Annotated in this window: 50 protein-coding genes (2 of these 50 running past the window's edge); 27 read left to right on the forward strand and 23 right to left on the reverse strand. The window is 62.5% G+C overall.

The features are described from left to right. Together AC1DXM_RS25815 and AC1DXM_RS25820 are read right to left on the reverse strand one after the other, a co-directional pair. Window positions 1–957: the 5' portion of a glucoamylase family protein gene (locus AC1DXM_RS25815; protein ID WP_477237681.1), read on the reverse strand. Its footprint begins 405 nt before the window's first position; the window shows 957 of its 1362 coding nt (coding positions 1–957); it begins with the start codon at window positions 955–957; the stop codon falls past the left edge of the window. A gap of 26 nt (window positions 958–983) precedes the next feature. Then, on the reverse strand, window positions 984–1628 hold the full coding sequence (locus tag AC1DXM_RS25820; protein WP_477237472.1) for a CBS domain-containing protein: 645 nt from the start codon (window positions 1626–1628) through the stop codon (window positions 984–986). Window positions 1629–1896: 268 nt separating this feature from the next. Here AC1DXM_RS25820 and AC1DXM_RS25825 point away from each other — a divergent pair, with 268 nt between their 5' ends. The 4 genes from AC1DXM_RS25825 to AC1DXM_RS25840 all read left to right on the forward strand — a co-directional run bounded on the left by AC1DXM_RS25825 (window position 1897) and on the right by AC1DXM_RS25840 (window position 6801). Beyond that, a complete protein-coding gene (locus AC1DXM_RS25825) occupies window positions 1897–2604 on the forward strand; it encodes an ABC transporter ATP-binding protein (RefSeq protein WP_477237474.1) in 708 nt (235 codons plus the stop codon). Between the two features lie 5 nt (window positions 2605–2609). Beyond that, window positions 2610–4973: an ABC transporter permease gene (locus AC1DXM_RS25830; protein WP_477237476.1), complete on the forward strand. Its 2364-nt coding sequence runs from the start codon at window positions 2610–2612 to the stop codon at window positions 4971–4973. Window positions 4974–4976: 3 nt separating this feature from the next. Further along, window positions 4977–6194 carry an efflux RND transporter periplasmic adaptor subunit gene (locus AC1DXM_RS25835; RefSeq protein ID WP_477237478.1) on the forward strand — a complete coding sequence of 406 codons (1218 nt, stop codon included), beginning with the start codon at window positions 4977–4979 and terminating at the stop codon, window positions 6192–6194. 313 nt (window positions 6195–6507) lie between these two features. Further along, window positions 6508–6801, forward strand: coding sequence for a GYD domain-containing protein (locus AC1DXM_RS25840; RefSeq protein WP_477237480.1), 294 nt, complete (start codon window positions 6508–6510; stop codon window positions 6799–6801). 200 nt (window positions 6802–7001) lie between these two features. Here AC1DXM_RS25840 and AC1DXM_RS25845 read toward each other — a convergent pair whose 3' ends face one another. Next, window positions 7002–7646: a DUF6314 family protein gene (locus AC1DXM_RS25845; RefSeq protein WP_477237482.1), complete on the reverse strand. Its 645-nt coding sequence runs from the start codon at window positions 7644–7646 to the stop codon at window positions 7002–7004. A gap of 216 nt (window positions 7647–7862) precedes the next feature. On the opposite strand from AC1DXM_RS25845, the gene AC1DXM_RS25850 reads away from it, so the two are divergent. Next, entirely contained in the window at window positions 7863–8387 is a 525-nt protein-coding gene (locus AC1DXM_RS25850; RefSeq protein WP_477237484.1) for a hypothetical protein, read from the forward strand. A gap of 97 nt (window positions 8388–8484) precedes the next feature. On the opposite strand, the gene AC1DXM_RS25855 is transcribed toward AC1DXM_RS25850, so the two are convergent. After that, the gene (locus tag AC1DXM_RS25855) at window positions 8485–9258 is read right to left on the reverse strand and encodes an SDR family NAD(P)-dependent oxidoreductase (RefSeq protein WP_477237486.1); all 774 of its coding nucleotides are present in this window, start codon (window positions 9256–9258) and stop codon (window positions 8485–8487) included. A 156-nt stretch (window positions 9259–9414) separates the two neighbouring features. Here AC1DXM_RS25855 and AC1DXM_RS25860 point away from each other — a divergent pair, with 156 nt between their 5' ends. The 3 genes from AC1DXM_RS25860 to AC1DXM_RS25870 all read left to right on the forward strand — a co-directional run bounded on the left by AC1DXM_RS25860 (window position 9415) and on the right by AC1DXM_RS25870 (window position 12813). Continuing rightward, window positions 9415–9765, forward strand: coding sequence for a hypothetical protein (locus AC1DXM_RS25860; RefSeq protein WP_477237488.1), 351 nt, complete (start codon window positions 9415–9417; stop codon window positions 9763–9765). Between the two features lie 185 nt (window positions 9766–9950). Beyond that, window positions 9951–11345, forward strand: a complete 1395-nt coding sequence (locus tag AC1DXM_RS25865; RefSeq protein ID WP_477237490.1) for a multicopper oxidase family protein — start codon at window positions 9951–9953, stop codon at window positions 11343–11345. 154 nt (window positions 11346–11499) lie between these two features. Beyond that, window positions 11500–12813, forward strand: coding sequence for an NAD(P)H-dependent oxidoreductase (locus AC1DXM_RS25870; RefSeq protein ID WP_477237492.1), 1314 nt, complete (start codon window positions 11500–11502; stop codon window positions 12811–12813). A gap of 3 nt (window positions 12814–12816) precedes the next feature. Here the strand turns inward: AC1DXM_RS25870 and proC are convergent, their stop codons facing one another. The 3 genes from proC to AC1DXM_RS25885 form a co-directional block, all read right to left on the reverse strand. Then, window positions 12817–13632 carry a pyrroline-5-carboxylate reductase gene (proC, locus tag AC1DXM_RS25875; protein ID WP_477237493.1) on the reverse strand — a complete coding sequence of 272 codons (816 nt, stop codon included), beginning with the start codon at window positions 13630–13632 and terminating at the stop codon, window positions 12817–12819. An 85-nt stretch (window positions 13633–13717) separates the two neighbouring features. Next, a complete protein-coding gene (locus AC1DXM_RS25880; protein WP_477237494.1) occupies window positions 13718–15037 on the reverse strand; it encodes an O-antigen ligase family protein in 1320 nt (439 codons plus the stop codon). Continuing rightward, window positions 15006–16004, reverse strand: a complete 999-nt coding sequence (locus tag AC1DXM_RS25885) for a glycosyltransferase family 2 protein (RefSeq protein ID WP_477237496.1) — start codon at window positions 16002–16004, stop codon at window positions 15006–15008. The genes AC1DXM_RS25880 and AC1DXM_RS25885 overlap by 32 nt, the downstream gene beginning before the upstream one ends. 171 nt (window positions 16005–16175) lie before the next feature. On the opposite strand from AC1DXM_RS25885, the gene AC1DXM_RS25890 reads away from it, so the two are divergent. From AC1DXM_RS25890 to AC1DXM_RS25900, 3 genes are read left to right on the forward strand one after another with little or no spacing between them, the layout of a single operon-like run. Further along, complete coding sequence (locus tag AC1DXM_RS25890) at window positions 16176–17348, forward strand: glycosyltransferase (protein WP_477237498.1); 1173 nt, start codon at window positions 16176–16178, stop codon at window positions 17346–17348. After that, window positions 17345–18139 (forward strand): WecB/TagA/CpsF family glycosyltransferase, encoded by a 795-nt coding sequence (locus AC1DXM_RS25895; protein ID WP_477237500.1) that lies wholly within the window; start codon window positions 17345–17347, stop codon window positions 18137–18139. The genes AC1DXM_RS25890 and AC1DXM_RS25895 overlap by 4 nt, the downstream gene beginning before the upstream one ends. Further along, window positions 18136–19059, forward strand: a complete 924-nt coding sequence (locus AC1DXM_RS25900; RefSeq protein ID WP_477237502.1) for a DUF6492 family protein — start codon at window positions 18136–18138, stop codon at window positions 19057–19059. Before AC1DXM_RS25895 ends, AC1DXM_RS25900 begins: the two co-directional genes overlap by 4 nt. A 127-nt stretch (window positions 19060–19186) precedes the next feature. Here the strand turns inward: AC1DXM_RS25900 and AC1DXM_RS25905 are convergent, their stop codons facing one another. Next, window positions 19187–20482, reverse strand: a complete 1296-nt coding sequence (locus tag AC1DXM_RS25905; RefSeq protein WP_477237504.1) for a lipopolysaccharide biosynthesis protein — start codon at window positions 20480–20482, stop codon at window positions 19187–19189. Between the two features lie 196 nt (window positions 20483–20678). On the opposite strand from AC1DXM_RS25905, the gene AC1DXM_RS25910 reads away from it, so the two are divergent. From AC1DXM_RS25910 to AC1DXM_RS25925, 4 genes are all read left to right on the forward strand, one after another. Next, complete coding sequence (locus AC1DXM_RS25910; protein ID WP_477237506.1) at window positions 20679–23027, forward strand: GumC family protein; 2349 nt, start codon at window positions 20679–20681, stop codon at window positions 23025–23027. Window positions 23028–23255: 228 nt separating this feature from the next. Further along, complete coding sequence (folD, locus tag AC1DXM_RS25915) at window positions 23256–24155, forward strand: bifunctional methylenetetrahydrofolate dehydrogenase/methenyltetrahydrofolate cyclohydrolase FolD (RefSeq protein WP_477237508.1); 900 nt, start codon at window positions 23256–23258, stop codon at window positions 24153–24155. A gap of 53 nt (window positions 24156–24208) precedes the next feature. Then, window positions 24209–25171, forward strand: coding sequence for a GlxA family transcriptional regulator (locus tag AC1DXM_RS25920; protein ID WP_477237510.1), 963 nt, complete (start codon window positions 24209–24211; stop codon window positions 25169–25171). A 149-nt stretch (window positions 25172–25320) separates the two neighbouring features. After that, window positions 25321–26985: a vWA domain-containing protein gene (locus AC1DXM_RS25925; RefSeq protein ID WP_477237512.1), complete on the forward strand. Its 1665-nt coding sequence runs from the start codon at window positions 25321–25323 to the stop codon at window positions 26983–26985. 69 nt (window positions 26986–27054) lie between these two features. Here AC1DXM_RS25925 and edd read toward each other — a convergent pair whose 3' ends face one another. From edd to zwf, 3 genes are all read right to left on the reverse strand, one after another. After that, window positions 27055–28878 carry a phosphogluconate dehydratase gene (gene edd / locus AC1DXM_RS25930; protein ID WP_477237514.1) on the reverse strand — a complete coding sequence of 608 codons (1824 nt, stop codon included), beginning with the start codon at window positions 28876–28878 and terminating at the stop codon, window positions 27055–27057. 64 nt (window positions 28879–28942) lie between these two features. Then, the gene (pgl, locus tag AC1DXM_RS25935) at window positions 28943–29659 is read right to left on the reverse strand and encodes a 6-phosphogluconolactonase (protein ID WP_477237516.1); all 717 of its coding nucleotides are present in this window, start codon (window positions 29657–29659) and stop codon (window positions 28943–28945) included. Next, entirely contained in the window at window positions 29641–31110 is a 1470-nt protein-coding gene (gene zwf / locus AC1DXM_RS25940) for a glucose-6-phosphate dehydrogenase (RefSeq protein ID WP_477237518.1), read from the reverse strand. Before zwf ends, pgl begins: the two co-directional genes overlap by 19 nt. 265 nt (window positions 31111–31375) lie before the next feature. On the opposite strand from zwf, the gene AC1DXM_RS25945 reads away from it, so the two are divergent. From AC1DXM_RS25945 to AC1DXM_RS25955, 3 genes are all read left to right on the forward strand, one after another. Continuing rightward, window positions 31376–32122 (forward strand): SDR family oxidoreductase, encoded by a 747-nt coding sequence (locus AC1DXM_RS25945; protein ID WP_477237683.1) that lies wholly within the window; start codon window positions 31376–31378, stop codon window positions 32120–32122. An 88-nt stretch (window positions 32123–32210) separates the two neighbouring features. Then, on the forward strand, window positions 32211–33497 hold the full coding sequence (locus AC1DXM_RS25950; RefSeq protein ID WP_477237520.1) for a Mur ligase family protein: 1287 nt from the start codon (window positions 32211–32213) through the stop codon (window positions 33495–33497). Then, window positions 33494–34792: a Mur ligase family protein gene (locus tag AC1DXM_RS25955; RefSeq protein ID WP_477237522.1), complete on the forward strand. Its 1299-nt coding sequence runs from the start codon at window positions 33494–33496 to the stop codon at window positions 34790–34792. The genes AC1DXM_RS25950 and AC1DXM_RS25955 overlap by 4 nt, the downstream gene beginning before the upstream one ends. Window positions 34793–34804: 12 nt before the next feature. On the opposite strand, the gene AC1DXM_RS25960 is transcribed toward AC1DXM_RS25955, so the two are convergent. The 7 genes from AC1DXM_RS25960 to AC1DXM_RS25990 form a co-directional block, all read right to left on the reverse strand. After that, window positions 34805–35686 carry an SH3 domain-containing protein gene (locus AC1DXM_RS25960; protein WP_477237524.1) on the reverse strand — a complete coding sequence of 294 codons (882 nt, stop codon included), beginning with the start codon at window positions 35684–35686 and terminating at the stop codon, window positions 34805–34807. 247 nt (window positions 35687–35933) lie between these two features. Next, window positions 35934–37220 (reverse strand): NAD(P)/FAD-dependent oxidoreductase, encoded by a 1287-nt coding sequence (locus AC1DXM_RS25965; RefSeq protein WP_477237526.1) that lies wholly within the window; start codon window positions 37218–37220, stop codon window positions 35934–35936. A 123-nt stretch (window positions 37221–37343) separates the two neighbouring features. Then, window positions 37344–37712: a four helix bundle protein gene (locus AC1DXM_RS25970; RefSeq protein ID WP_477237527.1), complete on the reverse strand. Its 369-nt coding sequence runs from the start codon at window positions 37710–37712 to the stop codon at window positions 37344–37346. Between the two features lie 39 nt (window positions 37713–37751). Next, window positions 37752–39188 (reverse strand): glutamine synthetase family protein, encoded by a 1437-nt coding sequence (locus AC1DXM_RS25975; protein WP_477237528.1) that lies wholly within the window; start codon window positions 39186–39188, stop codon window positions 37752–37754. Window positions 39189–39290: 102 nt separating this feature from the next. Further along, complete coding sequence (locus AC1DXM_RS25980) at window positions 39291–40232, reverse strand: ATP-grasp fold amidoligase family protein (RefSeq protein WP_477237529.1); 942 nt, start codon at window positions 40230–40232, stop codon at window positions 39291–39293. A gap of 29 nt (window positions 40233–40261) precedes the next feature. Further along, on the reverse strand, window positions 40262–40786 hold the full coding sequence (locus AC1DXM_RS25985; protein WP_477237530.1) for a hypothetical protein: 525 nt from the start codon (window positions 40784–40786) through the stop codon (window positions 40262–40264). Then, on the reverse strand, window positions 40761–41087 hold the full coding sequence (locus AC1DXM_RS25990) for a hypothetical protein (protein ID WP_477237531.1): 327 nt from the start codon (window positions 41085–41087) through the stop codon (window positions 40761–40763). Before AC1DXM_RS25990 ends, AC1DXM_RS25985 begins: the two co-directional genes overlap by 26 nt. A gap of 87 nt (window positions 41088–41174) precedes the next feature. On the opposite strand from AC1DXM_RS25990, the gene AC1DXM_RS25995 reads away from it, so the two are divergent. Further along, on the forward strand, window positions 41175–41891 hold the full coding sequence (locus AC1DXM_RS25995; protein WP_477237532.1) for an HAD family hydrolase: 717 nt from the start codon (window positions 41175–41177) through the stop codon (window positions 41889–41891). A gap of 40 nt (window positions 41892–41931) precedes the next feature. Here the strand turns inward: AC1DXM_RS25995 and AC1DXM_RS26000 are convergent, their stop codons facing one another. From AC1DXM_RS26000 to aceA, 3 genes are all read right to left on the reverse strand, one after another. After that, on the reverse strand, window positions 41932–42393 hold the full coding sequence (locus tag AC1DXM_RS26000) for a response regulator (RefSeq protein WP_477237533.1): 462 nt from the start codon (window positions 42391–42393) through the stop codon (window positions 41932–41934). 276 nt (window positions 42394–42669) lie between these two features. Continuing rightward, window positions 42670–42912: an SMc00767 family acetate metabolism repressor gene (locus AC1DXM_RS26005; protein WP_006202762.1), complete on the reverse strand. Its 243-nt coding sequence runs from the start codon at window positions 42910–42912 to the stop codon at window positions 42670–42672. A 54-nt stretch (window positions 42913–42966) separates the two neighbouring features. Next, entirely contained in the window at window positions 42967–44256 is a 1290-nt protein-coding gene (gene aceA, locus AC1DXM_RS26010) for an isocitrate lyase (protein WP_477237535.1), read from the reverse strand. A gap of 247 nt (window positions 44257–44503) precedes the next feature. On the opposite strand from aceA, the gene AC1DXM_RS26015 reads away from it, so the two are divergent. From AC1DXM_RS26015 to AC1DXM_RS26045, 7 genes are all read left to right on the forward strand, one after another. Next, on the forward strand, window positions 44504–45937 hold the full coding sequence (locus tag AC1DXM_RS26015) for a helix-turn-helix domain-containing protein (RefSeq protein ID WP_477237537.1): 1434 nt from the start codon (window positions 44504–44506) through the stop codon (window positions 45935–45937). 146 nt (window positions 45938–46083) lie between these two features. Further along, complete coding sequence (locus tag AC1DXM_RS26020) at window positions 46084–46983, forward strand: DUF2167 domain-containing protein (RefSeq protein ID WP_477237539.1); 900 nt, start codon at window positions 46084–46086, stop codon at window positions 46981–46983. A gap of 167 nt (window positions 46984–47150) precedes the next feature. Further along, window positions 47151–48104 (forward strand): DMT family transporter, encoded by a 954-nt coding sequence (locus tag AC1DXM_RS26025; protein WP_477237541.1) that lies wholly within the window; start codon window positions 47151–47153, stop codon window positions 48102–48104. A gap of 376 nt (window positions 48105–48480) precedes the next feature. Further along, window positions 48481–49578 carry a polyamine ABC transporter substrate-binding protein gene (locus AC1DXM_RS26030; protein WP_477237543.1) on the forward strand — a complete coding sequence of 366 codons (1098 nt, stop codon included), beginning with the start codon at window positions 48481–48483 and terminating at the stop codon, window positions 49576–49578. A gap of 81 nt (window positions 49579–49659) precedes the next feature. Further along, window positions 49660–50799, forward strand: a complete 1140-nt coding sequence (locus AC1DXM_RS26035; protein ID WP_477237545.1) for an ABC transporter ATP-binding protein — start codon at window positions 49660–49662, stop codon at window positions 50797–50799. 9 nt (window positions 50800–50808) lie between these two features. Next, entirely contained in the window at window positions 50809–51774 is a 966-nt protein-coding gene (locus AC1DXM_RS26040) for an ABC transporter permease subunit (protein ID WP_112561964.1), read from the forward strand. Further along, window positions 51771–52589, forward strand: coding sequence for an ABC transporter permease (locus AC1DXM_RS26045; RefSeq protein WP_352591005.1), 819 nt, complete (start codon window positions 51771–51773; stop codon window positions 52587–52589). The genes AC1DXM_RS26040 and AC1DXM_RS26045 overlap by 4 nt, the downstream gene beginning before the upstream one ends. 70 nt (window positions 52590–52659) lie before the next feature. Here AC1DXM_RS26045 and AC1DXM_RS26050 read toward each other — a convergent pair whose 3' ends face one another. Then, window positions 52660–54513: an AsmA family protein gene (locus tag AC1DXM_RS26050; protein WP_477237548.1), complete on the reverse strand. Its 1854-nt coding sequence runs from the start codon at window positions 54511–54513 to the stop codon at window positions 52660–52662. 330 nt (window positions 54514–54843) lie between these two features. On the opposite strand from AC1DXM_RS26050, the gene AC1DXM_RS26055 reads away from it, so the two are divergent. After that, entirely contained in the window at window positions 54844–56802 is a 1959-nt protein-coding gene (locus tag AC1DXM_RS26055; RefSeq protein ID WP_477237550.1) for an acetoacetate--CoA ligase, read from the forward strand. A 259-nt stretch (window positions 56803–57061) separates the two neighbouring features. Here the strand turns inward: AC1DXM_RS26055 and AC1DXM_RS26060 are convergent, their stop codons facing one another. Further along, window positions 57062–57430, reverse strand: partial view of a PAS domain S-box protein gene (locus tag AC1DXM_RS26060; protein WP_477237552.1) — the end only. The gene runs 3627 nt beyond the window's last position; only the last 369 of its 3996 coding nucleotides appear in the window; its start codon lies beyond the right edge, outside the window — the gene reads right to left on this strand; its stop codon occupies window positions 57062–57064.

Below are 57430 nucleotides of genomic sequence, written 5' to 3' on the forward strand. Positions count from 1 at the left end.
CCGGCGCTCGATACCGTTCAACTTGAGCGTGGAGGGACCAGGCCCCTCGCTTGCGGTGATGCCCCAGCAGTGTTCGCCATAACCCTCGAATCCACGCGGATTGTCGACAGCATAACGCTGGTGGACGAAGGTGGCGCGTCGGCTGTTCTCGAAATAGTCGCTTCCCTTGCTGCGCATGAAGGCATCCTGCACACCGCGAAGATCGATCCAAACGTGCGAGAGCTGGTGAATGAACAGCGGTCCCGCATAGAGGTAGTCGTAGCCGTAACAGTGCTCCCATCGGAATGTCGCGGTCCAGGCTGTGTAGCTGGTCTTGGGCAAGGGATGTGTCGGCGAACCCAATCCAAGGACATAAAGCAGGAGCGCTTCGTCATAACCTTCCCAGCGATACTTCAGGAACCCGTGCTCGGGTGTCCACCCATGGGTGACGGTTTCTCCTTGGTCCTGCGCCCAGCACCAATCGGCTCGGTGATAGAGCGCCTCCGCCAAAGTGCGAATTTCGGCTTCGGCGTCGGTGTCGGCATCGAAATACTGCCCGGCAGCCAGCGCGCCCGCCAGCAGGAACGTGCTGTCGATCGTCGATAACTCGCATTGCCAGGCCCGTCGGCCGGTTTGCATGTCCAGAAAGTGGTAGTAGAAGCCGCGATGTCCCGTAGCGTCCGGCTCCGGGCCTTGTGGACTGTTCCAGAAGAAGCGCAGCGTTGCCAAGGTGCGTTCCGCAGCCGCTGTTCGCGTCATGAATCCGCGCTCGACTCCCACTGGATAGCTCGCCAGCGCAAGGCCGGTGGCGGCGATGCTTGCGGGCCAATTCGCTTCGGTCTTGTCCCGAACGAGACCGTTGGCAGGGTTTGCTTCATGGATGAAGTAGTCGAATGTCTCTCGCTGCAATATCGCCAAATCGTCTTGCATGGCAGAGGTGTTCACCGGATGATCGGTCTCGCGAGGGTGCGACAGCATCGCTGTATGCCCTCCCGAACCGCAGTTCACGGATGGGCCAGATACAGGTGGTCGAACACACCTTTGACGCCTCTGACGCCCTCGGCAACCACGCGGACGGCATCCCGTTCACTCTGCGACCTGACTGCACCCGAAAAATGCACCAGACCATCGCTCACCGTAAGCGTTAACGCGTCTCCTTTGACCCCTGCGTCGTCTCGCAGTCGGGTAAGAATGCTGCGCCGGATCGCATCGTCACCTGCCGCCGTAGCGTCGTCGAACTTCGTCGCAACGACAACACGCAAAAGATCGGCGCGGCTGACGACGCCGACAAGACGCTGTTCTCTCATCACCGGAATGCGCTTGATGCCATGCTCCTGCATCAGCGCAACAATTCGCGCTATCGGGGTTTCCTCGTCTGCCACGATGACATCCGAGGTCATCAGATCCGCCACTTTCCAGCTGTGGCCCTTCACATAGCCGCGAGCCTCACCTGCCGGAAACGCTGAGGCACCGAGCTCCGACCTGCGCAGGAAATCACCTTCGCTGACAATTCCGACCAGGCGGCCGTTGTCATCGACGACAGGCATGCCGCTGATGCGATGATCCAGCATGATCCGTGCTGCATGTCTTACGCTGTGGTCAGGCGACACGGTAACAACCTTTGCAGTCATTACATCCTTTGCTTTCATCCGCCTCATCCTTAGCTCAGTTCAAGTGAACAGGCGCCCGAGCACCAATCGGCGGCATCGTAACGTGGATGCCGCCGACCTCCTTTGAGGCAAATCAATATCGGTTCAGAACCAGCCGATCCGGGCTTGGATGCTCGCTACCACTACTTGTTGATGGCGATCGGTGACGGCCTTCGGATCCCTGTTTTGACTTGCATCAATGTCGCGCTCACCTCGACGGGTGACTGTGGCAAGCGACGCGACAGGTGCCTCAAAATCCCTAACGGCCATGGCTGACACCGTCTTCACTGCAAAAGCGCTGACCAAAACCTACACCTCGGGTGAGACGCAGGTGCTTGCATTGCGTAAGCTGGACGTTGAGATTTCGGCGGGAGAGATGGTCGTTCTGCTTGGCCCGTCGGGCAGCGGGAAGTCGACCCTGCTCAATATCATGGGCGGGCTTGACCATGCCACGAGCGGCCAGTTGTTTTTCAGGGACCAGGAGCTGACCAACCTCGACGATCGGGGGCTGACTGCCTATCGGCGGCAGCACGTCGGGTTCGTTTTCCAGTTCTACAACCTGATCCCCAGCCTGACGGCTTACGAAAATGTCGCCCTGGTCACGGAGATTTCCGACCATCCAATGCGCCCGGAGGAGGCTTTGGCGCTGGTTGGACTTGAACCGAGGATGCACCATTTCCCGGCTCAACTCTCCGGTGGCGAGCAGCAGCGCGTGGCCATTGCCCGCGCGATCGCCAAGCGCCCCGATGTGTTGCTCTGCGACGAGCCGACGGGCGCCCTCGATTCCAAGACGGGCATTCGGGTGATTGAGGTATTGCTCAGTATCAATGCGCAGCTAGGCACCACGACACTTATCATCACGCATAACGCCAGCATCCAGGATGTCGCCGACCGCGTGCTGTTTTTCGCCGATGGCCAGATCTCCAGAATTCGCAAGAACGAGGTGCGCCGGACTGCCGCCGAGCTTGTCTGGTGATCCGGATGCGCGCTCTGGATATCAAGCTTCTTCGCGACTTCAGGCGGCTCTGGGCGCAGGCGCTGGCGATTGCACTCGTCATTGGCGGAGGCGTGGCGACGCTTATTCTCGCGGTCGGATCCTACCGTTCCCTCGACGAGACGCGCACCGCATACTACGAACGTTACCGGTTTGCTGACGTCTTTGCCACGGTGAGCCGCGCGCCAAGGGCGCTTGTCGACCAGATTGCCGAGATTCCCAGCGTTGCTTCGGTCGACGCGCGAATAGCCAAGCTCGTGCTGCTTGACATACCAGACTATCTGGAGCCGGCCACGGGCGAAGTCATCTCCCTGCCCGAGATCGGGGAGGCTTCGCTCAACCAGCTCTACATGCGCGTTGGCCGCATGCCGGAGCCTGGCCGCGCCGAAGAGGTCGTCGTGAACGAAGGCTTTGCCGTGTCCCACGGCTTTCAGCCCGGAGCCCGCTTCTCGGCAATATTGAACGGCCGAAAGCGCGAATTGACGATTGTCGGGATCGCGTTGTCGCCCGAGTTCATCTATGCGGTCGGCCCAGGCGATATCATGCCGGACGACCGCCGCTTCGGCCTCATCTGGATGTCGGAAAAAGCGCTCGCCAGCGCGTATGACCTCGATGATGCGTTCTCGTCCGTTTCGTTGAAGTTGCTGCGGGGCGCGTCCGAGGGTGAGGTCATGATGCGCCTCGACGCGATGCTTGAGCGCTACGGTGGGCGGGCGGCCTATGGCCGGAAGGACCAGACTTCACACGCCTGGCTGAACCACGAACTCGATATGCTCAACAACATGAGCCGGACGCTGCCACCGATTTTCCTTCTGGTGTCGGCATTTCTGGTCAATCTCACCCTCAGCCGGCTCGTTGTTCTGGAGCGCGAGCAGATCGGGCTGATGAAGGCGCTGGGATACAATAACGCCAGCATCGTCGTGCACTACCTCAAATTCGTCGTTGTCATCGTTGTGATCGGCATTGTGATCGGCAGTGCGGCGGGCACGTGGCTGGGGATGCGCATCACCAATCTGTTCGGCGACTTCTTCCATTTTCCGTTCCTCGTCTTCACCAGGAGCCCTGACCTCTATGTCATCGCCGCCGCGCTCAGTCTCGTCGCTGCAATAATCGGGGCAGTGCGCGCGCTTCGGGAGGTGGTGCGATTGGCGCCGGCCGTCGCGATGCAGTCGCCGACGCCTCCGCGCTATCGGCGGCTGCTGCCTGCGAGCTTCACTGTCGACAGGTTCATGTCACAACCGACCATGATGATGTTGCGCAACATCACTCGCCATCCAGTCAGGTCGTTGTTCACGACGCTTGGAATTGCACTGGCGACAGCCATCCTCATCGTTTCACTTTTCACCGGCGACGCGATGGAGCAGCTCATCGACGTGACGTATTTCCTGGCTGACCGTCAGGACGCCACGGTGAGTTTCGTGGAAAAACGCTCGCGGGACGTCGCCCTGCAGATCGCTCGGCTTCCGGGCGTTCTCGCCGCCGAGTCTTACCGCGAGGTGCCGGTCCGCATCAGGAGCGGAAACGTCGAACGCCGGATCATGATCAGCGGCAGGCCGCGCGACGCCGATCTCAACCGCATCATCGACGTCCACCTGCGACCGGTCGTCCTGCCGGAAGCGGGCCTGGCGATTTCGAGCATGCTTGCCAAGATTCTCGGAGTGCGGGTCGGCGATTCCGTCGAGGTCGACTTGCTCGAAGGAACTCGGCGGACGGTTGTCGTCCCTGTGGCGGCGCTGGTCGAAGATTACTTCGGCATCCGTGGGATGATGGATTCAGAGACGCTTGCGCGCCTGATGCGCGAAGCGCCATCGCTGAACAGCATCAACGTTAGCCTGGACCAGAACAGCCGGGAGCCGTTCTATGCTGCCATAAAGGGCATGCCTGTCGTCAGCGGTCTGGCTCTGCAGCGCGTCTCGCTGGCGAATTTCCGCAAGCTGGTCGCCTTACTCATCACGACAATGGCCAGCATTTACACCGCGCTGGCTGCCGTCATCGCGTTTGGTGTCGTCTACAACAGCGCCCGCATCTCGCTTTCCGAACGCGCGCGAGAGCTGGCCAGCTTGCGCGTCCTCGGCTTCACTCGGGGAGAAGTGTTGCGCATCCTCCTCCTCGAACTCACCCTGCTCACGTTGATCGCACAGCCGCCTGGATGGGTCATTGGTTATGGGCTGGCCTGGATCATGCAGAAGAACCTGGCCGGCGAATTGATGCGGGTGCGTCTGATCGTCGAGCAATCCACCTACATCGTTGCTAGTGCGATCGTAATAGCTGCGGCCGTGCTGTCGGTACTCGTTGTTCGTCGAAGACTTAACGAGTTGGACCTAGTCACCGTTCTCAAGACGCGGGATTGAACCATGCGCACGATCTGGATGAAGCGAACGTTGGGCATTGCGGCCTTGGTGGCGTTGAGCGCCGGCGCCGTCTGGTTCGCATGGCCGCGGCCGATTGCAGTGGATCTGGCAACACTGACGAAAGGGCCTATGGAAGTCACGATCGACGACGAGGCGAAAACGCGCGTGCGTCATCTCTACACAGTGTCCGCCCCCATCGCGGGCAAGGTCCTGCGCATCTCTCCACCTCTCCACATCGGGGACCAGGTCACAAAGGACGAAACTGTAGTGGCGGTGATGCAACCGACGCTGCCGAGCTTTCATGATGCGCGCACCCATGAGGAGCTGCGGTCGGCGCTGGCTGCGGCCGATGCGGCGGTAAGCCTTGCGGCAGCCGAAATACGCCGTATCGAAGCCGCGCTCGCATTTTCGCGAACGGAGTTGGGGCGGGCCGAAGCGCTTGCGCGCACCGAGGCGATCTCCCTGAAGGTCCTCGACGGAGCCAGATTCGACGTCGAGACCAATGAAGCGGCCTTAGCCAGTGCGAAGGCTCAGCTGGAGGTTCGCCGAAACGAGCGCGACAGCGTTGAAGCACGGTTAGGTGAACAGTCGGGGGCCATCCCGGATCCAGATCCGGCCTGCTGCATACAGTTGCGCACACCCGTGACAGGCAGCGTCCTGAACATCATCCAGGAGAGCGAAGGTGTGGTTCAGGCCGGTGCACCGCTGATCGAAATTGGTGACCCGCTCGATCTCGAAATCGTCGCGGACCTCCTGTCAATCGACGCTGTCAGGATCAAACAAGGCGCGCCCGTGTGGATCGACAACTGGGGTGGATCCCCGGTCCATGGCCGCGTCGAACGCGTCGATCCCGCGGGCTTCACGAAGATTTCCGCACTCGGCATCGAGGAACAACGTGTCCGCACGACCATCGACTTCACCGACCCTCCCGCAAAATGGTCGGCACTGGGACACGATTATCGGGTGATCGTGCATGTCACGATTTGGAAAGCCACGGACGTCCTGACCGTGCCGGTGGGCGCCCTGTTCCGACAAGGGGACGACTGGGCGGTGTTCGCAGTCAAGGATGGTCGTGCACGGGCAACGATCATCAAGGTCGGTCAGCGAAACAATCGGATGGCGGAGGTTCAATCAGGCCTTGCCGCAGGCGATCGCGTGGTTCTGCACCCGAGTGATCGAGTCACGGACGGCGTGACCATAGCGGAGCGTGATGTGCGATAAGGCGGAAATGCCTCCAGCGGGCCTTTCGCCTGACGCAGCCGAAACCCGCACCTTAGGGGTGATCGCAGCCATTTTGTCGTCCGTCACAATGTTACAAAATACCATTTAAGTCATTGATTTTATTATAGATAGCCAGAGTTCAATCCTCTCTCGCAGCGCCAGCCTATCTCCTTGAAATCATTGAAGCCCTTGATTTGCAAGGCATGGCCTTCCTTGCCGTAAGTGGTTCGCGCACCTGACTCGTGTTATCGTAGTTCCGGGAGACGGCGGACGCGCCGTGAGTGCCCGCCCGCTCCCACTATGGGAGGAACAAATGGCTTATTACGTATTGCTGTCAAATTTCACAGATCAAGGTATCAAGAGCATAAAGGATACTCAGAAACGTGCTGAGGCCTTCAAGGCGATGGCCAGCAAGAACGGGATCAAGGTTCACACCCTGTTGTGGACGCTTGGTCAACATGATGTTGTGGTGATTGCCGAAGCCGACGACGACATTGCTGCCACCGCACTAGCCTTGTCGATCGCATCGCTAGGCAACATCAGAACTCAGACATTGAGGGCGTTCGACGCGGCGGATATGGCCAAGATAATGGCAAAGATGGCCTGACCGCCGCTGTGCTGCCTTGCGCAGACGGTTGAAGCCGACCGCTGAGCCGAACGGCGGCAAGCCTGTCTGTTTTCCATTAAGCGAAACCCCGGCAGAGCCGGGGTTTCTTGAAGGACGTTCAACTCGACGCATGGGGCCTTTCCGGCTGGATCTACGAGGTCATGACCTCGTAATCTACTTGCCTAGGCCAAGCTGGTTCATCAGGTCCCCAGGCGGCGGAACCGGCTGAGGCTCGCGTAGTTCTTGCGCGGCCCTTTGACCCGCCACGCCTCGGCCCATTCGTCGGGGCCGCGAAACAAGAAGCGCCCGGCATAGATATCGGCGCCGCATTGATGCTGGACGATCTGTGTTGCCTTCGGCTCGAGCTCGATGAATTCGCTGCCGTCGGCACGAAGTATCCCGACTAAGTGGCCGCGCCGCTCGAGCCTGTAGGCTCTGCTCGCCGGCATCGCATGAGCACCGATTTGCATGACGCCGCGCTCGGTGAATGCATCGGCGGTGACGACAGCGTTGCCGGTGAAATTGTATGTCGCACCGGCAAGGAAATCGATCATCGTGCGGCGGACCGTCCAGTCGCCGGCAAGGCTGTCGGCGATGTTCTGCCACGGCCTGGCGTCGGAGCCGGCCGCATGTTCGGTCAAATAGATGCGATCCACATTATACCCGTAACAATACCGCGCTTCGCTTCGTGTCATGGATAACATTAAAGGCCCAGACAGCGTCGGGCAAAGCCATTCGACCGTGACGCCTGTCAGGGTCACAAAACTGGCCGTTAGCTTCGTTTCATAACGGCCGTCTGACAACAGACTCCAGCCTTGCACGGCGGCATGCAGGACGTGCCGCATCCGGCACGGTGTTCGACGATCGCAAAGTCACCACCGGCCGCATGTCTTCGCTCCAGCCCGCGTTTGGCCGAAAAGTTCTTGCCCTGGAGTGAACAAACTCACAGTCCAAGGAGCAACATTTCTGTATAGCAATCGTGATCGGCAACACATCATTGCTGATGCGCTCGACTTTATTGATGTCTTGCGCAACGATCTTAACAGGGCAGGGAGGGTGCAATGGCCAAGAATTGGGAATTGAGAATTACGCGTACCGGTGAGCAGACAAGAGGCCCGAAGCGCAGAACAGTCGGGAAGTACGAAGTCTTTCACGACGGTGTCAAAGTGGCCGGTCTTTCCGGCGTGACTGCCGAAACGAAAGGCCCGGGCGACAACGGCACTGCCGGCAACAATCGTTGTGTCGAGGCCGGCACCTACAATCTGTTCACGCAAGCCGGTGCCAAATATGTGACGATCGGCTACACCTCGAACGTCAATCCGGCCGCGCTGAAACGTCCCGGCCTGCTGCTGCTGCCGACCGGCAAACGGGTCGGGATACTGATGCATCCGGGCCGCGGCTTCCTGTCGTCGATCGGCTGCATCAATCCGGCGACGAAGCTTGCAACCGCTACCGACGACATCAATTTTGTCGACAGCCGCAAGCGTGTCATCGCCATCATCGACGACATGAAGGCGTTTCTTGGCGCGTCCTTCCCGAGCAGCAACGGCGTCAAGATTCCGAACACGACGATCGTGATCAAATAAGCAATTCCAGGAAAAGTGTGAGCGGTTTTCCCGGGAAAAGCGCGTAGCGCTTTCCCTTGGGAATTGCGTCAGAACAAAAAGATACAGCGCCGGCGGCTCACGCCACCGACCAGCCACCATCGACCAGGATGTTGGCGCCGGTGATCAGCGATGCCGCCGGCGAAGCCAGGAACACCACGGTTCCCGCGACGTCGATCGGGTCGCCGATGCGGCCGAGCGGAATGTGGCCGAGCACATGCGCATGAAACTCCGGCTCGGCCAGCGAGGGGCGGGTGCCATCGGTCCAGATGAAGGTCGGCGCCACGCTGTTCACGGCGATGCCGTGCTGCGCCCATTCGGCGGCTAGGCAGCGGGTCAGATGGTTTATCGCCGCCTTGCTCATGCAGTAGATGGCTTCGCCCTTCAGCGTCACCGTGCCGGCCTGCGAGCTGATGTTGATGATGCGCCCACCTTTCTGCGCAATCATCAGCTTTGCCACCGCCTGGGTGGTGAAGAAGGTGCCCTTGAGGTTGACGTTCACCGTCAGGTCGAAATCGTCCTCGGTGACGTTCTCGGCCAGATTTTCCGGCCCGAGCCCGACATTGTTGACCAGAACGTCGATGCGGCCAAAGGCGGTATGCGCCTCGGCGACCGCCTTTCGCACGGTGGCGAGATCGGTCAAGTCCATCTCCACCGCCAGCGCCCGCCTGCCGATGCGCTCGATCTCGGCGGTCAATTCCGCCCCGTCGGCCTTGCTGCGCACGCCGACAATCATGTCGGCGCCGGAACCGGCGCAGGCCAGCGCACAGGCGCGGCCGATTCCGCGTGAGGCCCCGGTGACCAGCACCACCTTGCCGGCCAGATCGAATTTCGGCGTGTAATCCGTTGTCATCGCAAACCTCCCCTAAGAAGCCGTCAAGCCTGACTTGCATTATCCGGCGGCCGTGCTGAACAGTATCCGCTCGCAAGCTGAAAGCCAGCCAGCGCCGTGCGCATCGCCGACGACAAGAACACAGCTCGCCCAAGGACTTGCCATGGGGCGGCCATCATGATGCCATCTCGTTTGCGCAAGATATCGCTGGGTTTTGCCTTGACCATGGCCGGCCGCGCCGAAAACAACGTCGCTCATTTCGAAGAGGCGGTGTTGGTCCTGCGTGAAGCGATCGTGGTGCAAAAGAAGATCAATTCGGTGCCGGCTGTCGCTTGCACGCAGGACAGCCTGTGCGACGTGCTGGCCGACCTGGGCGCGGCCCGCAAGGACAAAGCGATGGCCGAGGAAGCCATCGCCGCCTGTCAGGAGGCGCTCGGCGTCTTCCGCGACAAGAAGATGGACGATCTCGCCGCCGGTTCGGAAAAGAACCTCGCCGAAGTGCAGGCGCTGCTCGCCGAACTGCACTGAAACTGGAGTGCCGCGCTCCGGCGGGCGGACGAATGGTCGTGACGCCAGCGTTAACGCTATAGCGCAAGCAAATGTCATCGGCTCGCCATGGCATGACAGGGAAGCGATGTGGCAGTATCGGCACTTGCGCCGGTTGCCGTCACCATCCAGGACACTGGCGCGACTATGTTCAGTTGGAGCTCTAGATGACCGTACTCACCCGCCGCAGGCTTCTAAAAACAGCCGCGGTAGCCGGCGTCGGCGGGGTCGGTCTTGCGGCGATGGCCAGGCTCGGCGGCTGGGCTGCGGCCGCTCCGGAGCCTGTGGTGCTCAAGACGGCAAAGATCCAGGCGAAGCTCATGGATGTCGGCCAGACCCGGGACGTGCTGACTTATGGTGTATCAGGAATGCCGCCGGTGTTGCGGATGAAAAAGGGCCAACCCTTCGCCGCGCGCCTCGTCAACGCCATCGACGATCCGACGACCATCCACTGGCACGGCATTCGCGTTCCAAACAAGATGGACGGCGTCCCCTTCCTGGTTCAGCCCTACGTCTATACCGGCGATCATTTCGACTACGCTTTCACGCCGCCCGATGCCGGCACCTTCTGGTATCACCCGCATTGCAACACGCTGGAACAGATCGGCCACGGCCTGACCGGCGTGATCGTGGTCGAGAATCCCAACGATCCGAAATTCGACGCCGAGGCGGTCGTCAATCTGCGCGACTGGCGGCTGGGCGACGACGCCCAGTTCATCCAGCAGTTCAGGCCACGCGATGCCGCAAAAACCGGAACCTATGGCACGGTGCGCACCGCCAACTGGCTCGACCAGCCGCAGTTCGACGCGCCGGCCGGCGGGCTGGTGCAGCTACGGGTCGCCATCACCGACGTCACCCGCATCTACGCCTTTCGTGTAGAGGGCGCGGAAGCCGCGGTCATTGCGCTCGACGGCAATCCGGTGCCGCAACGTTTTGCACCGGACGCCTTGCTGCTTGGACCAGGCCAACGCATGGATCTCGCCATCCGCATGCCCGACGAGGAGGGCGCAATCGTCAGCCTCGGCGATGTCAGGGGCACCAAGCCCAAGACGCTCGCCACCTTGCGCGGCACCGGTAGCTCGCTCAAGCGCGACCTGCGCGACCTCCTGCCCCTGGAGGTCAACCCCGTGGCGGAGGTGGATCTCGCCAGCGCGAAACACATTGCGCTCTCGCTCAGCGCCACGGCGGAAAACGTCCCGAGCGACGGCATATGCGGCTCGCTCGGCTACAGTTTCTGGGCCATCAACAAGGTGCCATGGCCCGGCGACACGCCGGACCCGACCGCACCCTTGGCCGAGTTGAAGCTCGGCAAAAGCTATGTCGTGGACATGGAGAATTTGACGCCGCAATCGCATCCGATCCATCTGCACGGCATGAGCTTCAAGGTGCTGTCGTCGTCGACGCGCCAGGTACAGCCGGTAATCTCCGACACCTATCTCATTCAGCCCAACGAGAAGGTGCAACTCGGCTTCGTCGCCGACAATCCCGGTGACTGGCTGCTGCATTGCCACATCATCGAGCATCAGAAATCGGGAATGACGAGCTACATCAGGGTGGTTTGAAGGGACGCTCGGGCCATCCGCTTCAGGAGCGGGTTAACCTGGCCGGCCGAGCTTATTGTTCGAGAAATTGCCGCGGTCCGCCGGTTTCGTTGGCAAAGCAGGGCCGTTCCCTGCTATTCCCGCCTGCAAATCAAGAAGCCGTGGACACGCTTGCATGACCAATGTTGCCCTGACCGGACTGGCCCGCGATCTCGCCAGGCGCGCCGCCGAGGGCAAGCCGGTGCGCATCGGCGTCATCGGCTCCGGCGAAATGGGCACCGATCTCGTCACGCAAGGCATGCTGATGCCGGGCATCGAGGTCTGCGCCGTCTCGACGCGCCGCCCGCACACCGCGCGTGACGCCATCCGCATTGCCTATGGCGATGAGGCGATGGCGGTCGAGGCCGACACGGCATCGAAAGTCACCACCGCGATCGAGGCGGGGAAAATCGCCATCACCTCGAACGACATGCTGGTCACAAATCCGCTGATCGACGTCGTCATCGACGCCACGGGAAAGCCCGGTGTTGCCGCCGATTTCGACCTCAAGGCGATGGAGCATGGCAAGCATCTGGTGATGATGAACGTCGAGGCCGATGTCACCATCGGCTGCTATCTCAAGCAGCAGGCCGACCGGCTCGGTGTCGTCTATTCTGTCGGCGCCGGCGACGAGCCGTCGAGCTGCATGGAGCTGATCGAGTTCGCCTCGGCGCTCGGCTACACCATCGTCTCGGCTGGCAAGGGCAAGAACAACCCGCTCAACCACGATGCCGTGCCGGATGACTATCGCGAGGAAGCCATCCGCCGCAACATGAACCCGCGCATGCTGGTCGAGTTCGTAGACGGCTCGAAAACCATGGTCGAGATGTGCGCCATCGCCAACGCCACCGGGCTGGTGCCTGATGTGCCTGGCATGCACGGACCCAAGGCCGACCGCGACCAGCTGGCAAAAGTGCTCGTTCCACGCGCCGATGGTGGCATCCTGTCGAAGAAGGGCGTCGTCGACTACACCATCGGCAAGGGCGTGGCGCCCGGCGTCTTCGTCATCGTCGAGGCCACGCATCCGCGCATCGTCGAGCGCATGGACGATCTGCATATCGGCCACGGCCCCTATTACAGCTTCTTCCGGCCCTATCATTTGACCTCGCTGGAAGTGCCGCTGACCGCGGCGCGCATCATGCTCTATGGCCGACCCGACATGGTGCCGCTGCCGAAGCCGGTCGCCGAGGTCTGCGCGGTCACCAAGCGCGATCTCGCCGTGGGCGAAACGTTCGATGCCATTGGCGAGACCTGCTACCGTTCCTGGACCATGACCGCTGAAGAGGCCCGTGCCCACCGCGCCGTGCCGGTCGGCTTGCTCGAGGGCGGCAAGGTGCTGAAACCGGTCAGGAAGGGTGAATTGCTGACCGTGGACAATGCCACGCCCGACCAGACGACAAGGCTGTACGCCCTGCGCAAGCTGCAGGATGAGATGCTTTACGGGGGCTGAAGCCTACTTCCCCAGCTCTATCGACCGCAGCCGCGCTGCTTCCACCGCCTCGGTCAGCAACTTCGTCAGCCGGTCTTCGCCCATCAGCACGGCAAGTGCTGCGGCGGTCGTACCGTTGGGGCTGGTGACCTGCTGGCGCAGCAGGCCGGGCTCCTCGCCGCTTTCGGCGGCGAGCGCGGCGGCACCATAGACGGTCTGCATGGCCAGCAGCCTGGCGGTCTCGGCCGGCAGCCCGGCCTTCTCGGCGGCAACCGTCAGCGCCTCGATGAAGTGGAAGATGTAGGCCGGGCCGGACCCCGAAACCGCCGTCACCGCATCCATCAGGCCTTCATCGTCGATCGTCGTCACCACCCCGCTCGCCGACAGCAACTCGGCGACGAAACGTCTGACATCGTCGGTCACCAGCGGGTTGGAATAGACCACCATCATGCCCTTGCCGATTGCCGCCGGCGTGTTCGGCATGCAGCGGATGATGGGTGCGAGGTGGCCGAGGATATGCTCGAACGTGGCGACAGGCGTGCCGGCGGCGATGCTGACGAAGGTGGTCCTGCCATCGGCGAAACGCTTGTAGGCAGTGGTGACGTCACGGATGACTTGCGGCTTCACGGCGATGACGACGAGGTCGGGCTCAGCATCGGCCGGGATGCCGTTGGCATCCTCGGCGACACCGCAGCCAAGATGCTCGGCGCGCTTGCGCAACTCGGCATTGGGCTCGACCACGAACACGGCTTGCGGCACAAGCTTGCCGGATTTCAGCCAGCCCGCCAGCATGGCGTAACCCATATTGCCGCAGCCGGCGAGAACGAGCCTGATCGTCATTGAGAACCCTCCGAGAACGCCTCTCCTTAGACGCTCGTGGCGGAGCGGGAAAGCCCCTCAAGGGCGCACGGATCAGGCCAGCTGGTCAGGAGCGTCGGCGCACCGCGATCGGCCGCAGCGACACTTGCCGCAGGCCAAGCACGCCGAGCACGAAGAACAGCCAGACCGGGTCGCCGCGGTGGAAGAAGAAGCTTTCGAGGAAAGCGTTCAGCGCCGTGAACAGCACCACCATCATGAAGAAATCACCGAGATAGATGTTCTCCTTGCGCGGCGGGATACGCATGTAGTCGCGCAGCGGCGCGATCAGGAAGGTGTAGACGGCCACACAAAGCGCCGGAATGCCCATCAGCACGGCGATGTCGAGATAGCCGTCATGGCCATGCACGATTGTCCGGATGTCCCAGGGCCGGTCGAAAGGCTGGTCCTGGCTGAGCAGCAGCGGCGTGCCCCAAAAACTTTCATAGCCGTAGCCGGACCACGGCTTCTTCGCCAGCATCTCGCCGGAGAACTCCCACAGCGTCGTACGTCCGGTATAGGTGAGGTCGGGGAAGTAGGTCGCCGCCAGCTCCTTCACCGGCGGGATGAAGACGATGCCGAGCGTGCCGACCGCCGTCGCGATGATCGCCAGCGCAAACAGGATCGGCGTGCCGAACCGCATGCCGATCAGGCCTGGCAGCACCACGATCAGAATCGAGAACGGCACCAGGCCGGCCGTCGTCTTGGAGCCGGTGTGCAGCATGAAGACCATCGCCGCGCTGAAGATCGCCACGCCCCAGAATTTCTGGCCGCGCCGGAAGAGATAGAGCCCGGCAAAGCTGAAACAGGCCATGATCGGCCCGGCGATGTTCTTGTGGGCGAAGACGCCGCGCCACAGGCCCGCATGTTCAGGCTCCTGCGAGTCGGCCGTGTGCAGCGCCTCGTGCGGAAAGACGATGAGGCCGATATAGGACAGGCCGATGACGACGATGGCGCAGAAGATGATGACTTTCGAAAAACTCTCGGCGTCGCGCGGCAGCACCAGGACCGTCGCTATCGTCAAGACGCCGAGCAGCGTGAAAAAGGCCGCGCGCATCGCCGAGGACGGGTCGGTCGCGTTGATGACCGAAAGCATGAAGAAGCCGAGCATCAGGATCCAGGACGGGCTGAGCAGCGAGCGCACTACTTTGGGGTCGGCGAACGTCAGCAGTGAGAAGATCGAAATGGCGCCGAGCGAACTGAAGCCGAGCTGGTTGACGATGTCGCCGCCGTCGCCGGTCAGTTCCGCGCCTGCCGGCTGAAACGGCCGGAACGACACGATGATGACGGCAAACAACAGCGCGGCAATCGCCGTCGCCACGCCATCGCGGGTGACGATGCCGCCCAGCAGCAGCTCGTCAGTTCTTTTCAGGCTGCCTGTATTGCTCATTGGCGTATCCGAATTCGGCAAGTACGCGGCCGAGCGCGACATAGACGGGATAAAGCGCCGTCGACAAGGAGCCTGTCCGCGCCAGCTTGACCGCACCGCGCAGCGGCGAAGCGGCAAGCAGCGCCAGACTTTTGGCAAACACCTTGACCCCGGCCAACGGCGTGCCGGCGCGTTTCCTCTTCTCGACCAGGGTCGAGATCACCCCGTTGCGCAAGGATCGGGCACGGATCCAGTCGGCCTCGACACGCCTGGCCGGAACGCCTTCGCGCACCTTGGCCTCGGCGCACCAGCCAAGCACGAAACCCTTCTGCGCAGACCGGCTGAGGAAGTCGGAATCGCCGCCGCCCATGAAATTGAAGCGGAGGTCGAGGAAGGGCGGTCCCATGGCGGTGAGCACGTTGCGCCCGACCAGAAGGTTGCCCGAGGAGTAGAGTGCGGCCACGCGCCCGGTCTCGCGATAGGGCGGCGCAAACACGGGGTGGTCGGCCCATTTGGCGTGAGCCTGATCGGCAAACACCGGTATTTGCGGCCCGCCGACAATGTCGGCGCCAAGCGTCTCCGACGCCTTGCACATCCGCTCCAGCCAGTCGGCGTCGGCGATCTCGTCATCGTCGATGACCAGCAGATGGCGGAAGCCAGGAAAATGCAGGATCGCCGTCTGCCAGCCGGCATTGTAGGCGCTGCAATTGCCGCGCTCATGCGCGATGATAACCATGCCCTGGATATCAGCGCGCTCGAACAGCGGCACTGCCGCCTTGGCGCCTTCACGCGCATCGGCTTCGTTCTCGATGACGATGACGGCAAAACGCCTGGCAGTCGTTTGCGCCTTGAGCGACGCCAGCGTTTCCAGGAGCAGTTGCGGCCGCTTGAAAGTCGGCAGCGTGACGACAGCTTCGATGGTGTCGGCGGCGAGCCCCGGAGAGCGTCCCGCGATCGATACCGAACCATCCGATGGCAAAGGGATCATCCGCTCCAGCCGCATGTATTAAATCTGGCTTCCGATAGCACCGCGATAATAACGTTTCGTTAATCACCTTTCGCAGCGAGCCTGCTGATCGGTGCCTTTCATCCGCTGCGTTGCGTGACTTAATCAAGGGTTCACCCAGCTTTGATAGTGGCTGACGCCTGGATAGGTGAGATGCATCTGCTGTTCGCCACATCGATCGTGCCCGACGGCGCACTCGCTTCGGGCTATGAGATCGCCAACGCTGCGATCATCGCCGCCTTGCGGCGCGCCGGCGTGCGCGTCACCGTCATCGGCTTTATTTGGCCGGGCAAGGCGGCAAGCGACCCCGAAAACACCATCGTGCTCGGCGCCGTCGACGTGCGCACGGAAAGCGCATCGGCGATGCGGAAGCTCGCCTGGCTCGGCAAGGCGATGCTGTCAGGACTCACCTTCGCTTCCGTGAAGCTGCGCGCGGTTTCCGACAGCGAAGTCCGCGCCGCCATCGAACGTGCCGGCCCTTTCGACGGCTATGTCCTGAATTCCGTGCAGTTCGCTGGTGCCTTTGAAAAACTGTTCGCCGACCGCCCATCGATCTTCGTCGCCCACAATGTCGAACATGCTTCGGCCAGGGAGAATGCGGCGGCTGCAAACAGTCGCTTCCAGCGCCTGCTGTTTGCCCGCGAGGCGAGCCTCCTCAAGACCATGGAGGAGCGGCTCTGCCGCCGGGCCTGCTTCGTCTTCACGCTGGCCGAGGAAGACCGCGCCGCACTCGGCGTTGCCTCCGACGACCGCTCGGCGGTGCTGCCGCTGGTGACCACTGCGACAGTGCCGAAGCCGGTAAAGCCGCGCCGCATCGATTGCGACGCGGCACTGATCGGCACCTGGACCTGGCAGCCGAACCGCATCGGCCTCGACTGGTTCCTGGAAAAAGTCGTGCCACATCTCAGGCGGAATTTTCGCATCAGGATCGCCGGTAACATGCCGTCCGACATCACCTCCGCCCATCCCGGCGTCGAATTCGTCGGCCGCGTGCCCGACGCCCAGGCTTTCGTTCGCGGCGCCGCCGTCATCCCGTTGATCAGCACCGCCGGCAGCGGCGTGCAGCTCAAGACCATCGAAACCTTCGAGCTCGGCCTGCCGTCGGTCGCCACCAGCCGCTCGCTGCGCGGCATCGACCATCGCCCGGCCAACTGCGTGGTGACAGACGATCCGGCCGCCTTCGCCGGCGCGCTGGAAGCGGCGGCGGCCGATGTCAGGGATGTAGACGGCACCGCATTCCATCGCAGTCAAATGAAGGCACTCGACGCCGCGATCAGACTCGGCCTGGAAAAGCTCGGGCCGGTCGGGCAGGAAGTGTTTGCATGAATATGCACACCGCCCGCGCCGCCCTTGGGCTAGACACGCTGAAGACGATCCTCGGCATTTCGGTCCTCGCCATCCGCTGGGATGACGCGATCGCGCTGCTGGCCCGGCTGATTGCCGAGCGGCGCTTCACCAAGGTCAGTTTCCTCAACGCTCACAATGCCAACATCGCCTATACCGATCCGGTCTTTGCCGAAGCGCTCGACGATTTCCTCATCCTGCCCGACGGCGTCGGCGTCGATCTGGCGGCAAAGCTGCTCTACGGCGCGCCATTCCCGGACAATCTCAACGGCACGGATTTCATTCCGGCCTTTCTGCAGGCATCGGCAAGGCCGCTGACCGTCGGGCTGCTTGGCGCCACCCGCGCCAACGCCGAGGCGGCGTCGATCAAGCTGACGGCGCTGGCCGTGCAGCACAAATTCGTCGTCATCCATGACGGCTATTTCTCGCCCGCCGAAGAGCAGGCAATCGTCGAACGGATCGAGGCGTTGCGGCCCGACGTGCTGCTTGTCGCCATGGGCGTGCCGCGCCAGGAATTGTGGATCGCCCGTCATATCGACGCTCGCCACTGCACGCTGCCGATCGCCGTCGGCGCGCTGCTCGATTTCCTCTCCGGCTCCGTGCCGCGAGCGCCGCTGTGGATGCGTCGGCTGAGGCTCGAATGGCTGTTCCGCCTGTGCATCGAGCCGGGCCGGCTGTGGCGCCGCTACGTCGTCGGCAATCCCTTGTTCTTGTGGCGTGTCGTCAGGCAGAAATTCTCGCATCGGCCCAAGCCTGCCGGAGAGCTGCGGTGAACAGCCGCTTCGTGCCTGATACCGCCGCCGACACGGGTGTCCTGCCGCAGACGCCGACAGCGGCGGTGGTGACCGCCAGCTATGCGCCGGATTTCGAGCGCTGCCGTCTGCTGTGCGAGACCCTCGACCGCCATGTCTCCGGCGTGGCGCATCACTACATACTGGTAGAGGGTCGCGACGTGGCGCTGTTTCGCCAATTGGAAAACAGCCACCGCACTGTTGTCGACGAACGCGACCTGCTGCCGCGCTGGCTGCGCGTGTTCGGCGATCCGATGAGCCTGTTTCGCCGCCGCCTCTGGCTCAGTTTCAAGACCCAGCCGCTCCGCGGCTGGCATGTGCAGCAGCTACGCCGCATCGCCATCGCCGGGCATGCTGGGGAAGACGTTCTGGTCTTCTGCGACTCCGACGTCGCGTTCGTCAAACCGTTCGATCTGAGCGCCTTCTGGCGCGACGGCAAGGTGCGGCTGTTCCGGCGCGACGGCGTGCTGTCGAACGAGGGTCACGACGAGCACCGCATCTGGTCGCGCAATGCGGGCGCGGCGCTTGGCATCGATCCATCCGGAGTTTCGACCCACGACTATATTTCGACGCTGATTGCCTGGCGCAGGCAGACCGTGACGGCGATGTATGCTCAGATCGAGAAGGTCCATGCGCGCGGCTGGGTCGAGGTCATCGGCTCGGCGCGCCGATTCTCCGAATGCATGATCTACGGCCGCTATGTCGATGATGTGCTGAAGGGCGCCGGCCATTTCCACGGCTCGGAAGAATTCTGCCGTGTGCATTGGACCGGAGAGGCGCTGTCGGACGACGAATTCCGCAGCTTCGTCGCCGCCATGGCGCCGGGGCAGGTGGCGATCGGCATGCAATCCTTCATCGGCACCGATATCCGCCGGATCCGCCGTCTGATCGGGCTGGACTAGCCGCGACAAGATTCAGGTCAGGCCGAGTCGAGAATGGTGGCTTCCGAGAACCGGAGCGGAGCGTACTAAAGTACGTGAGCACCGGAAGCACAGGAAGCCGCCTTTCGCAGGCCGGCCTCACCCGAATCTAGATAGCTTTTGCCGGCTTGCGCATCGCTGAATAAGTCAGCAACGCCGAGGCGAGATAGAGCAGCAGGAAGACGACATTGAGCGACAGCACCAGCGTAGGCGTGTCGGCGATCGTGGTCAGCACATAAGTCAACAGCAGCGCCTTCAGCGCGGCCAGCAGGCCGAGATTGAGTGCGCGGATCGCGGTCTGCCCGCGCGCGAACAGAAGCTCGGCCTGATATTCGATCAGGTTGCGCAGTCCCGGCACGCCGATTGCCAATGCCACCAGCGGTGCGGCCTCGGCGACATTCCTGCCCAGCGCATTGGGGAATAAATGCAGCACTATGCCGAGTGCCGCCAGCGCCAATGTCGACACCAGGAACACGCCGGCTTCGATGCCGCTTTTGACCCGCAGTCGCGACAACAGCTCCGGCGCCCGCATCATCCGCTGCACCAGCATCATCGAGAAGGTGCGGATCGGGATTGCCGTCAGGTCGACCAGCCGCATGATGATGGCATAGATGCCGGCCAGATGCGGCCCGCCGATCGCCAGCACGAGCAGCTTGTCGAATTCCGACTGCAGGTAGAACAGCACTTCGGCGCCGGCGACATAGATCGAATCGGCAAGCCGCCTGAGATAGAGCTCGGTGCGCAGCCTGAGCCGCTGGCGTGGATAGTAGAAGCCGAAGGCGAGCAGCAGCGAGGCGGCGTTGGCGCCGATGTAGAACAACGACCACACCCAGACGCTGTGCTGCCCCGACAGCATGAACAGCACCGCGCCGAGCGCGCGGAAAGCCGTTGTCACGATCGACAGCACCGCGGCACGGCCGAATTTGCCGAGCCCATTGTTGACGATCAGCACGACCTCGACCGGCCGCCACAAAAGCGCTTCGGCAAAGACTATTGCGGCAAAGATGGCCAGCGGCACGGTGCTGGCGAAGAAGATCAGGTAGACACCCCAGGAGGCGGCCGCCAGCAGCGGCAACGACACGGCGCCAAGCAGCAGGAAGCCGGCCGTGAAGGTGCCGATCAGGTTGGGTCGGATGGTGGCGGTCCGGTAAAGCGCCGAGATGAAACCGAAGGCGAGGATGCGCGACAGCATGACGCCGGCCGCCGAGGCGGTGGCGAACATGCCGAACTCGGCGATCGACAGCGTGTTGGCGAGTGCGATGAAATAGGCGAGCGAGAACACCAGCCGCCCACCGGCGCCGCTGATCGCTGAGAGATAGTCGCGGACCAGCCCCCGTCGTTCGGCCACGAAGGTACCGATCCGGGCGAGTGTCCGCCTTTGCGCTGTGTCGCTGGCCTGCATCATGTCGAGGAAAGCCATAGGCCGGAAAGTTTAACGTGCGGTTCTGACCACCCTTTTACGCTCTCGACAATGTGCGGCAGAAGCGAGAAACTTCGGCTTCGGGTCAAGGAAATTAACCTTTTGTTTCCCATGCCTGTTTAGCGTGGCTTAACGATTGGCCGACCGCCGCTCCCAAGCCGCCAAGGGTAAGTTTCGAGACATGGTCGACAGGGAAAACCGTGAAGACTGGAGGCGCGAGCGCTCCCTCCTGGCGCTCGGCAGGGCTGTGCGCGGCGACGAGGCGACGGATGCATCGCCGGTTTCGATCGGCGACCGCGCCGATCCGTCCTGGCGCGAGGACGCCGCCACGCGTCACCGGATCGCCCGCTCGCAGCGCGAGGCGCGGTCGAATTCCTCACGCGAAGCGGCGCCCGAGCCGCCACGAGCCGACCGCGAACCCGTTTCGGGCGAACCGTGGTCGTCGGCAGACGAGGCCGTTCGCAACAAGCAGGCCAGGCCGTCTGAAGCATCTGATTTTGGATCGCGTGACGGGGCCACCCGTTTCCAAGCCTACCGTTCGCAACCCGCTTACGAGCCCCGCTATGCCGCCGACACGCAGCGGCCGGATCGCGACGACGATCAGCAATGGAAGCCGCTGATCGACCCGGTGCAGGTTGTACGCGGCATCACCCGGTCCAAGCTGCTGATCGTCTCGACGACGATACTGGGAACGGTACTGGGCGTTGCCATTGCCGTCTCGACGCCGAAGAAATACGAGGCCACCACCCAGGTGGTCATCGAGCCAGGCGACCTGAAGCTGTCCGACAACGATCTCACCCAACCGGTCGGGCAGCCAGATGCGGCGCTGGCCGTTGTCGAAACCCGTATCAAGATGGTGACGTCCGGCAAGGTCCTCGACAAGGTCGTCGCCGATCTCAATCTCGTCGACGATCCGGAGTTCAACGGACAGGGTTCCGGCGGTCTTGGCGTCATGTCGCTCATCCGCTCGATCCTGTCGCGCCAGGATGGGCCTGGCGGTGCCGGCGAAGTGCGCCGCCAGGCGCTGGCGGTCGGCAATCTGGCCAAGAGCCTGTCGGTCGAACGCAGCGGCAAGAGCTTTGTCGTTTCCATCGGCGCCACCACCCAAAGTGCCGACAAGTCGGCGGAGATCGCCAACACGACGAGGGACGTTTTCCAGCAGGAGGCGGCCCAATACCAGTTCGGGATGGCCGGACGCGCGACGGACCAGCTGACGGCCAAGCTCGATGACCTGCGCAAGGATGTCGAGACGGCCGAGCGCAAGGTCGAGGATTTCAGGGCCACGCATGATCTCGTCGACGCGCAGGGCCATCTGATCAGCGACGACCAGATGCTGAAACTTAACGAGCAGCTCTCCGTCACCCGAGCCCGCACGCTGGAACTCAATGCGCGGGCCGCGTCGGCGCGTTCGCTGGACGTCAATTCGGTTATCAACGGCACCTTGCCGGAAGAAATCAATTCCAACACGATGAGCGAACTGCGCGCACAATATGCAGCTTTGAAGCAGGAGGCCGACCGCGCCGCCGTGCGTCTGGGGCCGCGCCATCCTGAATACCAGGCGCTCAACGCCCAGCTCGACGGCTCACGCGAGCGCATCGCCGGGGAACTGCGCCGCATCGCCTCGTCGCTGCAGGTCGACTTGAAGCGCTCGGTCCAGCTTGAGCAGGATCTCGCTTCCCGCCTGGCCCAGGCAAAGGTCCAGAGCGGCGACGTCAACAGCGATCTGGTCAGCCTGCGCGAACTGGAGCGCGATGCTACCGCCAAGCGCTCGGTCTACGAACAGTATCTTCTGCGCGCCAAGGAGACCGGCGAACAGCAAAACATCAACACCACCAACATCAATGTGCTGACCAAAGCGCAACCGCCACTCGAACCCAACGGGCCGTCGCGGGCTGTGATTGCGCTTGCCGGCCTGCTGCTCGGCCTTGCTTCCGGAATCGGTCTCGGCGCCATGCGCGGCGCCTTTGCAAGCCTGCGCGACGCCGCCAATTCGCGTTCGCGCGGCCGGATGGACGAGCGACGGCCACCCGTCGAAGACAAGGTCTATCGCGCGCCGCTGCCTGCACCTGCAGCACCTCCGGTGCAGCCGTTCGAGACGGCTCCTACCCGGAACCCAGGTCTGTTCGGCGGGATGCTTTCGGCCGTCCGCAAAGCCATACCAGGCGGCGAGGCGCCGCTGGAAAGACCCGCCAAGACAGGCCACGCCCAACCAGCCGCGCCGGCCATCGCCGAGCGCACGAGACCGATGCAGGAGCCCGTGGGCTATCGTCAGCCGGACTTCCGGCACGAGGCGCCGCCCGCCTATGCGCAGCAGCCCGGCTACGCGCAGCCCACTCAGCCGGCTGACTACGCCTATTCGCAGGCCCAGCCGTTGCAGGCAGCGCCCGAGAAGTGGTCTTCTCCGCAGCCCGCCGAGACGGCGCCGGACGACCAGCAGGAGCAAATCGACGATATCCGCGCCGGCCTGCGCGAATTTCGCGAGGCGGTGCGCGAACTCACCGAAAACCGTTCGCGCCGCCGCTATTTCTGAACCCGTCAGCACGGAATAAAAGCTGCCGGTTTCGGGTTAGCGGCATCTGACGGCGCTTTGACGGGATTGCTTGGGCCAAATTTCGTGAAAATGCCGCGCAGCATGGCGCTCAAAAAGCGCTGCCTTCGGGCTTGACCCGAACGGGCGGAACGTTTGGAACAACGACATGCGCGAAACAATGTTCAGGGCGCGCGCCGCGCCTTGCTGGAATGATGTCGAGGATGGTTCATGGCCGAAGTGATTGACGGAAAGATCGTCGCCGGAGACGTGGTTCAGAAGGTCAAGACCTTGACCGCGGACCTGATCGCCAAGGGCAGGGCCAAGCCCGGCCTGGCGGTGGTCATCGTCGGCGAGGATCCGGCAAGCCAGGTCTATGTCGCTTCCAAGTCGCGCACCGCCAAGGAATGCGGCTTTCATTCGCTCCAGCACACGCTGCCGGCCGACACGTCAGAAGAGGCACTGCTGAAGATCATCAGCGAGCTCAACGCCGATCCGGCCGTCAACGGCATCCTGGTGCAGCTGCCGCTTCCCGCCCATATCGATGCCGGCAAGATCATACAGGCCATCGCGCCGCAAAAGGATGTCGACGGCTTCCACTTCATCAATGTCGGCAAACTCGGCACCGGCGAACTCGAAACCGCCTTCATGCCCTGCACGCCGGCGGGCTCCATGCTGCTGATCGAACGCGTGCGCGGCAAGGATCTTTCCGGTCTCAATGCGGTGGTCGTCGGCCGCTCCAACATTGTCGGCAAGCCGATGGCCAATCTGCTGCTTGCCGCCAATTGTACAGTCACCATCGCCCACAGCCGCACCAGGGACCTCCCGGCGCTGGCCCGCACCGCCGACATATTGGTGGCGGCCGTCGGCCGGGCTGAAATGGTCAAAGGCGATTGGGTCAAGCCGGGCGCCACAGTGATCGACGTCGGCATCAACCGCGTTCCGGCACCCGAGAAGGGTGAAGGCAAAACCCGCCTCGTCGGCGACGTCGCCTATGCCGAGGCGGCGAAGGCGGCGGGCGCTATCACCCCTGTTCCCGGCGGTGTCGGACCGATGACCATTGCCATGCTGATGGCCAATACGTTAGCCTCAGCCTACCTTGCGGCCGGCTTGAAGCGGCCTTCCTTCTGACCCAGAAAGCAGCTTCTTTGCCGAACCCCAGTATTCCCTCTGAACGGCCGGTCATGGATGATCCCGTTCAAGGCGGCCGGCAATTCGCGTTCCTGCTGGTCGACAAGTTTTCGATGTTTTCGCTGGCCGCAGCGATCGACACTTTCCGTTCGGCCAACCGCCTGCTCGGCCGCGATTTTTACGGCTGGACCACGGTTTCGGCCGACGGTGACCCGGTCATGGCCTCCAACGGCCTGCCGCTCAAGATCGACTATGCGGTCGCTGATCTGCCGCCGGTCGACATCCTGTTCGTCTCGGTCGGGCTGACCACCGAATTCCCCGGCAAGAGCAAGGTGCTGGCCGCGCTGCGCAGCTGGGGCCGGCGCGGCAACGCGCTCGGCGCGCTGTCTGTCGGTTCCTATCTGCTCGCCGAAGCCGGCCAGCTCGAAGGCTATCGCTGCACCATCCATTGGGAAAACCGCGCCGGCTTCGTCGAGCGCTTTCCCGACATCAACTGCACCGGCAACGTCTTCGAGATCGACCGCAAGCGCTACACCTGCGCCGGCGGCACCACCTCGATCGACCTGATGCTGGAGATCGTGCGCGGCGATTTCGGCTCGAACCTCGCCAATGGCGTCGCCAACCAGTTCCAGCATGAGCGCATCCGCTCTGCCGGAGACCGCCAGCGCGTCGGGCCGGAACGTGATCTCACCGGCAAGTCGGAGAAGCTGAGGCGCATCGTCGAACTGATGGCCGACCATCTCGACGAGCCGCTGTCGGCGGTGCAGCTTGCCAAGTCGGCGGGCCTGTCGGTGCGCCAGGTCGAACGCCTGTTCCTGCGCCATCTGAGCGTCACCCCCGGCCGCTATTACATGCGGCTCAGGCTCGAGCGGGCGCGCGAATTGCTGCGCCAGACCAACATGCCGATCCTCGATGTGGCGATCGCCACCGGCTTCACCTCGCACTCGTATTTCGCGCAGAGCTACCGGCTGCAGTTCGGCCGTCCGCCTTCCGAGGAGCGGCGCACCACCTATTGATGCGGTGCTGGGCCAGCCCCGGAATAGGTCGTTGGCCCGGGCCGATCCTGTTACACTGCAACCGTTCGTGACTCGCTCTAGGCTTGTGTCCGAACGCACCGTCAAATAGCTTCCGGCGCGGACCAGAGGGCGGCCTCAAGGAGATTCCAATGGCGGGACTTTTGCGGAGCGTCGCTGCGGCGCTGCTCCTTTTGTCGATGACGTCGCTCGGCTTTGCCGCAAACAAGGTCATCATCATCCTTGACGCTTCAGGCTCGATGTGGGCCCAGATCGACGGCAAGCCGAAGCTCGAAATCGCGCGCGAATCGCTCAGGACCGTTCTGCAGTCGGTTCCGGCCGACGACGAGATCGGCTTCATGGCCTATGGCCATCGCGAGAAGGGCAGCTGCGAGGACATCGAGCTGATCGTGCCGCCGCAGGCCGGCTCGGCCAGTGCCATTTCGGCCGCCGCCGACAGCCTGAAATTTTTGGGCAAGACGCCGCTGACCGCTGCCGTCAAGCAGGCGGCTGAAGCCTTGAAATACACCGAGGACAAGGCGACCGTCGTTCTCATCACCGACGGGCTTGAAACCTGCGAAGGTGACCCGTGCTCGCTTGGCAAGGAGCTGGAAGCGTCGGGCGTCGACTTCACCGCCGATGTCGTCGGCTTCGGCCTGACCGCCGACGAAGGCAAGCAGATCGCTTGTCTCGCCGACAACACAGGCGGCAAATACATCCAGGCCTCGGACGAGAAAGCGCTGCAGGAAGCGCTGGTCGAAACCGTCGCCGCCCCAGCACCAGCGCCTGAACCTGCGCCGGCGCCTGCTCCGGCACCGGCGCCCGAACCGGCCAAGCCCGAATTCAATTTCATACCGAGCGTGGTCATGGCCGAAGGCGGCGATCCAATCACCGATGGCAATGCCTGGGAGGTCTACAAGGCCAAGCCTGATGGCACGCGTGGCGAGTCCGTCACCACCCAGTACAACAGCTACGAGGCCAATCTCGAGCCGGGCGACTATATCGTCGTCGCGCGCGCAGATCAGGCCCAGGTGGAACAGAAGGTCAAGATCGAGGCCGGGCAGGTCTACAAGCCGCTCTTCACCTTGAACGCCGGCACCATGCTCATCCATCCGAAGGCCTACCAGGGTGCCGATATCAGCGACGAAGCCCATGTCGACTTCGCCTTCCCGGGCGGCAGCACCACTCACTATGGCGATACCAAGATCATCGTGCCGGCCGGTGAGCAGAAGGTGACGGTTACGATCGGCAGTGGCTCGGTGACCGAGACCATCCAGCTCGCCGCCGGACAGACGGTCGAAAAGGACATCGTCGTCGGCGTCGGCCACGCCGTCGTCAACGCCTACTACACCGCGGGCGGCGACAAGGCCGACTCGTCGGGCATCAGCATCCAGATCGTCAAGGCGAAGAAAAAGATCGACGGCTCGCGCGAAGACATCGCCCATTCCTATGGCCCTGACAGCAAGTTCTGGCTGCCGCCGGACGACTATGTCGCGGTCACCGCGCTCGACCTCGCGACCGTCGAACAGCCGTTCAGCGTCAAGGTCGGCGACAACCAAGACGTTAAGGTGACGCTCGATGCCGGCGTGCTGGCCATGTCGGCGCCGGGCGCCTATTCGATCGAGGTGCTGTCGCCGAAGAAGGACATCCAGGGCAACCGCAAGGCGCTTGGCCTGAGTTATGGCGACACCTGGCAGCAGACCATTCCGGCCGGCGACTATGTTGTCGTCCGCCACATGTCCGGTGAAGGCCAGGACAAGGAAATGCCGGTGACGGTCAAGGCCGGCGAACGGACCGAGATTACGGTCCAGCCGTAATTGGCGTTTCATCCCAACGAAAAAAGGACGGCCTTGAGCCGCCCTTTTTGTGTCGCAGGAAATGATGGTTCAGGCCGTGCCGAAAGCGCTGGCACCATGGTCGGCGCGGCCGACCAGCTGGCGGAAGCCGGCGAACAGCTCGCGGCCGAAGCCGAACTCGTTGCCGATGAGATCGATGTCGGCCGTGCGGCGCAGCGCGAGCTCAGGCCCAGGCACCAGCACTTCCAGCGTGCCGGCGTCGGCGTCGAGCCGGATGATATCGCCGTCATGGATCCGGGCGATAGGCCCTTCCTCGACCGCTTCCGGCGTCACATGGATCGCCGCCGGCACCTTGCCGGAAGCACCCGACATGCGCCCGTCGGTGACCAGCGCGACGCGCTGGCCGCGATCCTGCAGGATGCCAAGCACAGTGGTCAGCTTGTGCAGTTCCGGCATGCCGTTGGCCTTCGGCCCCTGGAAGCGGATGACGGCGATGAAGTCACCCGTGAGCGTGCCAGCCTTGAAGGCTTCGTTGAGGCCTTGCTGGCTGTCGAACACCTTGGCCGGCGCCTCGATGACGCGGCGTTCCGGCTTCACGGCGGACGTCTTGATGACCGCATGGCCGAGATTGCCGGCCAGCACCTTCAGGCCGCCGGTCGGTTGGAAGGCCTTTTTGAAGGGCGCCAGCACTTTCTCGTCGCCGCTCTGCAGCGGCGAGGCTTCGCGGACCACGCTGCCGCCTTCGCCGAGCCGTGCCTCGACCGCATAGGGCCGGAGGCCTTCGCCCCACACTGTCTGCACATCCTCATGCAGGATGCCTTCGTCGAGCAGTTCGCGGATCAGGAAGCCAAGCCCGCCGGCGGCATGGAAATGGTTCACGTCGGCAAGCCCGTTCGGATAGACACGGGCCAGAAGCGGCACCGCTTCCGACAGGTCGGAAATGTCCTGCCAGGTCAGCGTGATGCCGGCCGCCGCGGCCATGGCAATGAGATGGATGGTGTGGTTGGTCGAGCCGCCGGTGGCGTGCAGGCCGACCACGCCGTTGACGAAAGAGCGTTCGTCGATCATGCGGCCGACCGGCGTGTAGGCGTTGCCAAGCGCGGTGATCGCCAGCGCCCGCTTCGTCGCCTCACGCGTCAGCGCGTCGCGCAGCGGCGTGCCCGGATTGACGAAGGAGGCGCCCGGCGTATGCAGGCCCATGATCTCCATCAGCATCTGGTTGGAGTTGGCGGTGCCGTAGAACGTGCAGGTGCCCGGCCCATGGTAGGATTTGGACTCGGCTTCGAGCAGTTCGGCACGACCGGCTTTGCCCTCGGCGTAGAGCTGGCGAACCTTGGCCTTCTCGTCATTGGGCAGGCCCGTCGTCATCGGCCCGGCCGGTACGAACACCGCCGGCAGATGGCCGAAGGTGAGGGCCGCGATCACCAGCCCCGGAACGATCTTGTCGCAGACGCCGAGATAGACGGCGGCATCGAACATGTTGTGCGACAGGCCGATTGCCGCGGCCATGGCAATCACGTCGCGTGAGAACAGCGACAGCTCCATGCCCGGCTGTCCCTGGGTTACGCCGTCGCACATGGCCGGCACGCCGCCGGCCACTTGCGCTATGCCACCGACTTCGCGCGCGGCATCCTTGATCAGCGCCGGAAACGTCTCGAACGGCTGATGCGCCGACAGCATATCGTTGTAGGAGGTGATGATGCCGAGGTTCGGCACCTTGTCGGCGCCAAGCACCAGCTTTTCAGACGGGCTGCAGACGGCAAAGCCATGCGCGAGGTTACCGCAGGACAGCACCGAACGGTTGGCGGTGCGGTTGGAGGCCTCGGCGATGCGCCCGAGATAGCGTTCGCGGCCGGCTTTTGAGCGCTGGCGGATGCGTTCCGTGATGGCTTCGATGTCGCGTCTGGCTGTCATGGTCGGTCCTTTCGAGCCCCGGAGAACGTCCTCCCACTGTTTGCCGGGACTGCTTTCGTGAAAATCAAGGTGCCCAGAACACCTCTACTGGTATCGGGGCTGCTTCGAGCACTTTGCGAACGGGCTTCTTCGCGCCCGGTCCCATCGCGTTCTCGAAGGCGGTGCGCTTGTCCTCGCCTTCGATATGCAGCGCGATGAAGCCGGCGGCGATGATGCGCGCCATCGATAGGGTCAGCCGCGGCTCGCCGCCGCTCGGTGCATGCACCGGCAGCACGATCCTTTGCGAAGCAGGATCGAGCAAGGCGGGTAGATTGTCGGCATCGGGAAAGAATGAGGCGGTGTGGCCGTCGCCGCCCATGCCGAGCACGACGACGTCGAGCGGCCAGGCCAGTGCCTTGAGTGCCGTGTCGTCGGACGCTGCGGCAGTCTCGATGCTTGCGGCCTGGTGATACATCGGCACGAAATGCGCGGCGGCGGCCGCGTTCTGGAGCAGGTTGGCGGCTACCAGCCCGGCATTCGAGCGCGGCGAGGAGGCCGGCACGAACCGTTCGTCGACCAGCGTGACCGTCACCTTGTTCCAGGCGATCGGAATGGCCGACAGCGCTGCAAAGAATTTCGCCGGCGTGGTGCCGCCGGAAACGGCAAGCAGAGCCGTGCCGCGCTCGTCGATGGCCTTGGTCAGCCGCGCCGCGACATTGCCGGCAAGGGCTGCCGCCAGGTCCTGGCGCCCGGCAAAGCCGTTCCAGCTGTAGGCCGGCTCGCTCAATTGCTCTCGTGCCATGTCCGCCCGTCGCGTTCGATCAGCGCAATCGAGGCCGAAGGGCCCCATGTGCCGGCCGTATAGCCTTGCGCTTCCTGCCTGGCGCTTTCCCAGGCGTTCTGGATCGGATCGATCCACTTCCATGCCGCCTCGACTTCGTCGCGGCGCATGAACAGCGTCTGGTTGCCGCGCACGACATCCATGATCAGCCGTTCATAGGCATCGGGCGCGCGCCCGTCGAAAGATGTTGCGAAGCTCATGTCGAGCGGGATCTGGCGCAGCCGCATGCCGCCCGGACCCGGATCCTTGATCATGATGAACTGCTTGACGCCCTCGTCGGGCTGCAGCCTGATCACCAGCTGGTTGGCGAAGATCGGTCCGGCGCTGTCGCCGAAGATCGAATGCGGGATTGGCTTGAACTCGATGACGATTTCAGAGACCCGGGTCGCCAGGCGCTTGCCGGTTCGGAGATAAAATGGAACGCCGGCCCAGCGCCAGTTGCCGATCTCGGCCTTGATGGCGACGAAGGTCTCTGTGTTACTGTCCTTGCCCAGCTCGTCGACATAGCCTTTGACGGCGCCACCGGCCGAGGCGCCGGCACGATACTGGCCGCGCACGGTGTGCTTGGGCGCTTCGTTGCCGTTGATCCGCTTCAGCGCGCGCAGCACCTTCAGTTTCTCGTCGCGCACGGCGTCCGCATCCATCGACGACGGCGCCTCCATGGCGACCAGGCACAACAGCTGCAGCATGTGGTTCTGCACCATATCGCGCAGCGCGCCGGCCTTGTCGTAATAGGTGACGCGGTCCTCCAGCCCGACGGTCTCGGCGACCGTGATCTGCACATGGTCGACATGCGCCGAGTTCCACAGCGGCTCGTAAAGCGCATTGGCAAAGCGCAGCGCCATCAGGTTCTGCACCGTCTCCTTGCCGAGATAGTGGTCGATGCGGAAGATCTGGCTTTCGTGGAAGTCGTCGCCGACCAGGTCGTTGAGCTTGCGCGCCGAATCGAGGTCGCGGCCGATTGGCTTTTCCAGCACGATGCGCGAATTCGGCGTGATCAGATTGTGCGCTTTCAGCTGGTGCGAGATGTCGCCGAACAGCGCCGGCGCCACCGCCAGGTAGAAGGCGCGGATGCGGTCGCTGTCGCCGATCGCCTTTTTCAGCTTGTCGAAGCCGGCGCCCGTCGTCGCGTCGGCCGACACGTAGGACAGCCGCGCCAGGAACGTCTTCAGCTCTTTGGCGTCGATATCGGCCGGCTTGACGTGGTCGGAAATCGCCTGGCTGGCGAAGGCCTGGAATTCCTCGTCGCTCATCTTCGAGCGCGACGTGCCGATGATGCGGGTCGGCTCGGAAAACTGATGGTCGCGCTGGCGATGGTAGAGCGACGGCAGGAGCTTGCGTTCCGACAGGTCGCCGGTGCCGCCGAAGATGATGAAGTCGAAAGGATCGACGGGGATGATCTGGCTGGTCATGGTCTGTCCGCTTTGACACCGCTCGCTGTGACGCGGCTGATATAATCTAATCGATTTAAATTATCCAGTGCCATGGTGTCACATCAAGGACCAATCACTCCATATTGATTCGGTCCAAATGTGCCTTGACACTGGCTGCCACCCGGAGGCTTGTCGTTATCAGAGGGTCCCGGGGAGCTTTCGCACCTGCAACATAGAGCGGGAATGTGACGAAAGCTAAGGGCAAAATTCACTTGCAGGGTGATCTTCAATGAGCGGGAAAAGCATGCGTCTGGAAAACAAGGTCGCCGTCATAACCGGTGCGGCGGCGGGCTTCGGCGAAGGCATGGCCAGGCGCTTTGCCGAGGAAGGCGCCAAGATCGTCGTCGCCGACCTCAACGCCAAGGGCGCGGAACGTGTGGCCACAGAGATCGGTGAGGCCGCGATCTGGACCCAGACCGACGTTTCGCAGCGTTCCGAATTCGACGAAATGGTCTATGCCGCAAAAAGCGCCTTCGGCCGCATCGACATCATGGTCAACAATGCCGGCTATACCCATCGCAATGGCGACATGCTCGACGTCGACGAGGCGACCTTCGACCTGATCACATCAGTCAACATGAAGGCGATCTACCATGCCGCACTTGCCGTGGTGCCGATCATGGACCGCCAGGGCGGCGGTGTCATCCTGACCACGGCTTCGACAGCGGGTCTGCGGCCGCGGCCTGGCCTCACCTGGTACAATGCCTCGAAAGGCTGGGCGATCACCGCGACCAAGTCGATGGCGGTCGAACTCGCGCCCAAGAACATCCGCGTCAACTGCCTTTGCCCGGTCGCCGGCGAAACCGCCATGCTGGAGAAATTCATGGGCGCCGACACGCCCGAGATCCGCGAGAAGTTCCGCGCCTCGATCCCGCTTGGGCGTCTGTCGACGCCGCTCGACATTGCCAACGCGGCGCTGTGGCTCGCATCCGACGAAGCCGCCTTCATTACCGGCGTGGCGCTGGAGGTCGACGGCGGACGCTGTATCTGAGTTGGCCTGCGCTATGCATTGCCGCAGTTTGACTTGATCATCGGGGTGAAGGCATAAAGCAGCGGTGCTTGGGGAATCTGGCGGCGCCATGAATGCGAAACTGCGGAAAATTCGCAAAAGCCTTGGGCAACGCCTCCGGGCTTATAGGGCAAGGCGCGCGCGCTCAAAAAGCCACGCGACGTTCATCGGTATAACCGGCAGCTCGGGAAAATCGACCGTAACGGCGCTGCTGGGGCACATATTGGCCAGCCACGGCTCTGTCCATGTTGAACTCCTTTTCCATTCGCTGGACATGCTGGCGAGGATGCTTTCGCGCCGGATCGGTGGCGTAAACTACGTCGTGGTTGAGGTGTCAGCGTCAGGGGTCAATTCCGTCAAGCCGTTGGCACAGATGTTGCGGCCGCATGTAGCTGTCGTCACCATGGTCCGGCTTGAACATGTCTCCAGTTTCAGAACCCTCGAGAATGTCGCTCATGAAAAACGCGCGCTCGTCGATATGCTGGAACCGGGCGGTCTTGCCGTGCTCAATGCCGATGATCCCAATGTGCTGGCCATGGCATCCGGCCAGGCGCAGCGCTTCGTCACATTCGGAGAGTCGGAAGCTGCTGACTATCGCGTTGCCGAGATCAGTGCCGCGTATCCCCGCATGCTTGGCTTCAGATTGCACTGGCGCGGCGGTGTGCTCGACCTTAAAACCCCATTCCCAGGGGAGCATTTCTGGCTGCCGGCCGCCGCCGCTGCAGCTACGGCCCTTGAACTTGGGGTACCTCCGCAAACGGTCAAGGACAGGATCGAGACGTTTCAGCCGCGGGAAAACCGGTGCGAGGTGATCATCCCTGAGGGTGGGCCGCACTTCATTGTCGACTCTGTCAAGGCGCCTTGGCATTCGCTGCCCCTTGCTTTGGATATGGTGGCGAAATCAACCCTTGGCAAAAAGCGGATCGTGCTTGGCCAGCTGTCGGACTTTAGCGATTCAAACACAAAATATGCCCGCGCTTATAAAAGCGCGCGCGAGATCGCGAACCAGGTGATCTATGTTGGCGAGCATGCGCATCGCTCGAAGGCCAGCCAAGCCGACCTCGACAACGACCGCTTTATTGAACTGCGCACGCCGAAAGAGGTCTCGGATTACATCAGGAAAACGGCAGAGCCTGGCGAGTTGATCCTGCTGAAGAGTTCTTCCAATCTTCACTTGGAACGCATCCCGCTTGCCTGGGCCCATGATGTGAAATGCTGGGTTCCGGTATGCGGTAAAACCGAGGGATGCCAGCAGTGTGGCCTCTATGAAGTGCCCTTTGAACAACATCGGGCCTTTGTGAGGCAACGCAAACTGGAGCGTCGTCATCGGCGTTTCAAGCGGCTCTTCAAGCGATGAATCCTCTATGGATCAGGCTGCGGAAAATTCGAGACGACCTTAGACGTCGATCTCGGCGCACTCAGGCCGTGCGGGAGCGTGCGAAAAACAAGGCAATTTTCATTGGCGTTACCGGCAGTTCCGGCAAGTCGACGACGACAAGTTTGCTCGGACATATTCTCGCCAGTCATGGCACAGTCTACGCGCGCTCTCTCGCTAACACGATGGAGTCGATGGTAAACACGCTGTCCAGGCGTCTGCAGACGGCAGGCGAGGTGGAATACGTCGTTTTCGAGCTCGGCACTTTCGGCCCTGATTCGATCAGGCCAATGGCCGAAATGCTGCAGCCGCATGTCGCCATCGTCACCATGGTGCGCCTCGAACATGTAAAATCGTTCAGAACCTTGGAGAGCGTCGCCCAGGAAAAACGCGCCTTGGTCGATGCCTTGCAGCCGAGCGGCCTTGCTGTCCTCAACGCCGATGACCCACACGTCGTCGGCATGGCCTCCGGGCGCCGTTTCGTCACCTTCGGCCAATCAGCCGGGGCGGACTATCGGGTAAGCGATGTCCATGCCGCCTATCCCAACCGGCTGACGCTCACGATCCATTGGCGGGGTGGCATGCTGGAACTCCAAACGCGATTCCCGGCCGAACATTTCTGGTTGCCGGCGGCAGCTGCCGTTGCCGCCGCGCTCGAACTCGGCGTGCCCGCGGAAAAGGTGGCGGCGATGGTCGCGACATTCCAGCCGCTGGTCAATCGATGCGAGGTGCTCGTCACCGATGGCGGCCCGCAATTCCTGGTCGATGCCGCCAAGTCGCCTTGGCATTCGGTTCACCTTGCCCTCGACATGATGGCCAAGGCCACTGCCGGCCGAAAACGCGTCATTCTTGGCCAGATTTCTGACTATGCCGGCTCAACCCGAAAATATCGCTACGCCTACAAAACAGCACGCGAGGTCGCCGACCAGGTCATCTATGTCGGTGACAATGCACATCGCTCGGGTGCCCCGCAGGCCGATCGCGACACTGACCGGTTTGTCGAAATGCGCACACCCAAAGAGGTTTCCGACTACATCAAGCAGACAGCCGTGGCCGGCGAACTGATTCTGGTGAAAAGCTCATCCAATCTTCATCTCGAACGAATTGCGCTCACCTGGAAGCATGACGTCAAATGCTGGATCCCGATATGCGGCAAACGCGAAGGCTGTGAAACATGCGGTCTGTTCGAGGTGCCGTTTGAGCAACACCGCGATCATCTCAGGCAAGCGAAGCATGCGAGACGGCGGCGGCGCTTCCTGCGGCTTATCGGCCGATGAACACGAGAAGGCTCACGCCCCGGTCTTGATGTAGCTCTTGTAAATCCAGCCGCGCTTGCCGTTGTAGACGATCTGGCACCATTTCTTGCAGCTCACCACCTGCACCGATGACTTGGCGGGCACGGTTCCCATGGCGGCGGCATTCTTCTTCGGACCGGTGCGCATTGTCACTGTCCTGAGTATGCGTCCGGTGGCATCGGCAGCAGCCACGTTCTGTGGCTGGGCCTTGGCCTGGGCATCATCCCCTGCCGCGGAAGATTGCGCATCCGGCAGTTGCGGTTTCGGTGTCGGGATAGCGGCGGTTTCCGCGCCGTCGGTGTGACCGTCCTTCGCAGTGGCGTCTGGTGCAGCAACCTTGGACAGCTGCGTCGTGGCATCACTCTGTGCCGACGGCTCCTCGTAAGCTGCCGCGTCGGCCGGTTTGGCGGCTGTCTGCTCAGTCGCGGCCCGATCGGACGGCGTGGCTTCAGCGTCGCTGTTCGATTGCGGCGCAGTCCAGCGCGGATCGTTGGCCGCCAGCGCCGGTATCGCGGCCGCCCCAGCAGCCACCATCGGCGAAACCGCATCGCCCTTACGTGCGGCCTGCGGCGCCGCTACCGCGGCAACTGTCGCCGCAGGGGTGACCGGGGGGATCTTGGTTGTCTTGACCGGGATGGTTGGAACGCTCTGCTGCGAAAGAGGCTGTGTGCTGGCGCTCGCTTGCCGGTCGTTGGCCGGCAACGCCAGCCAAAGCGCGATACCCGCCACGCCAAGCAGCGCTGCGGTGCCGACCGCGGCGATCACCAGATGCGAATTCGTGCGCACCCCCTGCCAGAAGGAGGGCCGCATGTCGTAACCGAACTGCATGGCAAAGCGCCGTCGTTCCGGCGCACCGAAACTGAAGGGCTCGTTCACGTTTGCCACCTCCAACATGCGGCCGATGTTCTTTCGATCAGCGCCGGAAGGCCGGCATTCGATCGGCATCGGTCCCAAAAACAAGCGGGCAGGCCCGCAAAAGTCCCCGTTCAATCACCCAGAACCGGCACCTTTTACCCGCGATTGTGGCATCAGTGCGCCCCAACCGTGGATTCTGCACCCTTGTTGAGGATTCTGCAATGTGTCGCTCAAGCAACGAATATTACAGACGGAATCGCTTGTTGCTCTAGATTCGATCGCGCAGCGCAAACCAGTTGAGCGCCAGGAACAGCAGCGGCGTGCGAAAGCTTCGGCCGCCGGGGAAGGCCGGGATTTTCAGGTCCTCGATCAGCTTCAGCCGGTCGCGGTTGCCGGCGACGGTCTCGGCATAGAGTTTGCCGAAGAAGTTCGACAGCATGACGCCATGGCCGGAATAGCCGCCGGCCGAGATCACATTGGGCATCACCTCGCGCACGAACGGCTTTCTCGGCACGGTGATGCCGACATAGCCGCCCCAGCCATGGGTGATCTCGACATCCCGGAGGTCCGGATAGAGTTCCGCGATCTGCCGGCGGATATGGATATGGATATCCTTCGGATCGTTGACACCGTAGACCTCGCGCCCGCCGAACAGCAGCCTTCCATCCCTGGATTTGCGGAAATAGCGCACGACGAAACGCGAATCGTCGACTGCCTCGCCGCCCGGCAGGACTTTCGAGTCCGCTCCGAGCGGCACGGTGGCACCGATGAACGACCCGATCGGCATGATGTGCGCGGCACTCACCGGCTCGAGGGTGCCGCCATAGGCGTTGACGCCGATCAGGCATTTCTGCGCGGTGATGGTGCCTCTCGGCGTCGTAACCCTGACCTTGCCGCCACTGGACGTTATGCCGGTCGATGGCGTCTGCTCGAACAGGTGGGCGCCGGCAGCAGCCGCCACCTTTGCCGTGCCGATCACCAGTTTCATCGGGTGGATGTGTCCTGTGCCGGTGTCGCGGGTGCCGCCGAAGTAGCGTGTGGAGCCCAGTCGTTCGGCCGTTTCCCTGGCATCCATGAAGGCGATGTGCGGATAGTTGAAGCGGCCCGCCATGATCTCGGCATGCGCCTTGTAGTCGTCGACATAGCGCTGCTTGTGCGCCACCGACAACTGACCGGGCATATATTCGATGTCGATCTGGTTGACGGCGGCGAATTCGAGCAGATGCGCTTTCGCCTCTTCGGCAAGATCGAACAGCGCCTTGGCGCGGGAGAAGCTGTATTCGGCCTCCATCTCCTCGGCCCAGGCGCGCTGGCCGGTGCCGAGCTGGCCGCCATTGCGCCCGGAGGCGCCGTCGCCGAAGCGATACGCCTCGATCAAGACGACATCGGTCCCGGCTTTGGCCAGATGTGCTGCGGCAGAAAGGCCGGTAAACCCACCGCCGACAATGACGACGTCGCATTGGCGATCACCGTCTAGCGGAGGGTACTCGGGCCGTGGCCCAGCTGTATCCTCATACCAGGAGCGGCCGGGAGAAATGGGGGATTGGTAAGGCATGATGCTCGCTAGGGCAGTAGGGCAGTAGGGCAGTAGGGCAGTAGGGCAGTAGGGCAGTAGGGCAGTAGGGCAGTAGGGCAGTAGGGCAGTAGGGCAGTAGGGCAGTAGGGCAGTAGGGTGGGGCTATTCCGGAGACAATTTGCGGATCAGAAGTCGCAAGAGCGTTCCGACGCTCTCGCTGGTGGTCATCAAAGCGTTGACAGCTTCGTGCGAGGCGATCCCGACACGTTGCGCAATCAAAAGATGCGTCTCCAATTCCTTGAGGGAGCCTTGGGCAATTCTGAGAAATTGCTGATAGGAAGCCCGGCTCTCTCGACCGTAGCCCTCGGCAATGTTGGCGGGAACGGAGGTCGCCGCACGGCGTATCTGAGCTGTCAGCCCGTAGCGCTCATCCTTTGGCCAGACTCTGGTTGTTTCGTAGATTGAAACCGCCAAATCCATAGCCTGCTGCCAGACAATCAAATCCCGGTACGATTCAATCTTGGCTGCCATCCTCGCCCTACTGCCCTACTGCCTTACTCCCCTATTCCCCTAAACATTCAGCAACAAATACTCACGCTCCCACGGGCTGATCACTTCCATGAAGGTCTCGAACTCCGCCCGCTTGATCGCCGCATAGGTTGCGGCGAAGGACTTGCCCAAAAGGGCGCAGAGTTCCTCGTCGCCTTCGAACAGGTCGACGGCCTCGAGCAAGCCGCGTGGCAGGTCGATCTCGTCTGCGTTGGCGGTGGTGAGCACCGGTGGCTCGGCCTTGACCTTGTTGGTCATGCCGATCAGCCCGCAGGCGAGCGACGCCGCCAGCGCCAGATAGGGATTGGCGTCGGAAGACGGGATGCGGTTTTCGACACGTCGCGCCGCCGGGTCCGAGCGCGGCACCCGGAACGCCGTGGTGCGGTTGTCATAACCCCATTTGTTGTTGACCGGCGCCGAGGCCGACTGCGTCAGCCGGCGGTAGGAATTGACGTAGGGCGCGAACATCACCAGCGCGTTCGGCACGTGCTTCTGCATGCCGCCGATGAAGTGGAAGAAGTCGTCGGTTTCCGAGCCGTCTTCGGCCGAAAAGATGTTCTGTCCGGTCTTCTTGTCGATGATCGACTGGTGGATGTGCATGGCCGAGCCAGGCTGCCCCTGGATGGGTTTCGCCATGAAGGTGGCATAGATTTCGTGCTTGAGCGCCGCCTCGCGGATGGTGCGCTTGAACATGAACACCTGGTCGGCAAGCTCGATCGGGTCGCCGTGGCGCAGATTGATCTCGAGCTGGCCGGCGCCCTCCTCGTGGATCAGCGTGTCGATCTCCAGGCCCTGGCTTTCGGAGAAATGGTAGATGTCGTCGATCAGTTCGTCGAACTCGTTGACGCCGGCGATCGAATAGCCGGCGCCGCCGCCGATCGCCCGTCCCGAACGCCCGACCGGCGGCGTCAGCGGATAGTCCGGATCGGGGTTCTTGCGCACCAGGTAGAATTCGATCTCGGGCGCCACCACCGGCTTCAGCCCACGCTTGTCATAGGCAGCCAGCACGCGCTTCAGCACGTTGCGCGGCGTGAACTCCACCGAGCGGCCGTCCTGGTGGACGAGATCGCAGATGACGGCGGCCGTCGGGTCTTCTTCCCACGGCACCACGGTCAGGGTCGACAGATCCGGCATCAGCTTCAGATCGCCATCGTCTTCCGGATAGTGGAAACCGTTGCCATCCTCGGGATAGCCGCCCGAAATCGTCGTCATGAACACCGCCGAAGGCAGCGCCAGCGAAGTGTTGGAGGTGAATTTCTTCGACGGCATCATCTTGCCGCGGGCGACGCCGGCCTGGTCGGGTGTGATGCATTCTATGTCTTCGATGCCGCGCCATTCCAGCCAGGCGCTGACTTCCTTCCAGTTCTTCACGCCGCGTTGGTTTTTCACGAAGGCAGGCGTGCGGACGCGTCCTCCGCGGCTCGACGGACGGACTTCCTTTTTTGCAGGCGGCATCATTCACCAGATTGGGTTGCGGATTTTGGAGTATAGCCGGGGCGGGTGATGGAAGGGAAGGGGAGGCCACCCGATAGGTTGTGCCAGCAACGGGATGGACTTCGGCTAGAAGGGTTTGCCGGGCAGCGCGTTCGTATCCAGCCATCGATGCAAAGCGCCGGCATAGAGCCTGCGCCATCCGGTCTGCGGTGCGGTCAGAAACCAGGATTGGCGCAAATCCCAACTGTCGCTGCACAAATCTCGGAGCCGGGTGTTGATGATGCCTTTGCCGGACAGCGGACAGACGGAGAATTCCGAAAAGAAGACGACGCCGTTGAGGTCGTAGAAATCGCAACGCATGTGATCGAACGGCGCAGTCACTTTCTCCGCGATTTCAAGCATGCGCGGGAAGGATGCAGGCAGGTCAATCTTCACCCATTGGGGGCCGCTTCCCGGCGGGGGCGGTGCATAGTTACCGTCACGGTCGAAATGACATTTTTGTTCGTTGCCTTGCTCGTCCCGTCGTGCGGCATAGACATAGGCGGTCGTCCCGCTAGACACGTGGAACTTGTATTCCAGGCGGATCGGCTCACCGTTCTCGATCAGCATCTCTTCCACAAGGATGCGCCTGGTGGCGTCCCTGTAGCCCCATTCGCCGAATTTCCTGCCATAGCGGCTGCGCATCCAGCGAGCGGTACGCCGGCGCAGCTTGGCTCTGTCCACAACGCCATTGCGGATCATCATGTTCCAGCGGCAGCCGTGATTGGCTTTCACCACGACATTGCCGGCAAACAGCTCTGCCGGAATCTTTGTGGCGTCGGCCCCAGACCATAGGACCCCGGCAGTCCTGAGTTCTGGACAGGTGGACAAAGCGTAGGTTTTCGAAGCGAGCTTGTCGCAAGCCGTCGTGAAAAACGGATTGTGGTCGAAAAGCTTTCGCCACAAGAACTTGTCCGCATAGGAAGCGGGTCTCGCCGGATCCGGCAACACGCCGCTATGGTCGAATGTGCGTTTGCAAATCATGGGATGGCGCACCAGACACCATGCCCGCGCCAGGGCGAGGATCACTCGATCGCTCGTTCCAAGAGCCGGCACGATCAGCCCAGCTGCCGGGTCGAAGATGAACCGCCTCGTCGGGCGACGAACACGTCTCTCGTCATGTTTCGCGAAATGCTCGTGCGGCCGGTGACCTCAAGCCGCGGGTCAAGTGTGCGTTCCGCATTTTCAGCCCAAAGCCTGCCTAGCGAAACAGGCTCCCACAAAACGATCTGCACAGTGTCGGGCGCGGTATCGGCGATACGAGACACGACGGCTGCCTTGGGCGAAACCATGCTCGCGACATAGACAACCTGAGCGCCGCCGTAATCATAATCGCACCCGTCGCAAAGCTCGGCCCGCATGCGCATATAGCCGAGCTTGGCCGCGAGCCTGTTTGCCGTTTCGACGGCTTCGGGAACGATGTCGAGGCCGATGATCTCAGGGACCGTTGTCTGATCGTGAATACGGAACATGGTGAATGGTCGCCCGCCGCAGCCGACCATGACAGCGCGGCGGCAATTATCGAAATCGACATGATCGAAGACTTCGTCGAGGCGGTTATAGGCATCCTTTGATGACAGCACGCCTATGCTTGTTTTTCCCTGCCGCGATCCGTCCGAACGATGCCGGACCATCCAGATCCTGATCCAGCATCTGCCTGATCTCGGCGGTGTCCTGCGCCTGCACCATCTTGCCGAATGCGGCGGTAAGCGCCGGTCGGTACGAGAAGAGTTCCGGGTGGGCGTCAAGCAATCCTTCGCCGGCATCGTGTCCCATGGCGATGCCGAGATCTCGGATGGCATTGATGAGCTCGGTCGGATTATGACCTTGCAAGGATCCCAGAATCCGCTCCAGCCTATCCTTCCAGACGCTCGGTTCCGTCATATTGCCCAACCCATAACCCTTGCCTTAGCTAGCAGCGCCCGGCGACAACGTCTACACCACGACATTCACGCAAACGGGCAGTCGACCATGCAGCCTCGCAAACATCTGACAACCATCGGCTTCGATGCCGACGACACGCTGTGGCAGAACGAGCAGTTCTTCCGCATGACCGAAACGCGCTTTGCGGCATTGCTCGCCGATCATGGCGAGGTCGAGCACATCTCGGCGCGGCTGCTCGAAGCCGAAAAGCGCAACCTTGCCGTTTACGGCTTCGGTATCAAGGGGTTCACCCTCTCAATGATCGAGACGGCGATCGAGGTGACCGAGGGCCGTGTGCCGGCCGCGACCATCGCCGAAATCCTTGCCGCCGGCCGCGACATGCTCGGCCACCCTGTCGAGGCGCTGCCGCATGCGCGCGAGACCGTGGAAAGGCTCGCCGGCGCCCATCATCTGGTGCTGATCACCAAAGGCGATCTGTTCGACCAGGAGCGCAAGCTGGCGGCCTCCGGCCTTGGCGACCTGTTCGACGCCGTCGAGATCGTCAGCGACAAGAGCGCCGCCACCTATGCCCGGATATTCAGTCGCCATGGCGGCAGCCCGCAGAACAGCATGATGGTCGGCAATTCGCTGAAGTCCGACGTTGTGCCGGCCATCGAGGCCGGCAGCTGGGGCGTCCACGTGCCGCACGAACTGACCTGGGTGCTGGAGCACGTCGAGCCGCCGGTCGAAGCTCCCCGCTTCCGCTCGATTGCCGATCTTGGTGAACTGCCGGCTTTGATCGAAAGCATCGACAGGAAAGGTTGACCGCCTTACCTCGTTTCAGACAGTGAGGCGCGGCGTGCAATCAGCCGCGCCCGAGACCGATCAGCCGGTCGATCACCGGCTGCAGCCTTTCGGTGGTGATCGGCTTGGTCACCACCACATCGACCACGCTGGACAGGCCGAGGCTTTCGGGCGTGCCGGTCTTGGTTGAAAGCAGGATCACCGAGGGAAGCGACCGGCCCGACGCTCGCCGCAAGGCATCGATGGCCGACATCAGCGCGTCGCAATCCTTGTTGTCGGCGCCGCCATCGAGAACGACTGCGCCCGGAATGAGGGTGCGCAGTGTCTTGGTCGCCATTTCGAGTGACTCGGAGATCGGCTTTAGCCCGGACTTCTCGACGATCTTCGACACCACCACCCGGTTGATCGGCGATTTTCCGACGACCAGCACGTGGGAGAAATCCGTTGATATCTTGGAGTTCGCATCCCTGCTTGTCGACTTCAGATGTTTGGCGGTGTCGGTCTCGCGATTCACAGGGCACATGGGCGGTGCGGGCACTCGGCGCTGCTTCAATGCAGGGTTGAAATACGAGAGCCAATTGGCGCGAGATCGCGCGCCATGTCAAGCTGAAATGGCGCAGCCGGGAAATATAGCCAGAAATATTAAACCGGGGAACCAAGGTCTGTTTTCAAACTGTAGTTAAGTTCGTGCTCAAAAGCGAAAGTCACCCGCGCTGAAAACACGCGGGTGACGTTGAAATCAGCCAGTGCATGACCGTGTCAGAAGATTCCGCAAGCACAAAGCTTCCGTAAGGGAAGATCATCCGTGACTCTGCTGCGTGACGATCACCGGGATCAGCAGGTCACCCCAATTGCCGTCGCCGCCATGGTGCCGGGCCGAGCGCACCAGTTCCACCGAGACGCCCGCCTCGACTGCCTTCATCACTGATTGATTGAGCCTGTGCAGGTCGTTGGCCAGCATGCGGATGGTCGCCTGCTGGTCGACGCTCATGGTGGTGGACTGCTCTTCTGCACGTTCCTTGACGCGGCTTATCGATGCCATTTTTCTTCTCCTGTGTCCCTTGCCCTGTTGGGCGTTTCCTCTGGTTGTTTGCTGTTATTCCGCTGCCGGCTTGAACTGGGCATGCTCGGTCGATTCATGCATGGCGGTGGTCGATGACTGGCCGCCGCTGATCGCCATCGACACCGCATCGAAATAGCCGGTGCCGACCTCGCGCTGGTGCTTGGTCGCGGTGTAGCCGTGGACTTCGGCCGCGAACTCGGCTTCCTGCAGCTCGGAATAGGCCGCCATCTGCCGCGCCTTGTAGCCGCGGGCCAGTTCGAACATGCCGAAATTGAGCTGGTGGAAACCGGCCAGCGTGATGAACTGGAACTTGTAGCCCATGGCGCCGAGTTCGCGCTGGAACTTGGCGATGGTCGCGTCGTCGAGGTTCTTCTTCCAGTTGAACGACGGCGAGCAATTATAGGCGAGCAGCTTGCCAGGGTGATGCCTGCGCACGCCCTCGGCGAACTTCTTGGCCTGCGCCAGATCGGGCTTCGAGGTCTCGCACCAGATCAGGTCGGCATGCGGCGCATAGGCAATGGCGCGCGCGATGCACGGTTCGATGCCGTTCCGGACCTGGTAGAAGCCTTCGACCGTGCGGCCGGCATCGTAGTCGACGAAGGGCCGGTCGCGCTCGTCGATGTCGGACGTCAAAAGCTTGGCTGCCTCGGCGTCGGTGCGCGCCACGACCAGCGTCGGCGTGCCCATCACGTCGGCCGCCAGGCGCGCCGCATTGAGGTTGCGGATATGCGCCGCGGTCGGGATCAGCACCTTGCCGCCGAGATGGCCGCACTTCTTTTCCGAGGCCAGCTGATCCTCATAGTGGACGCCGGCAGCGCCCGCCTCGATGAACGCCTTCATGATCTCGAAGGCGTTGAGCGGTCCGCCGAACCCGGCTTCCGCATCGGCGACGATCGGCGCGAACCAGGTGTCGACCGACAGGCCGTTGCCCTCCGAGGTCTCGATCTGGTCGGCGCGCTGCAGCGTGCGGTTGATGCGCTTGACCAGTTCCGGCGCCGCATTGGCGGGGTAAAGCGACTGGTCCGGATACATGGCCGATGCGGTGTTGGCGTCGGCGGCGACCTGCCAGCCCGAGAGATAGATTGCTTTCAGCCCGGCGCGCACCTGCTGCATCGCCTGGTTGCCCGACATGGCGCCGAGCGCGTTGACGAAGTCTTCCTCGTGGATGAGCTTCCACAGCCGGTTGGCGCCCATTTCGGCAAGGCTCTGGCGGATCTGGACCGAGCCGCGCAGCCGCTTCACATCCTCCGGCGAGTAGGGCCGTTCGATGCCGTCGAAGCGGCCTTCGGGCGCGGATGGGACAAGGTTGTAAAAATCGGTCATTTTTCGCTCCAGATCAATCGATGCCAGTGTCTGCACGCCGCGCCATCGGAGATTGTGCGCCGCAGCTGTGTGACATCATTTACATTGCGGCGCGAAGAGAGCCTACGAAAACCGCCATATCTCGCAGAAAATAAGAGAAAACCTGTGTTGTGTTTGACTGGCCAGCGCTGTAAATTTGTCACGATTGTAAAAACTGATGTGCCTACATCTCGCGCAAGCGGTGTAAAATTCCTGTCAAGGACAGCCGATGGCCGACCAGAAGATCTTCACCGGACCGCGCATCCGCCGCATCCGCCTCGCCAAGGGCCTGACCCAGACGGCGATGGCCGAAGGCCTCGGCATCTCGCCCTCCTATCTCAACCTTATCGAGCGCAACCAGCGGCCACTGACGGTGCAGCTGATCCTGAAACTGGCCTCGGTCTACAAGGTCGACCCGCATGAGCTGCAGGGCGAGGCGAGGGGGTCGATCTCGGCGTTGAAGGAGGTGTTCGGCGATCCGCTGCTGGCCGGCGAACTGCCGGGTGACCAGGAGCTGATCGAGCTCGCCGAGGCTGCGCCCAACGCGTCGGCCGCGATGATAAAGCTGTTTCGCGCCTATCGCGAGCAGGCCGAGCGGCTGTCCGACCTCAACGAGCTGCTGGCGCGGGAGGGCAGGGCAACAGCACTTTCCGGCGCCAGGCTGCCGATCGACGAGGTGCACGAGATTTTCGAACGCCGGCCTAACCATTTTGCAGCACTCGAGGAAGAGGCCGAGGCCTTCACCTCGGTGCTCGATCCGGCCGATGATCTGTTCGGCGCGCTAAAGGCCTGGCTGAAGCGCGAATACGGCATCGTCGTCAAGGTGTTGCCGGTCGCCACCATGCCGAACTGGCGCCGACGCTATGACCGCCATTCGCAGCGTCTTTTTCTGTCGGAGCGGCTGTCGCCTTTCGACCAGTTGCGTGAAGTCGCCATGGAAGCCTGCCTGATCCGCATGACGGTCGCGGTCGCCGGCGAAATCCAGGCGCTGAAGCTCGGCACCGATGAAGCCCGCCGGCTCGCTCGCTTTGAGCTCGGCCGCTACGCCGCCCATGCCTTGATGATGCCGTACCAGGGCTTTCATACCGCCGCCGTCCGCGCCCGCTATGACATCGATGTGCTGCGCTCGCGCTTCGGCGTTTCCTTCGAGCAGGCGGCCAACCGTCTGACCACGCTGCAGCGTCCGGGTGCCTCCGGCGTGCCGTTCTTCATGCTCGAGGTCGACAATGCGGGAAACCGCTTCCGCAAGGCGGGCGGCCAGGGCTTTCCGCAGAGCCGCTTTGGCGGCGGCTGCCCGAAATTGCCTGTCCATGCCGCCTTCGCACTGCCCGGCCAGATTCTGGTCGAGGCGGTGGAGATGCCTGACGGCGCCGAGTTCCTTTGCGTCGCCCGCACGCTCGAGGGGCCGCAAGGCTCGTTCTCCGAGCGACCGCGCCGTACCGCGCTGCTGTTGGGCTGCGACATCGGCTTTCGCGACGAGATCGTCTATGGCGCTGGTCTGCCGGCGTCGGCAAAGACCGGACAGGGCGCCGCCACGGCGATCGGCCCGGCTTGCCGGCTGTGCGAACGCATAGGCTGTCTTGCCCGCGCCGAGCCGCCGGTAACCCGGCCGCTCGGCCTCGACGAGATGGTGACGGGCTTGAGCGCCTTCGACTTTCAGTGATGCTTGTCGAGGTTTGTCGGCCTCGGAGAGGCGCCTGCACATTAGCGACGAGAAATATAGATCTGTCCCAGCCGAGGCGATCGAAATATTGATTAAGCATCGGCGCTGCGGTATCGAAAGGTGAGGGCAGCCAAGGGGGATGGCTTATGGACAGGAAAGCTTTGTGGCTTGGCGTGGCGCTTGCCTTTTCGGCAGGGCCTGCTCTGGCGGAAAAGTCCTCTGAATTCTTCAAGGGCTATCAACAGTATAGCGACGACGGCAAGGCATTCCTGGACAAGATCGATCCGAAGACCGGCGCGGTCGACCTTCCGGAAGGCATCCATCTCGATCTCAAGGACAAGTTCTATTTCCTGGACAAGAAGGATGCGACATCCGTTCTGACCGAGGCCTGGGGCAACCCGCCTGATACCGCCTCTGAAGCGATCGGCATGATTTTCCCGGCCAAGTATGAGCCGATCGCCGGCAACGGTTGGGGCATCGAGCTGCGCTATGAAAAGATTGGACATGTCGATGACGGAGACGCCGCCGCCATCGACTACGCCGAATTGCTGAGCAGCATGCAGGCGGATACTTTGTCGGCCAACGATCAGCGGGTGAAGGACGGCTACCAGCCGATCAAGCTGATCGGCTGGGCTTCGCCCCCTGTCTATGATTTCGTCCACAAGCGGCTGCACTGGGCAAAGGAGCTGCAGTTCGGCGACGATACCGTCCACACGCTCAATTACGATGTCCGTTTCCTCGGCCGGGAAGGCGTCTTCGTGATGAGCTACATCGCCACGGTGGAACAATTGCCGGAGATCAAGCAGAGCCTGGATGAAGTGCTCGGCGTTGCGGACTTCAACACCGGCAAGAAATACACCGACTTCCTGCCCGGCACCGACACCGTGGCTGCGGTCGGCATTGGCGGCCTCATCGCCGGCAAACTGGCGGCCAAGGCAGGGCTCATTGCGGTCGCGCTGATCGCGCTGAAGAAGTTCGGCATTCTCCTGTTGGTTCCGCTGGCCGGTCTCTGGCGCTTCATCCGCGGCAACAAAACCACGTCGTAGGCGCCATCGACGTTTTTGACTGAATGCCGCCGGCTGGCAGGCGGTGCGCCAACGGGAATGCCGGGCTGGATCACGTCCGGCCGTCGCGGTTGCGCTAGGCGAATGCGGCACGTTCCTGTCGTCCATTGTGCATCATGCCATTCCGAGATAGCCGACAGTCGCAGCCCATGACCGACACCGCATCAATGCCGATAACTGCTTCGCCGACCGTGTCGCCGCGCGAGGAGCGCATCGGCTTCCTGCTGGTGTTCCTGTCGGCGCTGATGTGGAGCTTTGGCGGCACCATTGCCCGCTTTATCGACACCGCCGACAGCTGGACGGTGGTGTTCTGGCGCTCGCTGTGGGCGGCTGCATTCCTGATTTGCTTCATGGCCTGGCGCGACGGCTGGCGCGGCGTGCCGCGGCTGTTTCGCGACATGGGTCTGCCCGGCCTTGCCGTGGCCGTGTGCTTCGCCACCGCCTCGACGTGCTTCGTTGTCGCCCTCGCCTACACCACCGTCGCCAATATCCTGTTGATGCAGGCCGGTGTGCCGCTGCTGGCGGCTTTGCTTGCCTGGGTGCTGTTTCGCGAACGCGTCGCCGTCGCGACCTGGGTGGCGATCGCCGCCGTCATCGCCGGCGTCGCCATCATGGTGTCGGAATCGCTCGACGGCGCCGTATCGCCGATCGGCGATGGGCTGGCGCTGTTGATCGCGGTCATGTTCTCCATCGCCACCGTCATCACCCGTCGCTTCGCCCATGTGCGCATGACGCCGGCGACCTGCCTTGGCACGATGCTGGCAGCGGCGTTCGCCGCGTCGCAAGCCACGCAATTCGCCGTCTCCACTCACGACATGGCTTTCCTGTTTGCCTTCGGCGTTGTCAATCTCGGCCTTGGCCTTGCCTTCTTCGCCACCGGCGCCCGCCTCGTTCCGGCGGCAATCGCGGCATTGCTCGGCACTTTCGAGCCGATCCTCGGGCCGATCTGGGTCTGGCTCGTCCATGGCGAGGTGCCCTCGGCGCGCACCATCATCGGCGGCGCCGTTGTGGTTGCAGCGCTGCTCGTCCATATCGGGCTCGAATTCAAGCGCCAGGCGCGGCCGGAGCGGCCCGGCGTCACCGGCCTGCCTTCCCCCAATTGACCTGCCTGTGCCCAATTGACGACGCCGCGCGCCCAAAGCGCGAGATGGGCCATTGACAATGTTGCTACCGCACGGGCAGGCTGGAGACACGGCAACAACAAGACAGGCGTATCTTGCCAAGTGTCCCCGCCGGTCGGACCAGGACCGGATCACAGCGTCGCATCCCTGCCCGCGCCACGGCGAAAGCCTCTGACGGCGTCAGCGTACCCGCCTGGCGGGCACACAGAGCCATCAACTACCGCTCGTCGAACCGCCCGCTTGGCGCCGGCAGTTCGCGCTTGTGGCTGCCCGGAAAGCTCAATACTCTGAAGCAAATGCCCAATCGCGCTGGAACAGCGACGAATTGGCGAAGGAACACTCATCAAAGGAGAACAGCATGATCCGCAAAGCGCTCTGGCTTTCGGCAACCTCGGCATTTCTGACGCTTTTTACCGTCGGTGGCCATGCCGAGGACCGCGTCGTCAATGTCTTCAACTGGTCGGATTATATCGACAGCTCGATCATCGAGGACTTCACCAAGGAGACCGGCATCAAGGTGGTCTATGACACCTTCGATTCCAACGAGATCCTCGAAACCAAGCTGCTTGCCGGCGGCAGCGGCTACGACGTCGTCGTGCCCAGCGGCAATTTCCTGGCGCGTCAGATTCAGGCCGGTGTGTTCCAGAAGCTCGACAAGTCGAAGCTGCCGAACATCTCCAACATGTGGGACACCGTTCTGGAACGGACCGCCAAATACGATCCCGGCAATGAATACTCGGTCAACTACATGTGGGGCACCGTCGGCATCGGCTACAACATCAAGAAGGTGCAGGCAGCACTCGGCACCGACAAGATCGACAGCTGGGATGTGTTCTTCAATCCCGACAGCCTGACCAAGCTAAAGGACTGCGGCGTCTATGTGCTGGACTCGCCGGCCGACATCATCCCGGCGGCACTGAAATATCTCGGCCTCGACCCCAACAGCACCTCGCCCGACGACATCGCCAAGGCCGAGGAAACCTTGCTGAAGGTGCGGCCGTACATCCGCAAATTCCACTCGTCGGAATACATCAACGCGCTCGCCAATGGCGATATCTGCCTGGCGGTCGGCTGGTCGGGTGACGTCTTCCAGGCGCGCAACCGGGCCGTGGAGGCCAAGCAAGGCGTCGAGATCGGCTATTCCGTGCCCAAGGAAGGCGCGCAGATGTGGTTCGACCAGATGGCGATCCCTGCTGATGCGCCGCATGTCGCCGAGGCGCTCGAATTCCTCAACTACATGATGAAGCCGGAAGTGATCGCCAAGTCGTCCAACTATGTGTTGTACGCCAACGGCAACAAGGCGTCGCAGCAGTTCGTCGACAAGGCGCTGCTGGATGATCCGGCGGTCTATCCGGATGCCGAGACCTTGAAGAAACTCTATACGGTCCAGCCTTACGATCCCAAGACGCAGCGCCTGATCACGCGCAGCTGGACCAAGATCGTCACCGGCCAGTAAGCAATGCGACATGGCCCCGGCAGTCACCTGCCGGGGCCATTCTTCTGGGGCAAGAAGCAAAAAAACAGGACGGAGTGGGACATGAAATCGCTTGGCAGCATCCGCAGGGATTTCGCGCCATGGAACGACCCGAGCGCCAAGCCATACATTCAATTCGAGAACGTCACCAAGAAGTTCGGCGACTTCACCGCCGTCAACAATCTGTCGCTGACCATTTTCGAGCGCGAGTTCTTCGCCCTGCTCGGCGCGTCGGGCTGCGGAAAGTCGACGCTGCTGCGGATGCTCGCCGGCTTCGAGGAGCCGACCGCCGGCCGCATCCTCCTCGACGGCCAGGACCTGCGCGGCATCCCGCCCTATCGCCGCCCGGTCAACATGATGTTCCAGTCCTATGCGCTGTTCCCGCACATGAGCGTGGAAAAGAACATTGCCTTCGGCCTCAAGCAGGAAGGCATGCCGGCGCCGGATATCGAAAAGCGCGTCGCCGAGATGCTGAAGCTGGTCAAGCTCGAGCAGTTCGCCAAGCGTAAGCCGCACCAGCTCTCCGGCGGCCAGCGCCAGCGCGTCGCGCTTGCCCGCTCGGTTGCCAAGCGGCCAAAAGTGCTGCTGCTCGATGAACCGCTTGGTGCGCTGGACAAGAAGCTGCGCGAGGAAACGCAGTTCGAGCTGATGGACCTGCAGCAGGAGCTCGGCCTGACCTTCGTCGTCGTCACCCACGACCAGGAAGAGGCGATGACCATGGCCGATCGCATCGCCATCATGGACAAGGGCGAGGTCGTGCAAGTGGCGACGCCGGCGGAAGTCTATGAGGCGCCCAGCTCGCGCTTCGTCGCCCACTTCGTCGGCAATGTGAACATGTTCGAAGGCAAGGTGGCCGAGCGGGCGGCAAATACGACACGCATCACCGGAACGACAGGGGCCCAGATCGTCGTCGAAAACAGCACCGATTCAAAGGCCGGTTCCGACATCGTCTTCGCCATCAGGCCGGAGAAGATCAAGGTAACGTCGAAGAAGCCGGCGGACGCCGTCAATGCGCTGGAGGGCGAAGTCTACGACGTCGCCTATCTCGGCGACATGACCGTTTACCACATCAGGCTGGATGATGGGCAGATCATCAGGGCAAGCGCGCTCAACGCGGCGCGCGTCACCGAGGATCCGCTGACCTGGAATGACCGCGCCTGGGTTTCCTTCCGGCCGGACGCCGGCGTCGTGCTGACACGATAGGGGGCGGCCATGTCCAACATCGCCATCACCGACGCCGGCCCATCGACAGCGGCCAAACCATTGCTGACACGGCTCGGCGCCGGCTTTGTCAGCCGGCTCGTCATCATAGTCCCCTATCTCTGGCTGCTGTTCTTCTTCTTCATCCCGTTCATCATCGTCTTCAAGATTTCGCTGTCGCAGTCGGCAATCGCAATGCCGCCCTACACGCCGGTGCTCGACTTCACGGACGGCATTTCCGGTTTCTTCGCCGGCTTCCGCGATCTCAACTTCGACAATTATGTCTGGCTGACGCAGGACGCGCTTTACTTCAAAGCCTATGTCACCAGCGTCATTATCGCTGCAGTCTCGACGATCCTGACCTTGCTCGTCGGCTTCCCCATCGCCTACGGGATGGCGCGCGCGCCGGCGACCATCCGCCCGACCTTGCTGATGCTGGTGATCCTGCCGTTCTGGACTTCGTTCCTGATCCGCGTCTACGCCTGGATCGGCATCCTCAAGCCCGAAGGGTTGCTCAACCAGCTGCTGCTGTCGCTGCACGTCATCAATCAGCCGCTGATCATCCTCAACACCTACACGGCGATCTTCATCGGCATCGTCTATTCCTACCTGCCATTCATGGTGCTGCCGCTCTATTCGTCGCTGGAAAAGATGGATTATTCGCTGATCGAGGCGGCTAAGGACCTCGGCTGTCCGCCGACCGCCGCCTTCTGGAAGATCACCTTCCCGCTGTCACTGCCTGGCGTCATCGCCGGTTGCCTGCTGGTGTTCATCCCGGCCGTTGGCGAGTTCGTCATTCCCGACCTGCTCGGCGGCTCGCAGACGCTGATGATCGGCAAGACATTGTGGAACGAGTTTTTCGCCAACCGTGACTGGCCGGTGTCGTCGGCCGTCGCCGTCATCCTGCTGCTGCTCTTGATCGTGCCGATCATGCTGTTCCAGCAGGCCCAGGCACGCGCCCAGGAGCAGGACAAATGAACGCCACCTGGAGCCGCTTCAACGTCACCTCGGTCGTGCTGGGCTTTGCCTTCCTTTACCTGCCGATCGTGCTGCTCGTCGTCTTCTCCTTCAACGAGTCGAAACTGGTCACCGTCTGGGGCGGCTTCTCGACCAAATGGTATGTCTCGCTGTTCCACAATCAGGGGCTGATGGACGCCACTTGGGTGACGGCGCGCGTCGGTGTCATCTCCGCCACGGTGGCGACCGTGCTCGGCACGCTGGCGGCCCTGACCTTGACCCGCTACACCCGCTTCCGGGGCCGCATCCTGTTTTCCGGCATGGTGTTTGCGCCGCTGGTCATGCCGGAAGTCATCACTGGCCTGTCGCTGCTGTTGTTGTTCGTCGCCGTCGGTCTCGACCGCGGTTTCTTCACCGTCACGCTTGCCCACATTACGCTGACCATGTGCTTCGTGGCCGTTGTCGTGCAGTCGCGCCTGGTCTCGTTCGACCGGTCGCTGGAGGAGGCCGCGATGGATCTCGGCGCAACGCCGGTAAAGACCTTCTTCCAGATCACGCTGCCGGTCATCATGCCGGCCATCGTCTCCGGCTGGATGCTGGCCTTTACGCTCTCGCTCGACGATCTGGTGATCGCCAGTTTCACCTCTGGCCCCGGCGCCACCACGCTGCCGATGAAGATCTACAGCCAGGTGCGTCTCGGCGTGACGCCGGAGATCAACGCCGCCTGCACCATCCTGATCGCCGTCGTGGCGGTAGGCGTTGTCATCGCCTCGGTCGCCAACAAACGGCGTGAGGTGCAGCGTCAGCTCGACGAGCAAGCCGCGCAGCGCGGTTGATCCCGAGCAATTCCGTTCGGAATTGCGTCAAACAAACAGAGCACGGCAGCTCCCGGGGAGGGGCTGCTGCCTATTCGCCTGAAATGCCGCGGCTGATCGGTGAAATGAACGGTGTGCTCCAGGTGCCGCCGACGAAAAAGGACGACTGGTTAGGCCCCTGCTGGCCATTGGCGGGCGCTGTCGCCGGATCGGCCTGGGTGATACCGCCCGACAGCGCCAGCCCGCGTCCGCCATAGGACGCGATGCCGGACAGCCAGATCTTGTATTTCGCCGAATTGGCCTCGGCCTTGTCCAGCCGCGCCACGCCCTTCGAGATGGTGGCTTTGAGCTCGGCGCCGTCCATCGGCAGCGTCCCGTCCGAGACATCGTCGAGCGCGAAGAAGCCGCCCTGTTCGGTGTGCTTCAGAAACGCCGGCAAATTGAGCCCGCTCAGTGCGCCTGGCCCGAACGTCGCCGAGACCGAGCCGTCAGCGTTCTCGAAGATCGAGTCCCACGATTTCCCCGGCCCTTTGAGGATAACCGAGACCGTGCCGGTGCTGGCCGGTACCAATCGCGTCATGCCGGCAGCCGTGCCGAAAGCGGCGCCGTCAATGTCGGAGGCGAGCAGCCGGATCTCGACCTGCGAACCCTCCGGCTTGCGGTCGAAGCGCAGGCTGCTCTGAACGTTGCCGCCAAAGGCCGACGCATCGGAAATGTCGAAGACGGCAAGCCCGTTCTTGACCTGTGCGGTGGCGGCGACGTCGGCAAGCTGGATTGCGCCGGCCGAGGCATGCGCCGCCGATAGCCTCAGATCCAGATTGACGCGGTCGGCAAAGCTGGTGTCGATTTCCCCAGGGCCGGTTTCGCCGGTGGGCGCCAGCGGCGTGAAGGCGGAGAACAGCGACCTGAGATCGAGCGTGTCGAAGGCGAGCGTGCCGGAAATCACCGGCAAGGCGTCGCCGAACGAGAAGTCCAGCGCCCCCATTCCCGGGTTGTTGTCGAGCGCGACCGCGGTGTTTTCGAATTTGATGCGGCCGGCCGTCGCCGTGATCTTGCTCGAAATCGACACCGACCCGATTGCGGCGCCCGGTGCAATTCCGGCCTGCGACCATTCCAGCACGCGCCGCAGCGACGGTGCGGCGAATTTCACCTGGCCGTCGAAATAGGCGTTTTGCGACATGCCGGCCGTGCCGTCGAACGAGAAGGTGGCCGGGGCCGCCTTGAACGAAAAGGTGATTGGCGCAGCACCGCCGGCAAACAACACCAGTGGCTTGGGCGAGGACGCATCGACGGTGACGCTTTCGCCGCGCCAGATGCCGGTCGCCGACAAGGTCGCATTGCTGTTCATCGCCGCCCAGTTTGCCTGGCCGCTGAGGCTGGTCAGCAATTCGACGTCCTTGCCGCCGATGGAGGCGACCATGCGGCCGTCCCTGAACTCCACGGTGCCGAACGGATCGGTCGGCAGCTTGCTCAGATCAGGCTTCGCCGGATCGGCGCTGACCACGCCGCGCGCGGTGTCTATGGAGCGCGTGATGCGCCCTCCGGTCGGCATGGCGGGCAGGAACATGCCGTTTGCGGTGCGCTGAACCCGGATCGTCGGCCGCACCAGCCGCGCCGTCGAAAACACCACATCGCCCTGCAGTGCCGCCATGGCTGAAAGGTCGACCTCGACCCGCTCGGCTTCGATCACCGGCGGCGCGTCGGTCTCGGTCCACTGCGACAGCGTGACGTCGCTCAATATGGCGCGGAAGTTCGGCCACACCTCGATACGTGGCGAACCGTCAATGGTGACCCTGAAACCGCTCCATGCGCTCATCTCCCAGGCGATGCGGTCGCGCACGATCCGGGTCGAGGCAATCAGCGGCAGAGCGGCGACGACCAGCGCGATGACGAGCACGACAACGCCGATCGCCCATATTCCGCGCCGGATCAAAGGTGATGGCATATCGCCCCGTATGCTTTCATTCCGACAAAAATCGCCCCGACGGGTGTAACCCAGCGCCGACGCATTTCAAGTCTTTATGGCCCGGCGATGGCAATTGCGCACAACTGGCCGAGTTTAGCTGAACAAAATCTTGCTCTGCCGCATGGCGATAGGCATAAGCGATGCAGCTTCAGCCTGCTACGAGGCGCGGCGTTTTTGGGACAGCGGCGCCTGTAAAGCTGGGGCTAATGCATGTCGCCCGGAAGCGTGCAGCGGTTCCGGGACAACGACATGCATAGAAACAAAAGCATATCAGTCTTGCGACGCGACCGGCTTCAAGGAGGATCGATCATGGCTGCCGAAGCACCGCTCTGGACCCCGACGCAAGACCGGATCGATGCAGCGCCGCTGACCGCCTTCATGAAGGCGGCGGCAGCCAAAACCGGCACATCCTTCGCCTCCTACGCCGAGCTACACCGCTGGTCGGTCGAGGATCGCCAAGGCTTCTGGAGCCTGCTGTGGGACTTCTGCGGCATTGTCGGCGACAAGGGCGAGACCGTGCTCGTCGATGGCGACAAGATGCCCGGCGCATCGTTCTTCCCCGATGCGACGCTCAACTTCGCCGAGAACCTGCTGAAAAAGACCGGATCGAGTGACGCGATCGTCTTTCGCGGTGAGGACAAGATCGAGCGGCGGCTGTCGTGGAACGAACTGCACCAGCTGACCTCGCGCTTTCAGCAGCTTTTCCTGTCGCTCAAGGTGAAAAAGGGCGACCGCATCGCGGCGATGATGCCCAACATGCCGGAAACCGTCGCCGCCATGCTGGCCGCCGCCTCGATCGGCGCGGTCTGGTCGTCCTGTTCCCCCGATTTCGGCGAACAGGGCGTGCTCGACCGCTTCGGCCAGATCGAGCCTGTCGTCTTCATCGCGCCGGACGGCTACTGGTACAATGGCAAGGCGATCGAAGTCGCCGACAAGATCGCTGCCGTTGCCACCAAGCTCGAAACCGTCGGCAAGGTGCTAATCGTCGACTATCTCGGCACGTCGCGCGATATCGCAGAGATTATCGATAAGGCCGTGGCGCTGGAAGAAGCGCTGTCGCCTTTCGCGGCAAAGTCCGTCACGTTCGAGCGCCTGCCGTTTGCGCATCCGCTCTACATCCTGTTTTCATCGGGAACCACCGGCATTCCCAAATGCATCGTCCATTCGGCCGGCGGCACACTGATCCAGCACGTCAAGGAACACCGGCTGCATGCGGGGCTCGTCGACGGCGACCGCTTCTTCTACTTCACCACCTGCGGCTGGATGATGTGGAACTGGCTGGTGTCGGGCCTGGCGTCAGGCACGACGCTGCTGCTCTATGACGGCTCGCCCTTCTACCCCGATGGCAATGTCCTGTTCAGCCTCGCCGATGCCGAGAGGATGACCTTCTTCGGCACCTCGGCCAAATTCATCGATTCCGTGCGCAAGGCCGGCCTCAAGCCGATCCGCAGCCATGATCTGTCCAGCGTGCGCAGCATCTCCTCCACCGGCTCGCCGCTGTCGCCGGAGGACTTTCGCTTTGTCTATGACGGGATCAAGGAGGACGTGCACCTTGCCTCGGTCTCCGGCGGCACCGACATCGTCTCCTGCTTCGTGCTCGGCGTCCCGACGCAAGCTGTCTGGACCGGCGAGATCCAGGGACCCGGCCTCGGCCTTGCCGTCGATGTCTGGGATGATGACGGCCAGCCGATCCGCGAGGAGAAAGGCGAACTGGTCTGCACAAAAGCGTTTCCGTCGATGCCGATCGGCTTCTGGAATGACCCTGAGGGCAAGAAATACCAGGCAGCCTATTTCGAGCGCTTCGACAACGTCTGGTGCCATGGCGACTTCGCCGAATGGACGGCGCATGGCGGCATGATCATCCATGGCCGCTCCGATGCGACGCTCAATCCGGGCGGCGTGCGCATCGGCACGGCGGAGATCTACAACCAGGTCGAGCAGATGCCGGAAATCCTCGAAGCGCTGTGCATCGGCCAGGATTTCGACAATGACGTACGCGTCGTGCTGTTCGTGCGGCTGGCCGCCGGCGTGACGCTGGATGAGGGTCTGGAAAAGCGCATCCGGGCGAAGATCCGCACCGGCGCCAGCCCGCGCCACGTGCCGGCAAAGATCGTTGCCGTCTCAGACATTCCGCGCACCAAATCCGGCAAGATAACCGAGCTTGCGGTGCGCGACGTCGTCCACGGCCGCGCCATCAAGAACAAGGAGGCGCTGGCCAATCCGGAGGCGCTGGAGCTGTTCAGGAACTTGCCGCAGCTGGCGGAGTGACCGCCGTCGGCATGGTTAACGAGATATGTCGGTCGAATTTACCTAGATTTCACGAGTGGTACACATTCGTAAATTTTTTGGGCGGCCGGTAAGGAGTTGTTAAGGCCCGGCGTCGATAGTCGCACGTAACTTGAGGGAGAAATCCCGTTCCTCGTCCCCTGAGGATCAGATTCGCTCAAGCCCCCGTTGTGACAGCAAAATCCCTTTAAGGCGTCCTGTTGGACGCCTTTTCTTTGTGCCGATTCTGGATGGAGCGGCTCTATTCCGCCAGAACACGCGTTGAAGGGAAGGCGACCTCGACCAGCGTGCCTTCGCCAGGCGTCGAGGTGATGGTGAAGCGGGCGCGGTTGGCTTCCACCATCGCCTTGGTCAGCGGCAGGCCGAGGCCAGTGCCGTCGCCGCGTCCGCGCTTCAGCGCGTTGATCTGCTTGAACGGCTTCAGCGCCTGCTCGATCTCGGCGTGGCTCATGCCGATGCCGGTATCGCGCACCCGCATGACGACGTCGCCGGAGGTTTCATAGGCGGTCGACACGATCACCTGGCCGCCGGCCTGCGTGTAGCGGATGGCGTTGGACAGGATGTTGAGCGCGATCTGGCGCACGCTTCTGAGGTCGGCGACCACTTCCGG

Source organism: Mesorhizobium sp. P3_A2 (assembly GCF_056403115.1).

Excerpts from the sequence above, each read along its gene's own strand:
- AC1DXM_RS25820 (WP_477237472.1), bottom strand. The coding sequence starts at position 1,628 with ATGAAAGCAAAGGATGTAATGACTGCAAAGGTTGTTACCGTGTCGCCT.
- AC1DXM_RS25825 (WP_477237474.1), top strand. The coding sequence starts at position 1,897 with ATGGCTGACACCGTCTTCACTGCAAAAGCGCTGACCAAAACCTACACC.
- AC1DXM_RS25830 (WP_477237476.1), top strand. The coding sequence starts at position 2,610 with ATGCGCGCTCTGGATATCAAGCTTCTTCGCGACTTCAGGCGGCTCTGG.
- AC1DXM_RS25835 (WP_477237478.1), top strand. The coding sequence starts at position 4,977 with ATGCGCACGATCTGGATGAAGCGAACGTTGGGCATTGCGGCCTTGGTG.
- AC1DXM_RS25840 (WP_477237480.1), top strand. The coding sequence starts at position 6,508 with ATGGCTTATTACGTATTGCTGTCAAATTTCACAGATCAAGGTATCAAG.
- AC1DXM_RS25845 (WP_477237482.1), bottom strand. The coding sequence starts at position 7,646 with ATGCGGCACGTCCTGCATGCCGCCGTGCAAGGCTGGAGTCTGTTGTCA.
- AC1DXM_RS25850 (WP_477237484.1), top strand. The coding sequence starts at position 7,863 with ATGGCCAAGAATTGGGAATTGAGAATTACGCGTACCGGTGAGCAGACA.
- AC1DXM_RS25855 (WP_477237486.1), bottom strand. The coding sequence starts at position 9,258 with ATGACAACGGATTACACGCCGAAATTCGATCTGGCCGGCAAGGTGGTG.
- AC1DXM_RS25860 (WP_477237488.1), top strand. The coding sequence starts at position 9,415 with ATGATGCCATCTCGTTTGCGCAAGATATCGCTGGGTTTTGCCTTGACC.
- AC1DXM_RS25865 (WP_477237490.1), top strand. The coding sequence starts at position 9,951 with ATGACCGTACTCACCCGCCGCAGGCTTCTAAAAACAGCCGCGGTAGCC.
- AC1DXM_RS25870 (WP_477237492.1), top strand. The coding sequence starts at position 11,500 with ATGACCAATGTTGCCCTGACCGGACTGGCCCGCGATCTCGCCAGGCGC.
- proC (WP_477237493.1), bottom strand. The coding sequence starts at position 13,632 with ATGACGATCAGGCTCGTTCTCGCCGGCTGCGGCAATATGGGTTACGCC.
- AC1DXM_RS25880 (WP_477237494.1), bottom strand. The coding sequence starts at position 15,037 with ATGAGCAATACAGGCAGCCTGAAAAGAACTGACGAGCTGCTGCTGGGC.
- AC1DXM_RS25885 (WP_477237496.1), bottom strand. The coding sequence starts at position 16,004 with ATGATCCCTTTGCCATCGGATGGTTCGGTATCGATCGCGGGACGCTCT.
- AC1DXM_RS25890 (WP_477237498.1), top strand. The coding sequence starts at position 16,176 with ATGCATCTGCTGTTCGCCACATCGATCGTGCCCGACGGCGCACTCGCT.
- AC1DXM_RS25895 (WP_477237500.1), top strand. The coding sequence starts at position 17,345 with ATGAATATGCACACCGCCCGCGCCGCCCTTGGGCTAGACACGCTGAAG.
- AC1DXM_RS25905 (WP_477237504.1), bottom strand. The coding sequence starts at position 20,482 with ATGATGCAGGCCAGCGACACAGCGCAAAGGCGGACACTCGCCCGGATC.
- AC1DXM_RS25910 (WP_477237506.1), top strand. The coding sequence starts at position 20,679 with ATGGTCGACAGGGAAAACCGTGAAGACTGGAGGCGCGAGCGCTCCCTC.
- folD (WP_477237508.1), top strand. The coding sequence starts at position 23,256 with ATGGCCGAAGTGATTGACGGAAAGATCGTCGCCGGAGACGTGGTTCAG.
- AC1DXM_RS25920 (WP_477237510.1), top strand. The coding sequence starts at position 24,209 with ATGGATGATCCCGTTCAAGGCGGCCGGCAATTCGCGTTCCTGCTGGTC.
- AC1DXM_RS25925 (WP_477237512.1), top strand. The coding sequence starts at position 25,321 with ATGGCGGGACTTTTGCGGAGCGTCGCTGCGGCGCTGCTCCTTTTGTCG.
- edd (WP_477237514.1), bottom strand. The coding sequence starts at position 28,878 with ATGACAGCCAGACGCGACATCGAAGCCATCACGGAACGCATCCGCCAG.
- pgl (WP_477237516.1), bottom strand. The coding sequence starts at position 29,659 with ATGGCACGAGAGCAATTGAGCGAGCCGGCCTACAGCTGGAACGGCTTT.
- zwf (WP_477237518.1), bottom strand. The coding sequence starts at position 31,110 with ATGACCAGCCAGATCATCCCCGTCGATCCTTTCGACTTCATCATCTTC.
- AC1DXM_RS25945 (WP_477237683.1), top strand. The coding sequence starts at position 31,376 with ATGCGTCTGGAAAACAAGGTCGCCGTCATAACCGGTGCGGCGGCGGGC.
- AC1DXM_RS25950 (WP_477237520.1), top strand. The coding sequence starts at position 32,211 with ATGAATGCGAAACTGCGGAAAATTCGCAAAAGCCTTGGGCAACGCCTC.
- AC1DXM_RS25955 (WP_477237522.1), top strand. The coding sequence starts at position 33,494 with ATGAATCCTCTATGGATCAGGCTGCGGAAAATTCGAGACGACCTTAGA.
- AC1DXM_RS25965 (WP_477237526.1), bottom strand. The coding sequence starts at position 37,220 with ATGCCTTACCAATCCCCCATTTCTCCCGGCCGCTCCTGGTATGAGGAT.
- AC1DXM_RS25970 (WP_477237527.1), bottom strand. The coding sequence starts at position 37,712 with ATGGCAGCCAAGATTGAATCGTACCGGGATTTGATTGTCTGGCAGCAG.
- AC1DXM_RS25975 (WP_477237528.1), bottom strand. The coding sequence starts at position 39,188 with ATGATGCCGCCTGCAAAAAAGGAAGTCCGTCCGTCGAGCCGCGGAGGA.
- AC1DXM_RS25990 (WP_477237531.1), bottom strand. The coding sequence starts at position 41,087 with ATGACGGAACCGAGCGTCTGGAAGGATAGGCTGGAGCGGATTCTGGGA.
- AC1DXM_RS25995 (WP_477237532.1), top strand. The coding sequence starts at position 41,175 with ATGCAGCCTCGCAAACATCTGACAACCATCGGCTTCGATGCCGACGAC.
- AC1DXM_RS26000 (WP_477237533.1), bottom strand. The coding sequence starts at position 42,393 with ATGTGCCCTGTGAATCGCGAGACCGACACCGCCAAACATCTGAAGTCG.
- AC1DXM_RS26005 (WP_006202762.1), bottom strand. The coding sequence starts at position 42,912 with ATGGCATCGATAAGCCGCGTCAAGGAACGTGCAGAAGAGCAGTCCACC.
- aceA (WP_477237535.1), bottom strand. The coding sequence starts at position 44,256 with ATGACCGATTTTTACAACCTTGTCCCATCCGCGCCCGAAGGCCGCTTC.
- AC1DXM_RS26015 (WP_477237537.1), top strand. The coding sequence starts at position 44,504 with ATGGCCGACCAGAAGATCTTCACCGGACCGCGCATCCGCCGCATCCGC.
- AC1DXM_RS26020 (WP_477237539.1), top strand. The coding sequence starts at position 46,084 with ATGGACAGGAAAGCTTTGTGGCTTGGCGTGGCGCTTGCCTTTTCGGCA.
- AC1DXM_RS26025 (WP_477237541.1), top strand. The coding sequence starts at position 47,151 with ATGACCGACACCGCATCAATGCCGATAACTGCTTCGCCGACCGTGTCG.
- AC1DXM_RS26030 (WP_477237543.1), top strand. The coding sequence starts at position 48,481 with ATGATCCGCAAAGCGCTCTGGCTTTCGGCAACCTCGGCATTTCTGACG.
- AC1DXM_RS26035 (WP_477237545.1), top strand. The coding sequence starts at position 49,660 with ATGAAATCGCTTGGCAGCATCCGCAGGGATTTCGCGCCATGGAACGAC.
- AC1DXM_RS26040 (WP_112561964.1), top strand. The coding sequence starts at position 50,809 with ATGTCCAACATCGCCATCACCGACGCCGGCCCATCGACAGCGGCCAAA.
- AC1DXM_RS26045 (WP_352591005.1), top strand. The coding sequence starts at position 51,771 with ATGAACGCCACCTGGAGCCGCTTCAACGTCACCTCGGTCGTGCTGGGC.
- AC1DXM_RS26050 (WP_477237548.1), bottom strand. The coding sequence starts at position 54,513 with ATGCCATCACCTTTGATCCGGCGCGGAATATGGGCGATCGGCGTTGTC.
- AC1DXM_RS26055 (WP_477237550.1), top strand. The coding sequence starts at position 54,844 with ATGGCTGCCGAAGCACCGCTCTGGACCCCGACGCAAGACCGGATCGAT.